42 protein-coding genes, 1 pseudogene and 1 riboswitch are annotated in these 43441 nt (G+C 74.0%); of the genes and pseudogenes, 26 read left to right on the top strand and 17 right to left on the bottom strand.

What is annotated here, in order from left to right:
- A partial coding sequence (locus tag E4P38_RS20930) for an FHA domain-containing protein (protein ID WP_135133919.1) occupies positions 1-1042 on the bottom strand: 1042 nt, incomplete at its 3' end.
- A 151-nt stretch (positions 1043-1193) separates the two neighbouring features.
- On the opposite strand from E4P38_RS20930, the gene E4P38_RS20925 reads away from it, so the two are divergent.
- Together E4P38_RS20925 and E4P38_RS20920 are read left to right on the top strand one after the other, a co-directional pair.
- Complete coding sequence (locus tag E4P38_RS20925) at positions 1194-1487, top strand: WXG100 family type VII secretion target (RefSeq protein WP_135133918.1); 294 nt, start codon at positions 1194-1196, stop codon at positions 1485-1487.
- Between the two features lie 219 nt (positions 1488-1706).
- Positions 1707-2213, top strand: a complete 507-nt coding sequence (locus tag E4P38_RS20920) for a MaoC family dehydratase (protein WP_135133917.1) — start codon at positions 1707-1709, stop codon at positions 2211-2213.
- Positions 2214-2244: 31 nt separating this feature from the next.
- Here the strand turns inward: E4P38_RS20920 and E4P38_RS20915 are convergent, their stop codons facing one another.
- Complete coding sequence (locus E4P38_RS20915; protein ID WP_135133916.1) at positions 2245-2703, bottom strand: NUDIX domain-containing protein; 459 nt, start codon at positions 2701-2703, stop codon at positions 2245-2247.
- Positions 2704-2814: 111 nt separating this feature from the next.
- Between E4P38_RS20915 and E4P38_RS20910 the strand changes: the two genes are divergently transcribed.
- The 5 genes from E4P38_RS20910 to E4P38_RS20895 all read left to right on the top strand — a co-directional run bounded on the left by E4P38_RS20910 (position 2815) and on the right by E4P38_RS20895 (position 6247).
- A complete protein-coding gene (locus E4P38_RS20910) occupies positions 2815-3438 on the top strand; it encodes a DUF6758 family protein (RefSeq protein WP_135133915.1) in 624 nt (207 codons plus the stop codon).
- A gap of 163 nt (positions 3439-3601) precedes the next feature.
- Positions 3602-3760: a hypothetical protein gene (locus tag E4P38_RS23070; RefSeq protein WP_167760653.1), complete on the top strand. Its 159-nt coding sequence runs from the start codon at positions 3602-3604 to the stop codon at positions 3758-3760.
- A gap of 6 nt (positions 3761-3766) precedes the next feature.
- Positions 3767-4417 (top strand): PH domain-containing protein, encoded by a 651-nt coding sequence (locus tag E4P38_RS20905; protein WP_135133914.1) that lies wholly within the window; start codon positions 3767-3769, stop codon positions 4415-4417.
- Between the two features lie 62 nt (positions 4418-4479).
- Entirely contained in the window at positions 4480-5337 is an 858-nt protein-coding gene (locus tag E4P38_RS20900) for a PHP domain-containing protein (protein WP_135133913.1), read from the top strand.
- A 37-nt stretch (positions 5338-5374) separates the two neighbouring features.
- Entirely contained in the window at positions 5375-6247 is an 873-nt protein-coding gene (locus E4P38_RS20895) for a PD-(D/E)XK nuclease family protein (protein WP_245161205.1), read from the top strand.
- 3 nt (positions 6248-6250) lie between these two features.
- Here E4P38_RS20895 and E4P38_RS20890 read toward each other — a convergent pair whose 3' ends face one another.
- The 5 genes from E4P38_RS20890 to E4P38_RS20870 form a co-directional block, all read right to left on the bottom strand.
- Positions 6251-7102: an oxygenase MpaB family protein gene (locus E4P38_RS20890; RefSeq protein WP_135133912.1), complete on the bottom strand. Its 852-nt coding sequence runs from the start codon at positions 7100-7102 to the stop codon at positions 6251-6253.
- Positions 7099-8016 carry an alpha/beta hydrolase gene (locus E4P38_RS20885; RefSeq protein ID WP_135133911.1) on the bottom strand — a complete coding sequence of 306 codons (918 nt, stop codon included), beginning with the start codon at positions 8014-8016 and terminating at the stop codon, positions 7099-7101. The genes E4P38_RS20890 and E4P38_RS20885 overlap by 4 nt, the downstream gene beginning before the upstream one ends.
- 64 nt (positions 8017-8080) lie before the next feature.
- Positions 8081-8395, bottom strand: coding sequence for a multidrug efflux SMR transporter (locus E4P38_RS20880; RefSeq protein ID WP_209309235.1), 315 nt, complete (start codon positions 8393-8395; stop codon positions 8081-8083).
- 11 nt (positions 8396-8406) lie between these two features.
- Positions 8407-8471, bottom strand: a riboswitch (guanidine-III (ykkC-III) riboswitch).
- Positions 8472-8541: 70 nt separating this feature from the next.
- Positions 8542-9654: a PQQ-binding-like beta-propeller repeat protein gene (locus tag E4P38_RS20875; protein ID WP_245161207.1), complete on the bottom strand. Its 1113-nt coding sequence runs from the start codon at positions 9652-9654 to the stop codon at positions 8542-8544.
- A 92-nt stretch (positions 9655-9746) separates the two neighbouring features.
- A complete protein-coding gene (locus tag E4P38_RS20870) occupies positions 9747-11657 on the bottom strand; it encodes a DEAD/DEAH box helicase (RefSeq protein WP_245161204.1) in 1911 nt (636 codons plus the stop codon).
- Between the two features lie 183 nt (positions 11658-11840).
- Here E4P38_RS20870 and E4P38_RS20865 point away from each other — a divergent pair, with 183 nt between their 5' ends.
- Complete coding sequence (locus E4P38_RS20865; protein ID WP_135133908.1) at positions 11841-12497, top strand: ferritin-like fold-containing protein; 657 nt, start codon at positions 11841-11843, stop codon at positions 12495-12497.
- Between the two features lie 126 nt (positions 12498-12623).
- Here the strand turns inward: E4P38_RS20865 and E4P38_RS20860 are convergent, their stop codons facing one another.
- Complete coding sequence (locus E4P38_RS20860) at positions 12624-12860, bottom strand: DUF3107 domain-containing protein (RefSeq protein ID WP_135133907.1); 237 nt, start codon at positions 12858-12860, stop codon at positions 12624-12626.
- A gap of 98 nt (positions 12861-12958) precedes the next feature.
- Positions 12959-13606, bottom strand: coding sequence for a TetR/AcrR family transcriptional regulator (locus E4P38_RS20855; protein ID WP_135133906.1), 648 nt, complete (start codon positions 13604-13606; stop codon positions 12959-12961).
- A gap of 68 nt (positions 13607-13674) precedes the next feature.
- Here E4P38_RS20855 and E4P38_RS20850 point away from each other — a divergent pair, with 68 nt between their 5' ends.
- The 3 genes from E4P38_RS20850 to moeZ all read left to right on the top strand — a co-directional run bounded on the left by E4P38_RS20850 (position 13675) and on the right by moeZ (position 17116).
- On the top strand, positions 13675-14724 hold the full coding sequence (locus E4P38_RS20850) for an alpha/beta hydrolase (RefSeq protein WP_135133905.1): 1050 nt from the start codon (positions 13675-13677) through the stop codon (positions 14722-14724).
- A 43-nt stretch (positions 14725-14767) separates the two neighbouring features.
- Positions 14768-15691 carry a DUF3152 domain-containing protein gene (locus E4P38_RS23945; protein WP_280791101.1) on the top strand — a complete coding sequence of 308 codons (924 nt, stop codon included), beginning with the start codon at positions 14768-14770 and terminating at the stop codon, positions 15689-15691.
- A gap of 264 nt (positions 15692-15955) precedes the next feature.
- Positions 15956-17116, top strand: a complete 1161-nt coding sequence (gene moeZ / locus E4P38_RS20840; RefSeq protein ID WP_135133903.1) for an adenylyltransferase/sulfurtransferase MoeZ — start codon at positions 15956-15958, stop codon at positions 17114-17116.
- A 67-nt stretch (positions 17117-17183) separates the two neighbouring features.
- On the opposite strand, the gene E4P38_RS20835 is transcribed toward moeZ, so the two are convergent.
- Complete coding sequence (locus tag E4P38_RS20835) at positions 17184-18506, bottom strand: low temperature requirement protein A (RefSeq protein ID WP_209309232.1); 1323 nt, start codon at positions 18504-18506, stop codon at positions 17184-17186.
- Positions 18507-18641: 135 nt separating this feature from the next.
- On the opposite strand from E4P38_RS20835, the gene E4P38_RS20830 reads away from it, so the two are divergent.
- The 5 genes from E4P38_RS20830 to E4P38_RS20815 all read left to right on the top strand — a co-directional run bounded on the left by E4P38_RS20830 (position 18642) and on the right by E4P38_RS20815 (position 26444).
- Complete coding sequence (locus tag E4P38_RS20830; protein ID WP_135133902.1) at positions 18642-19226, top strand: TIGR03086 family metal-binding protein; 585 nt, start codon at positions 18642-18644, stop codon at positions 19224-19226.
- Positions 19227-19257: 31 nt separating this feature from the next.
- A complete protein-coding gene (locus E4P38_RS20825) occupies positions 19258-19551 on the top strand; it encodes an MGMT family protein (RefSeq protein ID WP_245161203.1) in 294 nt (97 codons plus the stop codon).
- A gap of 91 nt (positions 19552-19642) precedes the next feature.
- Positions 19643-19813: a hypothetical protein gene (locus tag E4P38_RS23065; protein WP_167760652.1), complete on the top strand. Its 171-nt coding sequence runs from the start codon at positions 19643-19645 to the stop codon at positions 19811-19813.
- A 74-nt stretch (positions 19814-19887) separates the two neighbouring features.
- On the top strand, positions 19888-23088 hold the full coding sequence (locus E4P38_RS20820; RefSeq protein ID WP_135133900.1) for an ATP-dependent DNA helicase: 3201 nt from the start codon (positions 19888-19890) through the stop codon (positions 23086-23088).
- Complete coding sequence (locus E4P38_RS20815; RefSeq protein WP_135133899.1) at positions 23085-26444, top strand: ATP-dependent DNA helicase; 3360 nt, start codon at positions 23085-23087, stop codon at positions 26442-26444. Before E4P38_RS20820 ends, E4P38_RS20815 begins: the two co-directional genes overlap by 4 nt.
- A 57-nt stretch (positions 26445-26501) precedes the next feature.
- Here E4P38_RS20815 and E4P38_RS20810 read toward each other — a convergent pair whose 3' ends face one another.
- A complete protein-coding gene (locus E4P38_RS20810) occupies positions 26502-27353 on the bottom strand; it encodes an alpha/beta hydrolase (RefSeq protein ID WP_135133898.1) in 852 nt (283 codons plus the stop codon).
- Between the two features lie 36 nt (positions 27354-27389).
- Between E4P38_RS20810 and E4P38_RS20805 the strand changes: the two genes are divergently transcribed.
- Together E4P38_RS20805 and E4P38_RS20800 are read left to right on the top strand one after the other, a co-directional pair.
- A complete protein-coding gene (locus tag E4P38_RS20805) occupies positions 27390-28835 on the top strand; it encodes a M20/M25/M40 family metallo-hydrolase (RefSeq protein WP_135133897.1) in 1446 nt (481 codons plus the stop codon).
- 1 nt (position 28836) lies between these two features.
- The gene (locus E4P38_RS20800; RefSeq protein WP_135133896.1) at positions 28837-30438 is read left to right on the top strand and encodes a serine/threonine-protein kinase; all 1602 of its coding nucleotides are present in this window, start codon (positions 28837-28839) and stop codon (positions 30436-30438) included.
- A 2-nt stretch (positions 30439-30440) separates the two neighbouring features.
- On the opposite strand, the gene E4P38_RS20795 is transcribed toward E4P38_RS20800, so the two are convergent.
- Positions 30441-31217: a putative protein N(5)-glutamine methyltransferase gene (locus tag E4P38_RS20795; RefSeq protein WP_135133895.1), complete on the bottom strand. Its 777-nt coding sequence runs from the start codon at positions 31215-31217 to the stop codon at positions 30441-30443.
- A gap of 41 nt (positions 31218-31258) precedes the next feature.
- On the opposite strand from E4P38_RS20795, the gene E4P38_RS20790 reads away from it, so the two are divergent.
- From E4P38_RS20790 to nudC, 4 genes are all read left to right on the top strand, one after another.
- Entirely contained in the window at positions 31259-32137 is an 879-nt protein-coding gene (locus E4P38_RS20790; RefSeq protein WP_135133894.1) for a DUF2510 domain-containing protein, read from the top strand.
- A 331-nt stretch (positions 32138-32468) separates the two neighbouring features.
- Positions 32469-33779: a pitrilysin family protein gene (locus tag E4P38_RS20785; RefSeq protein WP_135133893.1), complete on the top strand. Its 1311-nt coding sequence runs from the start codon at positions 32469-32471 to the stop codon at positions 33777-33779.
- The gene (locus E4P38_RS20780; protein ID WP_135133892.1) at positions 33776-35140 is read left to right on the top strand and encodes a pitrilysin family protein; all 1365 of its coding nucleotides are present in this window, start codon (positions 33776-33778) and stop codon (positions 35138-35140) included. The genes E4P38_RS20785 and E4P38_RS20780 overlap by 4 nt, the downstream gene beginning before the upstream one ends.
- Positions 35137-36114, top strand: a complete 978-nt coding sequence (gene nudC, locus E4P38_RS20775; protein ID WP_135133891.1) for an NAD(+) diphosphatase — start codon at positions 35137-35139, stop codon at positions 36112-36114. The genes E4P38_RS20780 and nudC overlap by 4 nt, the downstream gene beginning before the upstream one ends.
- On the opposite strand, the gene E4P38_RS20770 is transcribed toward nudC, so the two are convergent.
- The 3 genes from E4P38_RS20770 to E4P38_RS20760 all read right to left on the bottom strand — a co-directional run bounded on the left by E4P38_RS20770 (position 36107) and on the right by E4P38_RS20760 (position 37792).
- Positions 36107-36571: a uridine kinase gene (locus tag E4P38_RS20770; RefSeq protein WP_245161202.1), complete on the bottom strand. Its 465-nt coding sequence runs from the start codon at positions 36569-36571 to the stop codon at positions 36107-36109. The genes nudC and E4P38_RS20770 overlap by 8 nt on opposite strands.
- A 182-nt stretch (positions 36572-36753) precedes the next feature.
- Positions 36754-37404, bottom strand: a complete 651-nt coding sequence (locus E4P38_RS20765) for an ANTAR domain-containing protein (RefSeq protein WP_135133889.1) — start codon at positions 37402-37404, stop codon at positions 36754-36756.
- Positions 37405-37525: 121 nt separating this feature from the next.
- Entirely contained in the window at positions 37526-37792 is a 267-nt protein-coding gene (locus E4P38_RS20760; protein ID WP_135133888.1) for a mycoredoxin, read from the bottom strand.
- Positions 37793-37980: 188 nt separating this feature from the next.
- Here E4P38_RS20760 and E4P38_RS20755 point away from each other — a divergent pair, with 188 nt between their 5' ends.
- The 4 genes from E4P38_RS20755 (at position 37981) to E4P38_RS23060 (ending at position 41181) form a co-directional block, all read left to right on the top strand.
- Positions 37981-39999 carry an ATP-dependent DNA helicase UvrD2 gene (locus tag E4P38_RS20755; RefSeq protein ID WP_280791100.1) on the top strand — a complete coding sequence of 673 codons (2019 nt, stop codon included), beginning with the start codon at positions 37981-37983 and terminating at the stop codon, positions 39997-39999.
- Positions 40000-40177: 178 nt separating this feature from the next.
- Positions 40178-40456, top strand: coding sequence for a hypothetical protein (locus E4P38_RS20750; RefSeq protein WP_135133887.1), 279 nt, complete (start codon positions 40178-40180; stop codon positions 40454-40456).
- 141 nt (positions 40457-40597) lie between these two features.
- The gene (locus tag E4P38_RS20745; RefSeq protein WP_167760651.1) at positions 40598-40942 is read left to right on the top strand and encodes a WhiB family transcriptional regulator; all 345 of its coding nucleotides are present in this window, start codon (positions 40598-40600) and stop codon (positions 40940-40942) included.
- A gap of 74 nt (positions 40943-41016) precedes the next feature.
- Positions 41017-41181, top strand: coding sequence for a hypothetical protein (locus E4P38_RS23060; protein WP_167760650.1), 165 nt, complete (start codon positions 41017-41019; stop codon positions 41179-41181).
- Positions 41182-41333: 152 nt separating this feature from the next.
- Here E4P38_RS23060 and E4P38_RS20740 read toward each other — a convergent pair whose 3' ends face one another.
- Positions 41334-42656 carry an AarF/ABC1/UbiB kinase family protein gene (locus E4P38_RS20740; RefSeq protein ID WP_245161201.1) on the bottom strand — a complete coding sequence of 441 codons (1323 nt, stop codon included), beginning with the start codon at positions 42654-42656 and terminating at the stop codon, positions 41334-41336.
- A gap of 148 nt (positions 42657-42804) precedes the next feature.
- Positions 42805-43441: pseudogene (locus tag E4P38_RS20735) on the bottom strand (thiamine biosynthesis protein ThiF); the annotation flags it as partial.

Here is a 43441-nt window from a genome sequence, read left to right as displayed (position 1 = left end):
GGCTCCACAACAGCTGGGTCCGCCGCCGCGCCGCGGCGGCGAGCGCGGCGAGGTCGGGCCGGGCTGTCTCCGTCGCACGGACGTCGGTGGCCACCGCGTCGGCCAGCGCACGCTCCGCGGCCAGCACCTCGACGGCGTGGGTGGCGGCGTCCCGGCGCCCGCTCCGGCGGCCCGAGAAGCGCTCGGAGAGCCAGGTGCCCAGTGCGACGATCGGACTGAGCAGCGCGAAGAACAGGAACGTGGGCGTGTGCAGCAACCACGCCATGAGCACTCCGCCGACCGCCGGAAGCGCCACTGCCACCCAGGCCAGGCGGCGGCGCGGCGGGGCAGCCGGTGGGCGCGGGAACGGGATCTCGATCTCCGGGGCGGGACTGCTCATGCGCGGGGTGGGGCGCAGCCGCATCCGGCCCGCCGGGCCGGGTTCGAGCGCCGCGGCGGCGCCGCCGGGGCCGGTGACGGTCACCGAGCTCGCGCCCAGACGCAGGATCGCTCCGGTGGCCCAGTTCCGCGGCTGCTCGTCGAGTTCGTCGTCGTCGAGGCGGCTGCCGTTGGTGGACCCGAGATCGGCGACGGTGATCGACCCGCCGCCCACCTGGACCACCACGTGTCGCCGGGACACGTCGGGGTCGTCGAGACGCACGTTCACGTCGCTGCCACGGCCCACCACGTGCCGGCCCTGGCCGAGCGGGACGGCCCGCCCCGCGTCCGGACCGCCGACGACGCGCAGCTCCAGAGCGCTCGACCGAGCCCGCCGGTCGGCCCCCGGTACGGGGCCGTCGACTCCGAGGACCACCCCGTGTGCCAGTTGGGGGGCGCTCAGCGGGAGGTCGTCGGGCAGGCGGGTCGACGCGGACCACAGCCCCGCCGGCGGACGCCCGAGCGCTGCCCCGAGCGAGGGCAGGACGTCGCACAGCCGGTCGCGGTCTGCCGCGCTCACCTCGACGTCGACGCTCCGTGCGCCGGTGGACAGCGTCCAGGTCCGCCGGGCGTGCGGCGACGCCGTGTCGGGCGGCGACGCATCGGTCACCTGGGGGTGGGTCACCGGGGCATCGTGGCTGGCGAGGCCGGGGGCCGGAGGGCACGAGCCGCGAACCTGTGGACAACCGGGAGCCTGTGGACAACTCCGGGACGACCCGGGCGGGGCGTCCTAGCGTTCGCCGCGACCGGGAGGGACCCGGATCGGAGGAGGACCCGTGAAGGTCGATATCGCAACCCTGCAGATGATGGCCGGGCAGTGCCGCAGCGAGGCTGCCGACACAGCAGCCCGGCACGCCAGCCTGTCCAGCGGCATCAACACCTCGGTGCTCGACGGCTGGACCGACAGCCAGGCCGCGGTGCAGTTCACCGAGCTCTACGAGCAGTGGCGGCTCTCGGCGCAGGGTGTCAGTGACGCGCTGACCGGCATGGGCACGCTGCTCACGAGCGTGGCGAGCTCGTACCAGCAGCACGAGGCGGACATGGCGGCGCGCATCGGCTCGATGATCTGACCCGGGGAGCCGCCCCGCGGACCGCGGGGCGGCTCGCGGGGAGGGCCGGCGTCGTCGCTCGGACGCCTCGGGAAGCGTCCGCGCGGGCCGTCCGTAAGATCAACGCCCGTCCAGACGGGTCACCGCCGCTTCGTCGTGGGCGGTCGGCCCCGCGGTTGGGGGCGGGCTGCTCAGGTACGTCGGTGAGCCGTCTTCTGCGCCGAGGTCGGGAGCGAGCACATGCAGTTCGGTCGGTACTACGAGGAGTTCGAGGTCGGGGCCGTCTACAAGCACTGGCCCGGCAAGACCGTCACCGAGTACGACGACCACCTGTTCTGCCTGCTCACGATGAACCACCACCCGCTGCACCTGGATGTGAACTACGCAGAGAAGACCACCGACTTCGGCAAGAACGTGGTGGTGGGCAACTACATCTACTCGCTGCTGCTCGGCATGAGCGTCCCCGATGTGTCGGGCAAGGCGATCGCCAACCTCGAGGTCGAGTCGCTGCGGCACGTCGCGCCGACCTTCCACGGCGACACGATCTATGGCGAGACCACCGTCCTCGACAAGACCGAGTCGAAGTCCAAGGACGACCGCGGAGTGGTCTACGTCGAGACCATCGGCTACAACCAGGACGGCACGATCGTCTGCATCTTCCGCCGGAAGGTGATGGTGCCCAAGCGCTCCTACGGCGACGCCCGGGGCGGCGAGCAGCCGGGCCGTCCGGAACCCACGCGTCGCTGAGCCGCGGCCCGGCGGGCATGTCCGGCGACGGTCAGCCGGGAAGGACGCCCCAGCCGCGCAGGGTCTCGACGAGCCCCGGCGTGCAGGGGAGCCCCTGGAGCGTCGCGGCGTCGGCGAACAGGCTGGCGGCGGCGTCGTCACCCGGGACCGGGCTCTGCCCTGCGCCGGTGAGCGTGCAGGCGAAGTCGACGACGTCGAACACGACGCGGTCGCCGGGGATCGTCACGCGTCCGACCGGTCGCCGGGGCACCACCTCCAGGCCGGTCTCCTCGCGCACTTCCCGCACCACGGCCTCCTCCGGCGACTCTCCGGGCTCGATCCGCCCTCCGGGCAGCGACCAGAGGCCCCGGTGCGGGTCGTGGCCCCGCTGGATGAGCAGCAGGCGGCCGGCGGCGTCGTGCACCACCGCTCCGACGCACCGCACGACGACCGGCGGCGCGGTGTCCTCACCGGCGTCCTCAGCACGGTGGTCCGCGCCGGGGGGAGGCATGCGCGACACGCTACGGATCCCACGCCTTCAGCCACGCCGCGCCTCCGAAAAGCACGCGCCCCGGGGCGTCCCGCTTGACGATTTCGTGCGGTCACAGGACGGTGTCACCCGATGAGCGTGTCGCCGGTCTGCCCCCGTTGCGGCGAGCAACTGGTGGTGCGGCCGGGCGCGACGGCGCAGGCGTGGTGCCACCTGCACGGCGCGGTCACGCCGCTGCATCACACGGTCCTGGTCGCCCACGACGCCCTGTCCGCGGTGACCGCGGACGCCCGGGTCCCGGCGTGGGTGCCCGACCCCATGCCGGCCGGCTGGTCGGTGACCGGCCTGGCCTGGGGCGGAGAGCCCGGCGCCCGGGCGATCGTCGTCGACTGCGCCGGCCCCGCGCCGCTGGGCGGCTCGGCGGAACTCGTGCTGGTCGCCGAGGAACCGGGCACGGGCGTGGGCTGCGGGTACGCCGGACTCCCCGGCCTCGACCCCGGCGACGTCATCGACGGCCCGTCCTCGGTCGACGTCAAGGCGGCCGGCCAGCACGCGCCGCTGTGGGCCATCCCGACCTCCGACGACCGGGCGGCGTTCGTCGGCGAGGCCTACGGGGTGTGGCTCTGGCTCGTCATGTGGCCGATGAATGCCGCCTGGCTGCTGGCGGAGCAACTGGAGCTGATCGACCTGCGGGACCGCATCTATCCCGACCTGCCGCTGGGCCCACCCAGCGAGCACCTGCTGCCGGGGTCCTAACCGGAACCCGACGGGCTCTCTCGTGCTCGGCGCGTCGCCGATGAGGCGGCTGGGACCTGTGTTACCCATGGGACGAAGCCGTCCGCCCCACCGGGTGGACCCTGTACTCGCAGGCTCGAATCATCGGAGCCTGCCCCGCTCGAGCGCACCTGTGGAGGTGGCGGTGAACCTCAAGAAGGTCGTCACCTGGTTGGTCGTCGCATTCGTCGTCTTCTACGTCATCCAGGCGCCGGAGCAGTCGGCCCAGATCGTCAAGAACGCCGGCGAGGCCCTCGGAGACGCTGCGTCGTCCCTGGCGAACTTCGTCGGCTCGCTCGTCTGACCCGTCGTGTCGGTCCTCGAGCCGGCCGGGCTGCCCACCCGCGCCCGCAAGGACGTGGAGAAGTACCTGCTCCCGGAGGAGCGGGCCGTCGTCGCCACCCGCCGGCACTGGGCGGTGCTCATCGAGCCGACCCTCAAGTTCCTGCCCGTCTTCCTGATCGGCGGCTGGCTGCTCCTGCTCGACCCCGACAACCGGGTCAGCAGTTCGGCCGGACTGATCGTCCTGGTCGGGGCGCTCGTCTACTACGGGCTGCGGGTGGGCGAGTGGTGGATGCGCCACTTCATCGTCAGCACGCGGCGGGTGCTGCTCACCTCGGGCGTCATCGTCCGGACGGTCACCTTGCTGCCACTGCGCCGGATCACCGACCTCACCTGGAAGGAGACCCTGCTGGGGCAGGTGCTGGGCTACGGCACGTTCCGGTTCGAGTCGGCGGGCCAGCAGCAGGCACTCTCGGAGATCACGTTCCTGCCAGGAGCCGACGACCTCTACCGCCGGGTGAGCGGCCTGCTGTTCAGCACCGACTGGGGCGGGTCCGCCTCGACCGGGGACGACGAGGGCAACCTCGATCCGCCGCCGCCGCGCGCACGCCGCGGCGGACCGGGCGTCGAACGTCGCGACACCGAACCGATCCCCGGGCTGCCGCCCCCACAGGCGTGAGCCCCGCCACCCGCCCGGTCCGGACGGGTGGCGGGACGCCCGGTGGGGCAGTCTGAGCGGTGATGCGGATCGACCTGCACACCCACTCCTCGGTCTCCGACGGCACCGAGAGCCCCGCCGACCTGCTCGCCACCGCGCAGGCCGCGGGTCTGGACGTCGTCGCCCTGACCGACCACGACACGACCGCGGGCTGGTCGATCGCCGAGGCCGTCCGGCCGCGCGGGCTCACGGTCGTGCCGGGGATGGAGATGTCCTGCCGCTGGTACTCCGACAGCGACTATCCGATCAGCGTGCACCTGCTGGCCTACCTCTTCGATCCCACGCATCCGGCGTTCGCCGCCGAGCGGGCCCGGCTGCGCGACGAGCGGCTCGAGCGCGCGGAGCGGATCGTCCTGCGGCTGGAGGCCGAGGGCTATCCCATCCGCTGGGACTCGATCGTCGAGCGCGTGGACGGCGGTGTCGTGGGGCGCCCGCACATCGCGCGGGCCCTGGTCGAGGCCGGGGTGGTCGACTCCGTGGACCATGCGTTCGCCACCCTCCTGCACCCGCGCAGCCCTTACTACGTCACCAAGATCGACACCGACGTCCGCGAGGGCATCGGCCTGGTCCGGGCCGCGGGCGGTGTGCCGGTGTTCGCTCACGGGCTGGCCACCAAGCGCGGGCGCACGGTCGGAGACGACGCGATCGCCGCCATGACCGACGCCGGGCTGCTCGGCCTCGAGGTCGACCACCCGGACCACTCCGCCGAGCAGCGCGAGCACCTGCGCGACCTGGCGGGGAGGCTGGGGTTGATCACCACCGGCTCCAGCGACTACCACGGCACCAACAAGACGACGTCGATCGGCGTCTGCACCACCGACCCGGAGCAGTACGAGGCTCTGCTGTCGGCCGGCACGGGCAGCGTGCCGTTCGGCGACTGACCGAGAACTGTCGGACGTCGTCGTTACGGTGACCGGTATGGACGGCGGGACAGGCACGGCGAGCGCCCAGCTGGAGATGCCGGGCATGCCGCGGCGGCTCTTCTCCGCGACGCCGAGCAAGCTCGCCGCGTTCTCCGACTGCCCGCGGCGCTACCGGTTCGCCTACGTCGACCGGCCGTCCCCGCCCAAGGGGCCGCCATGGGCCCACAACACGGTGGGATCCGCGGTCCACGCCGCCCTGCGCTCCTGGTGGGACCTCCCGGTGGAGCGCCGCACGACCGGCGCCGCCCGTCAGCTGCTCTACGCCGGGTGGTCGCAGAACGGCTTCCGCGACGCCGAGCAGTCCGAACGGTGGCGCGCCCGCGCGGCAGGCTGGCTCACCGACTACGTCGCCACCCTCGACCCCACCGACGAGCCGGTCGGGAACGAGCGGACGGTCGGCGCCACCACCGAGCGGCTGGCCCTGTCGGGCCGGATCGACCGGATCGACCAGCGCGGCGACGAACTGGTGATCGTCGACTACAAGACCGGTCGCGTGCCCTCCACCGACGACGAGGCCCGCGGATCACCGGCGCTCGCGGCGTACGTGCTCGGCGTCCGGCGCACGCTGCGCCGTCCGTGCTCGCGCGTGGAACTGCACCACCTGCCCAGCGGCACCGTCGCCTCCTTCGAGCACACCGACCGGTCGCTGGCCAACCACGTGCGCCGGGCCGAGGACATCGCCACCGACATCACCGCGGCCACCGAGAGGGCGGCCGCGGGCGCAGACCCCGACGACGCCTTCCCGGCGATCCCGGGCAGGCAGTGCGGCTGGTGCGACTTCCGTCCCAGCTGCCCGACCGGCCAGGCCGCCACCCCCGCGCGGGAGACCTGGAGCTTCCTCGCCGAGGACGACGACGCGCGGGGCTGACGTTCAGGCGGCCTGTGTCGGAGCCACGCGCTCGTAGCCGGCCCAGACGATCGGCGAGCGACGCGCGCGCTGGGGAAGCCGCAGCATCGTCTGCCGGAACGCCTTCAGCGCGCCCGTTGCCGCGGTGTCGGTCAGGCCGAGCCCGGGGAGCGAGACCATCCGGCGCGCCCACGGCGGCAGCAGGGCCACCGCCAGCGTCGCGAGCCCGCCCCACGCCGGCTGCGCGGGCGTCAGGTAGCGCACCCAGGTCGGCATCGGCGGCAGCAGGATGAGCCGGTAGGCGTCCCGCGCGGCGGGCGTCACCGCCAGCGCGGGCTGCACCGTCTCGAAGTAGGTCGCGAGCGCGGCGACGGAGTCCGGCACGTCCTCGGCCGCGACCCCGATCAGCGCCGCCGACGACACCTGCTCGGCCACGTACCGATCGGCCTCTTCGTCGGTCAGCGGCAGACCGCCCCGGCGGGCGACCGACAGCAGCGAGTCGACCTCGCAGCAGTGCACCCAGAGCAGCAGGTCGGGATCGTCGACACGGTACGTCCGGCCCGTCGTCTCCTCCTTCGCGCCCAGCCGGCGGTGGATGCCGCGCACCCGGGCCACGGCCTGCGCGGCCTCGGTGCGCGTGCCGAAGGTCAGCGTGTCGACGTAGGTGGCGGTGCGGATCAGCCGTGGCCACGGCTCGTCCCGGAAGCCCCCGGAGAACCGGGCCACGCCGTCCATCGCGACCGGGTGCAGCGCCTGCAGCAGCAGGGCGCGCAGGCCGCCGACGGAGAACGTGGGGTCGGAGTGGATCCGCCAGGTGACGCTGTCCGGGCCGAAGAAGCCGAGCCGGTCTTCCTCGGGCGTCCAGTCCGACGTCATGAGCGGGCCGAGGCGCCGGCCCAGAAGTCGAGCAGCACCTCCAGCGTCCGGGACGGGTTCTCGACGGCGGGGGAGTGGATCGAGTTGTTGATGACCTCGTGCCGGGCCCCGAGCCGCTCCGCCATGTCGGCCTGCACGTGCGGCAGCCAGGCGTCGTCCGCCTCGCCGTGCGCCACCAGCACCGGCACGCCCGTCGCCGCGAGCTCGGCCACCCGGTCCGGCTCGGTCAGCATCGCCTCGGCCATGCCACGCAGCCCCGCCTCGGAGTTGGCCAGGAAGCGGCGGGTGTAGAACTCGCGGGTCGGCGCGGGCACCGCCTGGGCCTTGGGGTCGGTCATCGCCACCTGCTCGAGTGTCTCGTGCACCAGGTGGACGCCACCGGCGTCCAGGAGCGGGCCGAGATGGTCGAGCAGGTCCGCCCGGCGGCCGGTGAGGTGGGCGGGTCCGGAGCCCAGCAGGGTGAACGAGGTGAACCAGCCGGGTTCGGCGAGCACCGACGCACGCGTGACCAGGCCCCCGAAGCTGTGGCCGAGCAGGTGCAGCGGATCGCCGGTCTCCTCGCGCAGCACGCGGGCCACCTCGAGGACGTCGGCCCCGAGCTCGGTGACCGAGTAGGCGGCGGGGTCGTCGGGGCCCGGGGACTCGTACTGCCCGCGCTGGTCGATGGCGACCACCCGGTACCCGGCCTCGGCCAGCGGCGCCAACAGGGGAGCGAAGTCCTCCTTGCTGCCCGTGTACCCGGCCACCATGAGCACCGTGCCGCGGACGGCCTCCCCGCCGGTGTCCAGGCCGATCAGCGGGCCGGCGCGACCGGAAAAGGTGCGGTGCTCGGCGTCGTGGTCGGCGAGCTGCCGCAGGTCGTCGGGCGCGATCGCGAGGGGAACGGTGTAGTCGGGGCCACCGGGCAGGACCATGGGCCCCAGTGAACCTCGCTCCGGCCGGTCGCGCCGTGGCGGGGTGCGGAACCCGGTGCTGGGTCTAGTGCGTGAGCTCGAGCCCGAGGACACAGCCGACGATGCCGGCGAGCAACAGCACCCGCAGGGCCGACACCGGCTCCTGTCCTGCCCACATGGCGTAGCCGGTGGTCAGGACGGCGCCGATGCCCACCCAGACGGCATAGGCCGTGCCGATCGGCAGGCCGAGCATGGCGTAGGCGAGACCGGCCATGCTGGCGGCGAGGCTCACCGCGAAGACGATGGTCGGCGCCACGCGGGTGAAGCCCTCCGAACGGCTCAGGGCAGTCGCCCAGACAGCTTCGAGGACGCCGGAGAGGATGAGGACGAGCCAGTACACGGTGGTCTCCTGGAACGCCGTCTTGTCGCTGTCCGGGTACGGCGCACTCGTCCGCGAGTCCTGTCTCAGACCCATTCCTACGGTCGCACATCCGGTGCCGGCCAGGTGGTGACAACGGCCACCAGCCCTCATGCGCGCGGCCGGGGTCAGCGGTAGCCGAGCACCCGGTCGGGAAGCCGGAGGACGACGACCGGTCCGATCGACGTCGCCACGCCGTCCTCCGGCAGGTCCGCCGCCTCGGAGCGGCCGAGTGCGGCCCCCGTCGTCGGATCGCGCTGCACGAACGCACCGTCCTCCGGCACCAGCAACGCGGCCGGGCCGCGGGTGTCCTTGTCGATGCCCGGGGCAGCGGGCAGGCCGAGCGCGGGGAGGTCCCAGAGCGTTGCGCCGGTGGCATCCAGCCCGAGCAGTCGGCCGTCCACCCGGACGAGCGTGACCGTGCCGGCCGGCCCGACCTGCACGTCGGCTCCCTCGGGCACCGGCAGCCGGGCGAGGACGGTGCCGTCCGCGGGGGTGAGCGCCTGCACCTCGCCGTCCACGAGCAGTGTCGGCAGAGCATCGGCCCCGAGCAGCCGGATCTCGCCGCCCTCGGGCAGCGCGACGTCGCGGCTCCAGTGGGCCTCGCCGCTGAAGCCGTCGAACAGGCGTACCTGCGCCAGCGTGGCTCCGGCGCAGCGCTGCAGGACGGCGATCCCCGCGCTGCCCGCCGCCGTTCCCAGGAAGCGGCACCCGGCCGGCGCGGCGTACCGCCAGCGGATGTTGTCGCCGGTCGGGTCGATCGTGACGATCCCCGTGGGGTTGCTCGCCAGGACGATGCGGTCGGTCGAGGTCAGCGTGGCGTCGTCGGCGAAGCGGACGCTGCGGGTCCAGGCGCGCACACCGGTGCCGGCGTTCAGTGCGACGGCCTCGTCACAGCGGTCGGCGGTGGCGAACACCGCCACGGCGAGGCCGTTGGTGGCGGTCAGTCCGCACAATCGCGCGTTGCTGCGCGTGTAGTGCCACGCCTCCTCGCCGGTGAGCGGGTCGAGGGCGCGGACCCCGTGCGCCGAGCCGACCAGGACCCGGCCGCTCTGGACGACGGTCCCGGTCGGCAGCTCGCCGTCGGCGGACCAGGTCTCGGAGACGGCACCGGCCGGCGTCCCCGAGGGGACGTCGGCCGGTGGTGCGGTCGTGCTCTCCGTCGCCGCCGCGTCCGAGCCCCGCCAGAGCAGGACCGCGACGAGGAGCAGGACGACGGTGGCCGCAGCCCAGACGAGCACCCGCAAGGGTGGGCTGGTGAGGTGATGGAACGGCCCGCCTTCAGGGTCCCGCCCCGAGCGAAGCGAGGGGTGGGGGGAAGGCGGGTCCTTCATCAGGCGGCGGACTCGGAGCCGCCACCGCGGTTGGCGCCCCCGCGACGACGACGGCGGCGCGGCTTGGCAGCCCCACCCTCCGCAGAACCCTCGGACGGCGCGTCGCCGGTGGACGCAGCCGGGGAGGTCTCGCCGTCGGCGGACGGCGTCCCGGTGCCCCGGGTGCGGCGGCGCGGACGGCTCTTGCCGCCGGCCTCGGAGTCGCTGGAGCGCTCGCCGGTCCGGCCGCCGGACGGGCCACGCGAGTCGCCGCGTCCGCCGGAGTCGCGGCCACCGGAGTCGCGGCCACCGGAGTCGCGGCCACCGGAGTCGCGGCCACCGGAGTCGCGGCCGCCGGAGTCGCGGCCGCCGGACTGCGTCGGGCGGTTGCGCTTGCCGGTCTCGCCCAGGTCCTCGAGCGTCTCGGCGTCCAGACCCTCGCGGGTCCGCTGCGAACGCGGCAGGCGGCCGGTGGCCGTCGTCGGCACGTCCAGGTCGGTGTAGACCCACGGCGACGTGGAGTAGGTCTCCGGCGGCTCGGCGAAGTCCAGGTCGAGCGCCTTGTTGATCAGCTGCCACCGGGGGATGTCGTCCCAGTCCACCAGCGTGACGGCGACGCCCTCGCTGCCGGCCCGGCCCGTGCGGCCGATCCGGTGCAGGTAGGTCTTCTCGTCCTCGGGGCACTGGTAGTTCACGACGTGGCTGACGCCGGTGACGTCGATGCCACGGGCGGCGACGTCGGTGGCGACGAGGACGTCGACCTTGCCGCTGCGGAAGGCGCGCAGCGCCTGCTCGCGGGCGCCCTGGCCGAGGTCGCCGTGCACGGCGGCCGCGGCGAACCCGCGGTCGACGAGCTCGTCGGCGACCTTCTGCGCGGTGCGCTTGGTGCGGCAGAAGACCATCACCAGGCCGCGGTCCCGCGACTGCAGCACGCGGGACAGCAGCTCGGGCTTGTCCAGGTTGTGCGCCCGGTAGATGAACTGCGTCGTCTGCGGGACGGTCGAGCCCTCGTCGTTGCCGTGGGCCCGGATGTGCGTCGGCTGGGTCATGAACGACCGCGACAGGGTCACGATCGGGCCGGGCATCGTCGCCGAGAACAGCATGGTCTGACGCTTGTCGGGGACCATCGCGAGGATCCGCTCGATGTCGGGCAGGAAGCCCAGGTCGAGCATCTCGTCGGCCTCGTCGAGGACGAGGACCTTGACCTTGCCCAGGATCAGGTCGCCCCGCTGAGCCAGGTCGAGCAGTCGGCCCGGGGTGCCGACGACGATCTCGACACCGTTCTGCAGCGACTGCACCTGCGGCTCGAAGGCCCGGCCGCCGTAGATGGCCTGCACGCGGATGCCGCGCTTGACGCCGGCGGTCGCGAGGTCGCGGGAGACCTGGACGCACAGCTCACGGGTGGGGACGACGACCAGCGCCTGCGGGACGCCGTCGCCACCCTCCGCCGGGGGCACGACCCGCTGCAGCATCGGGACGCCGAAGCCGAGGGTCTTGCCGGTGCCGGTGCGGGCCTGACCGATGAGGTCGTGGCCGGCGAGGGCGAGCGGGAGCGTGAGCTCCTGGATGGCGAACGTGCGGGTGATCCCGGCGTCGGTCAGTGCCGCGACGATGTCGGGGTGCACGTCGAAGTCGCTGAACAGCGGGCTGTCGGGCGCGACGGGGGCGCCGCCGAGCTCCTCGACCTGCGACTCGAGCTCCTCGGGAGCGGGGGCGCCGGTCTCCGCGTGCTCGAGCGCGACGGCTTCGGTCGCGGGAGCTTCGTCGGTGGACGTGGGGAAGTTCTCGTTGGAGGTCAGTGCTCTCGCCTCTGGTCTGCTGGGGGACCGGGTCCGGCGGCGGGGATCCGCTGCGGCGGACCTGTCCCGGTCGGTTGTCGCGGGATCAGTTCCAGCGCCAACGCAGCCAGCAGAACCGGGCGTCAGGAACATCGGCCCGGGAGACAGCCCCAGCGGGGCGTCGTCCAGCGGTCGTCAGCGCACAGATACACAGCGAGCCTGACGGCTCGCCGATTCCCATCCTAGCGCGGCCACCGGTTAGCCTCTGCGCGCCGCGCTCCCGGGTGACCTACGCCACCCCGTCCACTCGGCGCCCGCCCCACCGATTCCCTGGAGATGCCTGTGCCCCCGGTCGACAGTCCTGCGGTCGTCGACCTGCTGGCGGTGCTGGCGTACGCGGAGCTGACCGCCTTCGACCGGCTCGCCGAGGATGCCCGGCTGGCCCCGACGCTCGGGGGTCGGGCCGCTCTGGCGCGCATGGCGGCCGCGGAGATCACCCACCACGGCCGGCTGACCGACCGGCTGACCGAGCTCGGCGTCGATCCGCAGCAGGCGATGGCCCCGTTCGTCTCCGCCCTCGACTCGTTCCACGAGGGCACCAAGCCGAGCAACTGGCTGGAAGGACTCGTCAAGGCCTACGTCGGTGACGGACTGGCCTCGGACTTCTACCGCGAGATCGCCGGGTTCCTGCCCGAGCCCGACCGCGCGCTGGTCCTCGAGGTGCTCGCCGACACCGGCCACGCGGACTTCGCCGTCCGCGAGGTCCGGGCCGCCATCAAGGCGGACCGCCGGGTGCCGGGACGGCTGTCCCTGTGGGGACGGCGCCTCGTGGGGGAGGCGATGACCCAGTCGCAGGCGGTCATCGCCGAGCACGACGGGCTGGCCGAGCTGATCATCAGCGGCACCGGCGACCTCGGCGGCGTCGCCCGCCTGATCAAGCGGATCACCGACGCGCACACGAAGCGGATGAAGGCGCTCGGGCTGAACCCCTAACATCGTCGGCCTCCAGGCCGACACCGCGGCCAGGTGCCCTCCGCCCTTGCGCCGAGCGTGACAGGGCCCCCCGGCGGGAGGCCTCCGGCCCCCACACCGGAGGGCCCGGTGGAGCTGGTTTCTGTGTCAGGCGCCGGCGATGAAGCCCACGCGGCGCTGGTCGGGCTGCGCGATCTCGACGTAGGCGATCCGGTCGACAGGGACGACGACGCGACGACCCCGCTCGTCGACCAGGGTCAGCAGGCCGTCCTTGGTGCCGCCGGCCATGGCTGCCGACACATCGGCTGCGATCTCTTCAGGGGTCTTGGGACTGTCGATGACCAGCTCCCTGGGGGAGTGCTGAACACCGATCTTGACTTCCACGTAAGCGATGCCTCCTCGGTTCGCGCGACTGACCCCAACGCTAGTCCAGGCCTCGCGGCCGGGACCCGTCGAACGGGTGCGCCGTCAGCGAACGAGGGTCAGTGCGACGTGTGGTCGCCGTCGACGCGGGGGAAGCCGGAGATGCCGCGCCAGGCCAGCGCCGACATCAGGGACACCGCCTCGTCCCGGGACACGGTGCCCTTGCGCGGCAGCCACCACCGGGCGCTGGTCTCGGCCAGCCCGGTCAGCCCGGAGGCGAGCAGCAGCGCCCGCTCGGGGTCGGCCCCGGTGTCGGCGGCGATCACCCCGGCGATCGCCTCGACGCAGACGCGCGTGCCGCGGTCGACGATGGCGCGGACGTCGTCGTCGTTGCGCAGGTCGGACTCGAAGACCAGGCGGAAGGCCTCGCCCTCGGCGTCGATGAAGTCGAAGTAGGCACCGACGGCGCCGTCCACGCGCTCGCGGTTGTCGTCGGTCTTGCCCATGGCCTCGGCGACGCGGGCGGCCAGTTCGGAGACGTGCTCCTCGAGCAGCGCCAGGTACAGCTCCCGCTTGCCCGGGAAATGCTGGTAGAGGACCGGCTTGCTCACCCCGGCGCGGTCGGCGATGTCGTCCATCGCGGCGGCGTGGAAGCCCTGGGCGACGAAGACGTCCTGTGCAGCACGCAGCAGCTGCAGCCGGCGCGCACCCCTCGGCAGGCGGGAGGTGCGCCGGCTGTTCACGGCGGCGGGACGTGGCGGCTGCATGACGGAAGGGATGTTACCGGCGGGTTCCCCAACCGCACGTCGTCCGGTCGGGGATTACCTTCGAATGGATGTCCGAAGTTCTCGCAGCGCAGGCCGCCGCCTCCACCACGCCGTTGCCGCCGCTGAAGTCCGTGCTCCCGCCGTGGCCGGGAGAGCAGATCGCCGTACGCGGCGGTGAGGTGTTCGTCCGCGCGACCCCGTGGACGGGGCAGGTCGACGGCACCGCGGGCCCGCGGGAGCGCGCTCTGTACGTGCACGGACTGGGTGGGGCATCGACGAACTGGACCGACCTCGCCGCGCTGCTGGCCGTTCGGTTCGACGGCTGGGCGGTCGACCTGCCCGGCTTCGGCCGCTCGCAGCCGCCGCCGCGCGGGCGCTACTCGATCCGAGGGCACGTGCACGCCGTCATCGACGTCCTGGAGCACGTCCGGCGGCAGCCGGGGGACGGCGAAGGCCGGCCGGTGCACCTCCTGGGCAACTCCCTCGGCGGGCTGGTGAGCCTGCTGGTGGCGAGCCGCCGTCCGGACCTGGTCGCGTCGTTGACCCTGATCTCGCCGGCCATGCCCGTCTACCGGGTTCCGCCGGCCTTCAACCGGGCGCTGCTGCTGCTCCTGGTTCCGGGAATCCCCTCCCTGGCCGCCCGCCGCATCGGTGCCATCACTCCGGAGCAAAGCGTCCGGGCCATGGTCCGGATGTGCTTCGGCGAGCCGTCCCGGGTCCCGCCGGAGCGACTGGAGCAGGCGGTCCAGGAGATGCGCGAGCGGTCCGAGCAGCCGTGGGCCGACCGCGCGCTCACCCGCAGCATGCGTGGGCTGATCACGTCCTACCTGCGGGTCGGCGCGGCCAACGCCTGGCGGGCGGCGCGAGTGATCAGCCGGCCGACGCTGGTGATCTGGGGCGGCAAGGACCGGCTGGTCGACCCGGCCCTCGCGCCGCGGCTCGCCGATGTCGTCCCGGATTCCCGCCTGCTCGTGCTCGACGGCGTGGGACACGTGGCGATGCTCGAGGCGCCGGAGCCGACCGCCCGGGCGGTGCTGGGCATGGTCGAGGCCATGGACGAGGCAACGTGCCGGGAACCCCAGGCTGCAGTCGACACGCCACGGAGCGTGAGACGCTGACCCGCTGACGCCCGTGCACGAACGAGGACCAGGAGTGCGGCCAGTGGGAGGACGCCCGGCGGATGGTCGCCGTGCAGACCCCAGGCCCGGCAGTCCGCGACCGGCACGCCCCGGTCCGCTCGTCGCCCGCCCCGCGCTCCCGGCGCCCCCGCGCGAGCGCGGGGCGAACCGCAGCCGCCCGGGGCGGGTACGCCGCTTCGTCCTCCGGTACGGCTGGCGCGCATACGCCGTCCCGCTGCTGACGATCGCCACGATCGCCGTCCTCGTGGACCTCGCGCTCAGCTCACCCGGCACCCAGACCGCCGGCGCCGCCGCGCCGACCGCGGCCACCTCCGTACCCGTGCCGACGGTCGAGAGCGTGCCGACCGCCCCGGCCCAGGGCGACGTCGGGCCGAGCCAGGCCCCCCAGGTGGTGGGCGAGGAGACCTACGTCGAGGTCGGGGAGGGCTCACTGTCCGTGGTCGACGGCTCGTCCCAGGTCTACGGCAGTGGCCCGGTGCAGCGCTTCATCGTGGAGGTGGAGGACGGCATCGACGTCGACGGCTCCGCGTTCGCCGCCGCCGTGGAGTCGACCCTCGGAGACCCGCGCTCCTGGGGCAACGAGGGCCGGATGTCCTTCCAGCGGGTCGGGGCCACCGAGGCCGCCGCCGGGCAGTTCGACTTCAAGGTGAGCCTGGTCAGCCCCGGCAACATGGAGACCTACTGCCCGGGCGTCGGCACTGGCGGATACACGTCCTGCCGCTACGGCGACCGCGCCACCATCAACCTCGCCCGCTGGGCCACGGCCGTGCCGGACTACCAGGGCGACATCGCGACCTACCGCCTCTACGTGATCAACCACGAGGTCGGGCACGTGCTCGGCAACGGCCACGAGCCGTGCCCGGGAACCGGGGAGATCGCCCCGGTCATGCAGCAGCAGACCCTCGGCCTCGACGGCTGCGTGAAGAATGCGTGGCCCTATCCTTGAGGTCGCGCTCCGCGCTCCCGATCGCGGCCAGGTGCCGTCCCCACCTGCGCTGAGCCCGTTCTGCGGTTCTCTAGGGAGGCCTTCGGCCTCCGCTCGTGAACCGCACCTCGCAGGGCGGCCCACGTGGCCTCGGCGGGAGGACCCTCCGGGCCCTCACACCTCGGCCACACCGGGTCGAGTCGGGAATCCGTGCGGGTGGGACGCTGTTACTCGCGTGAACGACGGCTCCGCGTGGGCCGTAGTCGGATCCAAGAGGAGCAACCCGTGTCCCTGCCACCCCTGGTGGAGCCCGCCGCCGACCTCTCGATCGAGGAGGTCCGCCGCTACAGCCGCCACCTGATCATCCCCGACGTCGGCATGGACGGGCAGAAGCGGCTCAAGAACGCCAAGGTGCTCGCCGTGGGCGCCGGTGGGCTCGGCTCGCCCGTCCTCATGTACCTCGCCGCGGCCGGCGTCGGCACGCTGGGCATCGTCGAGTTCGACACCGTCGACGAGTCGAACCTGCAGCGCCAGATCATCCACGGGCAGTCCGACGTCGGCCGGTCCAAGGCCGAGAGCGCGCGCGACTCCATCAAGGAGATCAACCCGCTGATCGACGTCCGGCTGCACGAGACGCGGCTCGACAGCGAGAACGTGCTGGAGATCTTCGCCGACTACGACCTGATCGTCGACGGCACCGACAACTTCGCCACGCGCTACCTGGTCAACGACGCGTGCGTGCTGCTGGACAAGCCCTACGTCTGGGGCTCGATCTACCGCTTCGACGGCCAGGTCTCGGTCTTCTGGAACGAGCACGGCCCGAACTACCGCGACCTCTACCCGGTGCCCCCGCCGCCCGGCATGGTCCCGAGCTGCGCCGAGGGCGGCGTGCTCGGCGTCCTCTGCGCGACCATCGGCGCGATCCAGGCCACCGAGGCGGTCAAGCTGATCACCGGCATCGGTGACACGCTGCTCGGTCGGCTCATGGTCTACGACGCCCTCGAGATGACCTTCCGCACGATCAAGGTGCGCAAGGACCCCGAGGGTGAGCCGATCACCGAACTCATCGACTACGACGCCTTCTGCGGCGTCGTGTCGGTCGAGGCCCAGGAGGCCGCCGCGGGCTCGACGATCACCGTCGACGAGCTGAAGGACATGATGGACGCCGGCAAGGACTTCGAGCTGATCGACGTCCGTGAGCCCAACGAGTACGAGATCGTGTCGATCCCCGGCGCCAAGCTCATCCCCAAGGACGAGCTGCTCTCCGGCCGGGCGCTGGCGCAGCTGCCGCAGGACCGTCCGATCGTGCTGCACTGCAAGACCGGCGTCCGCTCGGCCGAGGTGCTGGCCGCGGTCAAGCAGGCCGGCTTCAAGGACGCCGTGCACGTCCAGGGCGGCGTGACGGCGTGGGCCACCCGCATCGACAAGGCGCTCCCGACCTACTGACACGACCGACGGCCAGGTCGCTCCCTCGGGGGCGACCTGGCCGTCGTCGTCAACGGCCGCCGGCGGCTCAGCCCGGTCGGGCTGAGGCCTTGGCCTCGATGACCCGGATCGTGTGGGGGTATCCCACCTTCTCGTGGCCGACCACCTCGACCACGGCCGACAGCATGACGAGCGCGATCACCGCCACCAGGGCGGTGGTGTCCCCCGGCGACCCATGGAAGCCGACGGGGTCGTCGGGACCTGCCGCGAGGCCGACCGCGAGCGCCGCAGCCAAGGGCACCAGCGACAGCAGGAACAGCGGCACGTGCGTCAGGTCGTAGGAGTGCATCAGCACGCTCCACGTCGCGAAGATCGTCACGATGACTGCGCCCACGGGCACGACGAGGGCGAGGGAGACCGTCAGCAGCGACAGGTCCGCCTCCTCCACGGCGGCCGCGGCGACCTCGAGCCCTGCTCCTACCGCGACGATGGCGCCGAAGATCGGCAGGTGGGCATACCGCCAGGCGACGGTGCGACCAGGCCACTCCTCCAGGATCGCTCGCGAGGGGATCAGGAAGTAGGCCCACCACAGCGCCGCGGCGAGCAGAAGCCCGGACGCGGCGATCACCGCGGCCGCGACCGACCAGCCCTGCGCGCCGGTGAGAGTGGCGACCGCTCCCGTCGTCGCAGCGACGACCTCGCCCAGGCAGATGAGGGTGAGCAGGGCGAAGCGCTCTGCGATGTGCCCCGCGTTCCACGGCACCGGCCCGAGTCGCCGCTCCGCCACGACCGGGGCCACCATCTCCGCCAGCGCCAGTGCCACCAGCGCGCCGACGGTGACTCCCACCGGCAGGTGCACCACCGTGGTCAACACCCAACCGACTTGCGCGATCGCGATGATGATCGCGTACGCGACAGCGGTTCGCCGATGAGCCGGGTCCTCCTGCGCAGCGCGGAGCCACAGCCCGATGAGCGGGACCCGCATGATCACGTAGCCGACGACCATCAAGGCATTGTTGGGACTGTGTCCCTCTGCGGCGGCGTCGAAGCTCACTGGCAGCCCCAGCGCCAGGATGACGACGCCGATCATCTGCACGATGGTCGCGATCCGGAACAGGGCGTCGTCGTTGCCATAGGCGGAGGCGAACCAGGTGAAGTTCATCCACGCCCAGCTCACCGCCCAGATCGCGAAGGCAAAGGCGCCGATCGCCGGGCCCACCTCGCCGTCTATGACGTGGTGGGCGAGCTGCGCCGCCGCGGCTCCGAAGGCGACCACGTAGGTCAGGTCGTAGAACAGCTCGAGCGGGGTCGCCGACCGGCCCCGCTCGTCAGGATCCCGCCCCCTCATCGGTCGGAGGCGGTGCCGGAGGTCGTCGCGCAGTTGGGACTTGACTGCGTCGGTGTCCGTCACGGATGCACCTCTCCGGGTCCGGCGGGGCTGCCCCGCTGCTCGACGACCGTCATCTCAGGGCCTGCCGGCGCCGTTCGGCAAGAGGACCGGCGACGAGGGAGGCGGGCCGGGCCCTCGCCCTGTTCACTGACGGGCATGGCCGACTTCTCACCCGTGGAGCTGCTCGAACTCTTCCAGCGGGCCCAGGCGCAGTTCACCGACCGGGTGGACGCCGTGGCTCCGGACCAGTGGGACGACGAGTCGCTCCCCGGCTGGACCGTCGCCGACCTCGTCGCGCACCTGGTGGACGAGGCCCTGTGGGTGCCGCCGCTGCTCGCCGGGGAGCCCTTCGACCTGATCGACGGCCGCTTCCCCGAGGACACCGACGACCTGCTCGGCGACGACCCGTTCACCGGCTGGGAGACCGCCGCCGACGGTGCGCTGTCGGCCTTCGCCGAGGACGACGCACTGATGCGCACCGTGCACCTGGAGCGCGGGCCGACGCCGGCCACCGAGTACATCTTCGAGATGACCGCAGACCTGGTCGTCCACTCCTACGACCTCGCGTCGGCGACCGACGGCGACACCGAGCTGGACGGCGAACTCGTCACCGCGGGTCTCGTCTTCGCCGAACGGCTCCCGGCGGACGGCGTCCCCGGGCTGTTCGACCCGCCGCTGGAGGTCTCCGCCTCGGCCCCGCCCCTGGTGCGGCTGCTGGCGCGCTACGGCCGCCGTCCCTGACCACTCCCGGCACCTGTACGACGATGTGAGCGTGAGCGATCCGGTTCTCGACGTCGACGAGGCGGTGTTCGACGTCGTCGAGCGCATCCCGGCCGGCCGGGTGAGCACGTACGGCGCGATCGGCCGGCTGATCGGCGTCGGGCCCCGCCGGGTGGCGCGGGCGCTGTCCGCCGGGGGCGGGGCAGTGCCCTGGTACCGCGTGGTGCGCGCCGACGGCTCCGCCGCAGAACCGGTGCGCGTGCGGCAGCTCGAGCTGCTGGCCGCCGAGGGCGTGCCGGTGCGCAACGGCCGGGTGGATGTTTCCGCGGTGGGGTGGCCCGACTGAGGCGTGTTGCCGGGGTGTGACCGTCTACCCCGTGCGGACCAGTTCGTCGCATCGCCTTCAGCCGGCCCCGGATTCTGCCGACCACAAGGGCATGAACAGCTTGGCGTGCAGTGCAGTCGCCGAAGCAGGTCTCTGCGCCGCGACGGCGTCGCTCGACGACGAGAGGGCGCAGTCCCTGCTCTTCGTCGCCGGGTGGCTGACGACGGCGGCGGACCTGATGCTTGAGGCCGAGCTGCGGGAGGCCGCGCTCGCCCTCAGCTGACGCCGACCTGAGGCGTGCCTCCCATCTGTCCCAGGCGTCCCGGAACTGTCCCTGGTCCGTGATTCCATCGACAGGTGGCACAGCGGGGGAGTGAGGCCGGGCCGGTCTACCGGCTCGTGCAGTCGGGCTCGGTCGCCGCCTCTCCGCCGCTGCTCGACCCGACCCAGCAGGCCGTCGTCGATCATCCGAGCGGCCCGTTGCTGGTTCTCGCCGGACCGGGCACGGGAAAGACGACGACGATCGTCGAGGCGGTCGCGGCGCGGATCCAGGCCGGCATCGATCCCGAGCAGATCCTCGTCCTGACCTTCAGCCGCAAGGCCGCGGCCGAGCTGCGGGGCCGCATCACCGGTCGCGTGGCGAGGACCATCCGCGAGCCGCTGGCCCGCACGTTCCACTCCTACGCCTACGGCGTCCTCCGCCGGGCTGCGCTGCTGCGCGGTGACGCCCCGCCGCGCCTGCTCACCTCCGCGGAACAGGACGCCGTGGTAGCGGAGCTCCTGCGTGGCGACGCGGAGGAGGAGGGCGCCGTCCGCTGGCCGGCCGGGCTGGCGCCGGCACTCGGGACGGCGGGCTTCCGCACCGAACTGCGCGAGCTGCTCCTGCGGGCGACCGAGCGCGGTGTCGGCTCGGCGCAGCTCGCCGCGTGGGGCCGGGAGTCCGGCCGCGACCACTGGGTGCACGCCGCCGCCTTCCAGGAGCAGTACGAGGCGGTCACGGCCTTCTCCACCGCGGGCCGCGGTGACGCCTCCGGCTACGACCCCGCCGAGCTGGTGCGTCAGGCGATCGCCGAGCTCGACAGCGACCCGGAGCTGCTGCGCCAGGAACGCGAGCGTGCGCGCTGGCTCTTCGTCGACGAGTACCAGGACACCGACCCCGCCCAGGTGGAGCTGCTGGAACTGCTCGCCGGAGGGGGCGGGAACCTGGTCGCCGTGGGCGATCCCGACCAGGCGATCTACGCCTTCCGCGGTGCCGAGCCCCGGGGCATCGTCGAGTTCCCCGAACGCTTCCGGCACACCGACAACCGGCCGGCCCAGCGCGTGTCGTTGGGCGTCTGCCGCCGGTCCGGCGCGGAGCTGCTGCGGATCAGCCGGAAGGTCGCCGAGGGCCTGCCGGGCCCCTGGGAGCACCGCCGCCTGTCCCCGGTCGACGACGCCGATCCGGGCGCCGCCGAGGTGCACGTCTTCGGTTCCGCGGCGGTGGAGGCGGCCTATCTCGCCGACGTCCTCCGCCGGGCGCACCTGCTCGACCGCCTGCCCTGGTCGCAGATGGCCGTCGTCGTCCGCACGGCCGGCGCGCTCGGTCCCCTGCGCCGCGCACTGTCGTCGGCCGGCGTCCCGGTGGCGGTCTCCGCCGACGACCTGCCGCTGGCCGGTCAGCCGGCCGTGGCGCCGCTGCTGAGCGCCCTCACGGCACTGCTGCCGTCGTCCGCCGCCGGCCCCGAGGCCGACGGCGCCGCGGTCGGGCTCGACGAGCCCGCGGCGGAGGCCCTGCTCGCCTCGCCGCTCGGGGGAGCCACCGTCCTCGACCTGCGCCGGCTCCGCCGGGCAGTCCGCGTCTCCTTCGCGACCCGGGGCATCGACCCGGCCGAGCGGGGCGCGCCGCTGGCCGCCGTCCTGACCGACGAGGCGCTCCTGGAGTCCCTGCCCGAGCACGTGTCCCGCCCCGCGCGCCGGGTGGCCGGCGTGCTCGACGCCGGGCGGATGGCGCTGGCGAAAGACGGGACGGCGGAGGACGTGCTGTGGGCCATGTGGCAGCGCAGCGGTCTGGCTCAGCGCTGGGCGCGGGCCAGCGCCGCGGGCGGCCCGTCCGGGGCGGTCGCCGACCGTGACCTGGACGCCGTCGTCTCGCTCTTCGACGCCGCGGCCGGCTTCGTCGACCGGCTGCCGTCCGCCGATGTGCGGGCCTTCGTCGCCCACCTGTCCGCCCAGGAGCTGCCCGGGGACAGCGGTGCGGCCCGGGCGGTCGCGGGGGAGACGGTCCGGCTGCTGACGGCGCACGCGTCGAAGGGCCTGGAGTGGGACCTGGTCTGCGTCGCCGGGGTGCAGGAGGGCGTGTGGCCCGACCTGCGCGAGCGCACCTCTCTGCTCGGCACCGAGGAACTGGTCGAGCGGGTCACCGGTATCGACGGCACGAGCGTCGACCGGCGGACCCTCGCCCTCGCGGAGGAGCGGCGCCTGTTCTACGTCGCCTGCACCCGTGCCCGGCGCCGGCTCGTCGTCACGGCCGTGGAGGGCGCCCTGGACGGCGCCGACGCGGGCGCGACGGCGTCCCGCTTCCTCGACCTCGTGTCCCCGCCGCCGGAGGACGGGCGGCCGCTCACCGAGCTGCCCCGGTCCCTCACGCTCCCGGCCCTCGTGGCCGACCTGCGGCGTGCCCTGACCGACCCGCAGACCCCGCCGGACCGGCGGTCCGCGGCCGCCTCGGTGCTGCGCCGGCTGGCCGACGAGGGGGTCTCCGGGGCGGCGCCGTCCAGCTGGTGGGGCCTGGCCCCCCTCTCCGACGACGCCCCGCTCGTCCCGGAGGAGGACCCGGTACGCGTGCGCCCGTCGGGCATCGAGACGTTCCAGCGCTGCCCGTTGAGGTGGGTGCTGAGCGCCGTCGGGGCCGAGGCGTCGCCGGACACGACGCGCACGGTCGGTACGGCCGTGCACGCCGTCGCCCAGCAGGTCGCCGAGGGACTGCCGCCGGCCGACGCCTCCGCGGTGCTCGCCGCGGAGCTCGACCAGCTCGACCTCGGGCCCGGCTGGTCGGACCAGCGTCAGCGTCAGTCGGCGCAGGACATGCTGGCGCGGTTCCTCGCGTGGCACACCGCTGCCGGCCGGGAACTCGTCGGCGTCGAGATCGAGTTCGACGCGACCGTCGGCCGGGCGCTCATCCGGGGCAAGGTCGACCGGCTGGAGCGCGATGCCGACGGTCGGCTGGTGGTCGTCGACCTCAAGACCGGGAAGACGCCGGCCAGGAACACCGAGGAGCACGGGCAGCTGGCCGCCTACCAGGTGGCCGTGGCCGCGGGCGGGTTCGGGGATCACGGCAGCACCCCGGGCGGCGCGGCGCTTCTCCAGGTCGGCACCGGGGCCAAGGCCAAGGAGCAGCACCAGGAGCCCCTGCCCGCAGACGTCCCGCTCGCGGAGACCTGGGCGGGGGAGCTCCTCGCCGAGGTCGGGGAAGGAATGGGCGCGGCCTCCTTCGAGGTGCGCACCGGCACGCACTGTCAGCGGTGCCCCGCCCGCCGCAGCTGCCCGCTGCAGGAGCCGGGCCGGCAGGTGACCGGATGAGCCGGCGCGATCGGCCCCGTTCCGGGTTCCCTCGCGAGCTTGCGAGCGGAGGGGAGAACGGGGTCCTTCAACAGCTCTCCTTCGACGATCTCTTCGGCGATGCCCCCGCCGAGCCGGTGGTCCCGGTCCGGCTGCTCGACCCCGCCGAGGTGGCCGCCCGGTGCGGGCTGTCCTACGCCCCCTCCCCGGAGCAGGCCCGGGTGGTCTCCGCGCCACCGGACCGGCCGCTCGTGGTCGTCGCCGGCGCCGGCTCGGGCAAGACCGAGACGATGGCCGCGCGGGTGTCCTGGCTCGTGGCCAACCGGCTGGTGGACCCCGAGGCCATCCTCGGCCTCACGTTCACGCGCAAGGCCGCCAGCGAGCTCAACGAGCGCGTGCGGCTGCGCCTGGGTGCGCTCGCCCGTCACCCCGACACCGACGACGACCTCCGCCGCCGGCTCGACATCGCCCAGCCCACGGTCTCGACCTACCACGGGTACGCGGCGGCGCTGGTCGCCGAGCACGGCCTGCGGATCGGCGTCGAGCCCGGCGCCGGGGTGCTCGGCCCGGCGATGTGCTGGGGACAGGCCGCCACGGTCGTGACGTCCTGGACGGGCGACATGAGCGACGTGCCGCTGACCCTGCTCACCACCGTCGAGGACGTGCTGGCGCTGGCCGCCGAGCTCGGCGAGCACGACATCAGTCCGGCCGCTCTGCGCGCCTGGACCGCCCAGCTGGAGGCGCAGATCGCCGGGTATGCGGACGCCCCGAAGAAACGGGGCCCGTATGCGGCCGTCACCGAGATGCTCACCCGCCAGCGGTCCCGGGTGGCGCTGCTGCCGCTGGTCGAGGCCTTCGAGGCGCGCAAGCGGGCCGCCGGGGCGATCGACTACGCCGACCAGGTCGCCTACGCGGCGCGGATCGCGGTCGCCTCCGCCGAGGTCGGCCGCCGCGAGCGGGCTCGGTGGCAGGTCGTCCTGCTGGACGAGTACCAGGACACCAGCGTCGGCCAGCTCCGCATGCTCGAAGCCCTGTTCGGCCGCGACACCGGACACCCGGTGCTCGCCGTCGGCGACCCGCGCCAGTCGATCTACGGATGGCGGGGCGCGTCGGCCGGCACCATCGAGCGGTTCGCCCGCACCTTCCCGGGCCTGCCCGAGCGGCCTGCCCAGCGGCTCACCCTGGCCACCAGCTGGCGCAACGACGACGCCGTCCTGGCCGTCGCCAACGCGGTGTCGGGGATGCTGCCGGCGCCCGACCAGCCGCTGCCCGACCTCGCGCCGGCGCCCACGGCCGCGAAGGGCGCGGTGAGCGTGGGCCTCTACGGCACGGTGGCCGAGGAGACCGAGGCGCTGGCGGATCGCCTCGCGGAGTGCTGGAACCACCGCCCCGACGGCCGCCCGCCGACCGTCGCGGTGCTGGTCCGCGCACGGAAGCAGCTGGCGGGCATCGCCGCGGCGCTCCGCGAGCGCGGCCTGCCGGTGGAGGTCGTGGGGCTCGGCGGCCTGCTCGAGGTGCCCGAGGTCTCCGACGTGGTCGCCACGCTGACCGTGCTCGTCGACCCCACCGCCGGGGACGCGCTCGGTCGGCTGGTCACCGGCGCCCGCTGGCGGATCGGGCCGCGGGACCTCGCGGCCCTGGAGAAGCGCGCCTCGACCCTCGTGCGCACGCGCCGCCCAGCCCGTCCCGACGACTCCGATGGCGCACCGGCGACCGAGCGGCCCAGCGAGCGCGGCAGCATCGTCGAGGCGCTCGACGACCTCGGCGGGCCGGACGCCTACTCGGCCGCGGGCTACCGGCGGCTCCGCCGGCTCGGCGCGGAGCTCGGCCACCTGCGCACCCGCCTGAGCGAGTCGCTGCCCGACCTGGTCGACGAGGTGGCCCGCACCCTGGGCCTGGAGACCGAGCTGGCCAGCGCCCCGGGTGCCAGTCCGGCGGGGGCCCGGGCGCACCTGGATGCGCTGCACGGGGTCGCCGCGGAGTTCACCGAGCTGGCCGAGCTGCCGTCGCTGCCCGCCTTCCTCGGCTATCTGCGCGACGCCGAGGAGCGCGAGCGGGGACTCGAGCCCGGCGAGGTGGCGGTGAACCCGGAGGCGGTGCAGCTGCTGACCGGGCACTCGAGCAAGGGGCTCGAGTGGGACGTCGTCGCCGTCCCGGGGATGACCAAGGACCAGTTCCCGGCCAAGGCCGACACCAGCGACTCGTGGATCAAGGACCCGGGGGCCGTACCCGCCGAGCTGCGGCTGACCGACCGCGAGGAGCTGCCCCGGCTGCACCTGCCGGTGCCCGGCTCCGGTGACCAGGCCGTGGTGAAGCAGGCGCTGGAGGACTACGTCCAGGAGTGGAAGGACTTCGGGTTGGCCGAGGAAATCCGCCTCGGCTACGTCGCCGTCACCCGTGCCCGGCACGTCCTGATCTGCTCGGGCAGCTGGTGGCGGGACGGGAAGACGGTGTGCGGCCCCTCGTCACTGCTGGCCACCGTCCGGGCCGCCTGCGAGGACGGCGCGGGGGAGATCGTGCACTGGGCCGAGGCGCCGGCCGACGACGCGACCAACCCCGCACTGGAGGAGTGGCCGGTCGGGCAGTGGCCCGCCGATCCGCTGACCTCCGGACGGCGCCGCGCGCTGAGCGCCGCCGCCGACCTGGTCACCGCGGCCGCGCCCCACCCGCTCGACCCCTCGCTCGTCCTTGACGGGGGCGATCCGCAGCTCGAGCAGTGGGTGCGGGACACCGACCTGCTGCTGCGGGAGCGGGCCCGGCACGCCAGCCCGACCGTCGACGTCCCGCTGCCCTCGCACCTGTCGGTGTCGGCGCTGGTCACCCTGCGCCGCGACCCGGCCGAGCTGGCCCGGCGGCTGCGGCGGCCGATGCCTGCGGCCCCCGCGCCGCAGGCCCGGCGCGGCACCGCCTTCCACGCCTGGCTGGAGGAGCGGTTCGGAGCGGCGAAGCTGGTCGACCTGGACGAGCTGCCGGGCTCCGGCGACGAGTTCGCCGCACCCGACGGCGCCCTGGCCGACCTGCAGGACGCGTTCCTGGCCAGCGAGTGGGCCGACCGGCAGCCCGCCGAGGTCGAGGTGCCGTTCGAGACCCCGCTCGGCCCGCTGACGCTGCGGGGGCGGATCGACGCCGTCTACGCCGACGGGGACGGCCGCTACGAGGTCATCGACTGGAAGACCGGCCCGCCGCCGTTCGGCGCGGAGCTGGCCGCGGCCGCCGTCCAGTTGGCCGCCTACCGGCTCGGCTGGTCGCGGCTGACCGGCGTCCCGGTGGAGCGGGTCAGCGCGGGCTTCCACCACGTCGCGGCGAAGGAGACCCTGCGCCCGGTCGATCTCATGGACGAGGCCGGCCTGCTGAACCTGGTCACCGGCACCGGATGAGCGGCGAGCGCGACCTGGACCGGCCGGCGGGGCCGGACCCGCGGCGGGCACCGTCCCTCAGGACGACCTGATGCGCTCCAGGATCGCCATCGCCAGCCCGTCGGGGGCCTGCTCGGGGATCCAGTGCGTGATCCCCGACAGTTCCACGAACCGGTAGTCGCCGGTCACGTAGTTGGCGCACGCCTCGGCGGCGGTCCGGCCGATCGCGACGTCGCCGTCGCTCCACACGTACGTCGTCGGCACCGTGACCGGGTCGACCCGCTCGCTGGAGCTCATCGCCCGGTACCAGTTGAGGGCCGCGGTGAGCGCGCCCGGCGCCGACAGCACGGCCACGTACTCCTCGATCGCCTCGGCCGGCACCCCGGAGTGGCCCTCACCCCCGGACAGCATCCGCCGGAGCCGGCGGGCGTCGTCGGCGAGCAGGACCTCCTCCGCCTTGCCCTCCTGCCAGAACAGCCGGATGTAGCCCGACCGCTCCTTCTGCTCCGGGTCCGTCCGGTAGGCGACCGTGTACGCCGCCGGATGCGGCACGGAGACGGCCGTCAGCGTCCGCACGCGGTCGGGGTGCCAGGCCGCCAGCGCCCAGGCCACGTTGGCGCCCCAGTCGTGGCCGACGACGTCGGCCTGCTCCAGGTCCAGCGCCGTCATCAGGTCCGCGGTCACCTGGGTGAGGTTCGGGGTGGAGTAGGCGCCGACCTCCTCCGGCCGGGCGCCGGGGGAGTAGCCGAGCTGGTCCGGGGCGTAGGTGCGCAGCCCGGCCTTCGTGAGCAGGGGCGTGACCGCGGCCCAGCACGCGGACGTCTCGGGGAAGCCGTGCAGCAGCAGCACCGGCCGCCCGTCCTCGGGACCGTCGGCCCGCACATCGAAGGTCAGATCGCCGACGTCGACGTGCAGCAGCTGTCCCGGCATGGGGTGGAACCTAACCCGGCATTACCGTCGGTGCCCGTGAGCAGCAGCCGGCCCAGCGCAGAGCGCGACAGCGCCGAACGGACCTATGTCCTCGCCCACCTCGACGACCTGCACGCCGATCTCGACGCCTGGCTGCGCATCCCGTCGATCTCCGCGGACCCCGCGCACGCCCCCGACGTGGCCGACAGCGCCGCCTGGCTGGCCGAGGCCCTGCGGCGCACCGGCTTCCCGACCGTCGAGATCTGGCCGACCCCTGGCGCACCCGCGGTGTTCGCCGAATGGCCGTCGGCCGACGCGGACGCGCCGGTCGCCCTCGTCTACGGCCACCACGACGTCCAGCCGGTCGACCCCCCGGATCTGTGGGAGCACCCGCCCTTCGAACCGACCGTGGTCGAGGGTCCCGACGGGCCGGAGGTGCACGCCCGGGGCGCCATCGACGACAAGGGCAACGTCGCCTTCCACCTGCTCGGGATGCGGGCCCACCTGGCGGCGACAGGCCGGGACACCCCCGCGGTCACGGTGAAGCTGCTCATCGAGGGCGAGGAGGAGTCGGGGTCCCCGAACTTTCCCGCGCTGCTCCGCGAGCGTGCGGACCGACTGGCCTGCGACGTCGTCGTCGTCAGCGACACCGGCATGGCCGCCCCCGACCTGCCCAGCGCCGTCGTCGCCATGCGCGGCCTCGCCGACGCCGAGATCACCCTGCGCGGACCCGACATCGACCTGCACTCCGGTTCCTTCGGCGGCGGCGTCCCCAACCCCCTGCACGCGATGGCGCAGCTGCTCGCCGGCCTGCACGACGAGCACGGCCGGGTGACCCTGCCCGGGTTCTACGACAAGGTGCGTCCGCTGTCGGACCGGGAGCGCGAGCTGATGGCCCGGGTGCCCTTCGACGAGCAGGAGTGGCTCGACGGTCCGGCCGCGTCCCGGGTGGCGGCCGGCGAGGAGGGCTACAGCACCCTCGAGCGGGTCGGCGCCCGGCCCACGGCCGAGGTCAACGGCATGTGGGGCGGCTACACCGGCCCCGGGCACAAGACGATCATCCCGGCGGAGGCGCACGCCAAGCTCACCTTCCGGCTGGTCTCCGAGCAGGCACCCGAGGACGTCGGTCCGCAGTTGCGGGAGTGGGTGGAGGCGAACGTCCCCGCCGGCATCGAGGCCGACGTGCACACCCCGCCGGGCGGCGTCTCGCCCTGCTCCAGCGATCTCGACTCGCCGGCCATGAGTGCGCTGCTCGCCGCCATCGCGCAGGCCTGGGACAGCGATCCCGGCGAGGTGCTCTACCTGCGCGAGGGCGGCAGCGGGCCGGAGGCCGACCTCGTCGAGGCGCTCGGGGCGCCGCTGCTGTTCCTCGGCGCCGGGTTGCCCACCGACCGCATCCACTCGCCCAACGAGCGGGTCCTGCTGTCGATGCTCCACCGCGGCGCCGAGGCGACCGCCCACCTGTGGCGTGAGCTCGCGGCGGTGCCGGTCGGGAACCGCTGACATGTCCGCGGAGCCCCCGGCGCCCGACCCCGAGCATTTCGGTCCGTACCGGGTCCTGGGGGTGCTCGGCAGTGGCGGGATGGGCCGGGTGCTGCGCGCCCACGACGCCGAGCACGAACGCGAGGTCGCACTCAAGGTCCTGCATCCACAGTGGGCGCAGGACGAGGGCTACCGGGGGAGGTTCCGGCGGGAGGCGCGGATCGTCGCCCGCCTCAACGAGCCGCACGTCATCCCGATCCACCGGTACGGGGAGATCGACGGGCAGCTGTTCCTCGACATGCGGCTGGTCGAGGGGGAGGACCTCGACTCGCTCCTGCGGCGCGGCGGCCCGGTGGACCCGGCGCGGGCCGTCGACCTGATCGGGCAGGTCGCGCACGCCCTGGACGCCGCGCACGCCATGGGCCTGGTCCACCGGGACGTGAAGCCGTCCAACGTGCTGCTGGTCGCCCGGTCCGACGGCGGGGACCTGGTGACGTCGGCGGCCGGTGAGGACTTCGCCTACCTCGCGGACTTCGGCATCGCCCGTGGGGGCGACGAGGGGACCGGCCCAGGGCTGACCGCGACCGGTACGGCGGTCGGCAGCACCGAGTACATGGCACCGGAGAGATTCGGCCCAGGAGCACCGGACGCCCGGTCGGACGTCTACTCGCTCGCGTGCGTCCTCTACGAGGTCCTGACCGGCCGTCGTCCGTTCGCCCCGGGGGACCCGCTGGCGCTGATGTACGCCCACCTGCACGAGGAGCCACCGCCGGCGTCGACGCTGCGGTCCTCCCTGCCCCCCGGCCTGGACGACGTCGTCCGGCGCGGCATGGCCAAGGATCCCGGCCGTCGCTGGCAGACGGCCGGCGAGCTCTCCGCAGCCGCCCGTGCCGCCCTCGCGGCGAGCGGGGTACCCGTACCCCGGCCGGACGCCGCCGCCGCGACCGTCGGGCCGGACGGCGGTGCCGGGGTCCGGACGCCCACCCGGAGGGAACACCTCGGCGATGCTCCGAGTGAGCGGCCTCCGGCCCAAGCACCGGACCGGAAGCCGTGGCTGACGCGGCTCACCTGGGCCGTCGCGGCGATCGCGGTGCTCGCCGTCCTGCTCCTCACCGCCCTCCTGGTGGTGATCGACGGACGGGCCGACGACGCCACGGCGGACGCCTCGGAGGCGGGGGCGCGTCTCGTCGCGCTGTCGCTGCCCGCGGGCGTGGACCCTGCGGGCTGCAACGTCGAGCCCCCGGCCGAGGGGGAGCTGCGCCGGCTGAGCTGTCCCTCCGACTCCCAGCCGGAGGGCGTCCCCACCGGCCGGTACACCGCACTGGGGGGAGCGGGCGCCGCCGAGGAGTTCGCCGCGCACGTCGAGGCGAACGACCTGCGGCAGCTCCAGGAACCCGGCGACTGCGGCAGCAGCGACACCCCACAGGGCTGGGCCGAGGTGACGGACGCCGACGACCGGGTCCTCGGCCGGCTGTCGTGCGCCGTCGACGACGACGGGGACGCCGAGCTGCGGTGGGTCTGGGACGACCTGGGCACCCTCGGCTTCGTCGAGCAGCGCGGCGGCGGCGAGGACGGGCTCTCCTCGCTCCGGTCGTGGTGGTCGAGCGAGGCCGACCGGAGCTGACGTCAGCGTCGCGTGCCGACGACGACGGTGGCGCCCCGCTCGTCGTCGGTGACCACGCGGGCGCGCAGCCCGGCAGCGGCCACCGTCGCGACCGCCGCCGGCACCTGGTCCTCGCTGGTCTCGAAGAGCAGCGATCCGCCCGGGGCCAGCCACTCGGGTGCCGCCGCGATCACGCGTCGGGCGACGTCCAGGCCGTCGGCGCCGCCGTCGAGTGCGACGCGGGCCTCGTGCAGCCGGGCCTCCGGGGGCATCAGCGCGATCGCGTCGGTGGGCACGTACGGCACGTTGGCCAGCAGCAGGTCCACCCGCCCGCGCAGGGCCGGCGGCAGGGCCTCGTAGAGGTCGCCGTCGTAGGCCAGGCCGCCCAGCTCGGCGACGTTGCTCCGCGCGCACGCGACCGCGGTGGGGTCGACGTCGGCCGCGTGGAGTTCCACGCCGTCCACGGCCGTCGCGACGGCGACGCCCAGGGCACCCGAGCCGCAGCAGAGGTCCACGACCACGGCGCCTCGCCGCGCCAGGCCGACCGCCTCCTCGACGAGGAGTTCGGTACGGCGGCGCGGGACGAACACCCCGGGCGCCACGGCGATCCGGAGACCGCCGAACTCCGCCCAGCCGAGGAGGTGTTCGAGCGGCTCGCCGGCCACCCGGCGGTCCACGAGGGCGCCCAGGGCGGCCCCTGTCCCGGCCTCCGCGAGCAGCAGGCGTGCCTCGTCCTCGGCGAACACGCAGCCCGCGGCGCGCAGCCGCCGGACGACGGATTCCTCGCTGATGCCGACCACGAGGCCGGGACGCTACCCGCCCGCCGTCCTAGGCTGGGGCCGTGACCGGACCAGCGCAGCCGGCTCCCGGTTGGTACCCCGACCCGGACGGCGCCCACGGCATGGTGCGGTGGTGGAACGGGATCAGCTGGTCCGATGTCGCCACCCCCGCCGGGCCGGGCGTCGCCGTCCAGTCCTCGCCCGTTCTCGCGCCCCCGGCTCCGCCGTCGGGGCCCGCCGCCTGGCCCGAGCCTCTGCCCCCCGCCGCGGGGAACCGCACGCCGTGGATCGTCGGCATCTCACTGCTGGTGATCTTCGCCGTGGTGGGTGCGGCGCTCTTCGTCGGCCAGGGCAGCGATGAGCCGGCCGTGGAGGACGCGGCGCCGACGGCTCAGGCGCCCCCGGCCGGGCCCACGTTCCCGCCGGGCACGGTGCGGATCATCGACGAGGTCTCCGGCGTCTCCTACCCGTTCCTCGGCGATGGCTGGTACGAGTGGGCGCTCTGGGACCAGGAGGAGACCACCGACACCGCGGGGCAGTACTTCACCACCCAGGAGCTCACCCCCGACGGCAAGACCTTCATCTCGCAGTGTTCGTCGGGGCCGCTGATCGACCGCTTCGGGTACGCCGGCCCGTCGACGCTGCAGACGACGCTGGCGGCGGTCGCCGACAGCGTGCGCCAGAACTACTACCCGCGCCCCAACGAGCGCGAGGTGCTGCGCGACGAGGCCCGCACCGTCGACGGGCACGAGGCCCACCTGTACGAGTTCCAGCTCGCCTGGGACGTGCCCGGCTACAACGCCAGCGGGGAACGAGCGGCGCTGCTGCTGATCGACGTCGGCCGCCCGGCGCCGGCGCTGGTGTACATCTCGATCCCGAACACCCACGCCGAGCTCTACGGCGTCATCGACCGCGTGCTCGAGGCCGTCGAAGTGCTCTGACACTGCGATCCTCCGGATCGCACCGCGGCCAGGAGCCGTCCCCATCTGCGTTGAGCGCGTCCCCGTGTCCCGGTCGGGGACCCTGCGGGCCCCGGCGACCGGTCCACCACCGCGGCCAGGAGCCGTCCCCATCTGCGTTGAGCGCGTCCCCGTGTCCCGGTCGGGGACCCTGCGGGCCCCGGCGACCGGTCCACCACCGCGGCCAGGAGCCGTGCCCCTGCTGGGCTGAGCCGGTTCCCGTGTCCCGGTCGAGGACCCTCCGGGCCCTCGCGACCGATCCACCGGTGGTGCGGTCGGCGCTCGCCGACGATCCGCGGTTACTGTCGCCTCCGTGACAACAGCTGGGGCCGAACTGACCCTGCGGCACCCGGTGGAGCGCTTCACGCTGGACAACGGCTTGCGCGTCGTCCTCGCCCCGGATCGCAGCATGCCCGTCGTGGCGGTGAGCGTCTTCTACGACGTCGGGATGCGCAACGAACCGGAGGGGCGCACCGGGTTCGCCCACCTCTTCGAGCACATGATGTTCCAGGGGTCGGCGAACGTCCCGAAGATGGAGCACGCCCGGCTGGTCCAGGCGGCGGGCGGCACGTTCAACGGCTCTACCCACCAGGACTACACGAACTACTTCGAGGCGCTCCCGGCCGAGGCGCTGGAGCGCGCCCTCTTCCTCGAGGCCGACCGGATGGCCGCCCCGGCGATCACCGAGGAGAACCTCCGCAACCAGATCGACGTGGTGAAGGAGGAGATCCGGGTCAACGTGCTCAACCGGCCCTACGGCGCCTTCCCCTGGCTGCAGCTGCCGCAGATCGCCTTCGAGAGCTTCGCCAACACCCACGACGGCTACGGCTCGTTCGTCGACCTCGAGTCCTCCACCGTGGACGACGCGACCGACTTCTTCTCCCGCTACTACGCCCCGGGCAACGCCGTCCTGTGCATCGGGGGCGATGTCGACGTGGCCGAGACCGAGCGGCTGATCCAGCGCTGGTTCGCACCCGTCGAGGCGCGTCCCGTGCTGCCGATCCCGGCGACCGGTGAGCCGCTGCCGGCGACCGCGCGGACGGCGGTCGTCGAGGACGCCCTGGCCCCGGCGCCCGCCCTCGCGCTCGGCTGGCGCGTGCCCGATCCGATCGGCGACTTCGACGGCTACCTGGGCACCGTCCTGCTGGCCGAGCTGCTCAGCGAGGGCGACGCCTCCCGGCTGGAGCGCCGGCTGGTGCACGACGACCGGATCGCCATCGCCCAGAGCAGCTACGTCGGTCTCTTCGGTGACCCCTTCGACGTGCGTGACGCCACCCTGCTGACGACGCAGGTGCACCACCCCGTGGGCGTGCAGGCCGATCGGGTGCAGGCCGCCGTCAACGAGGAGATCCGGCGGATCGCCGACGACGGCGTGGGTGCTGACGAGCTCGGCCGCGTGCAGGCGCGGACGGAGGCGCAACTGCTGCGGCAGGCCGACTCCGTCCTCGGCCGCACCCTCGGCTTCGCGGCCGCGGAACTCATCCACGGCCGCGCCGAGCTGGCCGGCGAGCTCGCCGCCCGGCTGGCCGCGGTTACGCCCGACCAGGTGCGCGACGCCGCCCGGCGGCTGGATCCCGACACCGCCGCCGTCCTGGAGCTGCGGGCCACGGGGGGACGACGGTGACGGCCACGCTGGACTACTCGCTGATCCCGCCGTTGGGTGAACCTCGGCCCCAGCCGGTACCGGAGGCGCACGAGACCACGCTGCCCAACGGGCTCCGACTGGTGGTCGTGCCCCGCCCCGGCGTCCCGCTGATCGAGCTGCGTCTGCGGGTGCCCTTCGCCGCCCGGACGGCGGTCGCCGCGGGTGAGCACACCGCCCGAGGTGCCGTGCTGTCCGGCGCCGTCCTGCTGGGGACGGGCGCGCACGACCAGACCGGCATCGCCGAGCTGCTGCAGAGCCACGGCGCCGAGCTGTCGGTCTCCACCGACCCCGACCGCCTGCTGTTCGGCACGACCATGCTCCCGGGTGGCCTGGCGCCGGTCCTCGGGCTGCTGGCCGAGCTGCTCACCGACGCCGCCTATCCCGACGACAAGGTCGAGGGGGAGCGCGACCGGGTGGCCGAGCGGATCGCGATCGCCCGCTCGCAGCCGGGCGTGATCGCCCGGACGGCGCTGGCGGCCCGCCGTTTCGGCGACCATCCCTACGCCATCCAGCTCCCCGACGACGAGCTCGTGGCGGCCGTCGACGGCGACGCGCTGCGCACGCTGCACCAGGAGCGCGTGCTGCCCGCCGGCAGCAGCCTGGTCCTCGTCGGCGACCTGGACCCGAAGGGGGCGACCGACGTGGTCGCCGGTGCCCTGGCGGCCTGGGCGGCGACCGGCCACGCCGTCGAGGCCCCGCCGGCGCCGGAGTTGCGGGTGCCGGGAATCGCGCTCGTCGACCGCCCAGGTGCGGTGCAGTCCAACGTCCGGCTCGGCGGTCCCGCTCCCGGCCGCACCGATCCCGCCCTGCCCGCCGTCCGGCTGGCCAACATGATCTTCGGTGGGTACTTCTCCTCGCGGTTGGTAGAGAACATCCGCGAACGGCGTGGCTACACCTACAGCCCGCGCAGCTCGGTGGACCACCAGGCGGCCGGCTCGTCGTTCCTCGTCGAGGCCGACGTCGCCACCGAGGTGACCGGGCCGGCGCTGCTGGAGACCTGGTACGAGCTCGGCCGCATGGCACTGACCGCCGTCACCGACGCCGAGCTCGACGGTGCCCGCCGGTACATCCTCGGCAGCATGGCCCTCTCCACGGCCACGCACGCGGGTCTGGCCAGCACCCTGTCCGCGCTGATCGGAGCCGGCTTGCCGGCGGAGTGGCTCGCCGATCATCAGCGGGCGCTGGGCGCGGTCACCGTCGAGGAGGTCCAGGACGTCTCGCTGCGCTATCTGGCCGCCGAGGCGCTGACGGCGGTCGTCGTCGGTGACTCCGGCCGCGTCTCCGGGCCGCTGCAGGCCCTCGGCCCGGTGAGCGTCACCGGCGACGGTGCCGCCTCATGAGCGTTCCCGCGGGGGGCAGCACCCGGGCGGACAACCCGCCCCCGGCGGAGCGTTCCGCCGCCGAGTCGGCCTGGCCGGAGAAGACCCGTGACTCCGACGGCGGCGTGCCGGTGCTGTCGCGGGTGGCCCACGACCGCGGGCACCTGGCCCGGTCGCTGCCCGACCCGACCGGCGGCCGCTCCGTGCGGGTGCTCACCGTCGACGGCAAGCGGACGGTTCCGGTGGTCGAAGGCCCCGTTGGGCCGGCGTTGGTCTGGGACGAGCAGCCCGAACTACCGCTCGGCGCGATCTACCTCGGGGAGGCCGACGGCGTCCCCTATGCCGCCGTCCGGGGCGAGCGTTCGCTCACCGTCAGCGGGCGGCCGGTCGACACGTGGACCGGGCTGCGCGAGGTGGGCGCCGACCTCGCCGACCTCGACGCGGGCCTGCTCGTCCAGGCCATCGGCATCCTCGAATGGCACGAGCGAAACCGGTTCAGTCCGTCGACCGGGGCCGCCACGACCATCGAGCGTCACGGATGGGTGCAGCGGGACCCCACCACCGGCACCGAGGTCTTCCCCCGCACCGACCCCGCCGTGATCATGCTCGTCCACGACGGCGCCGACCGGGTCGTCCTCGGTCGCCAGGCGGTCTGGCCTCCCGGCCGGTTCTCGATCCTGGCCGGCTTCGTCGAGCCCGGGGAGTCCGCCGAGGCGGCCGTCGCCCGTGAGGTGGCCGAGGAGGTCGGGCTGCAGGTCAGCGACATCCGGTACGTGGCCAGTCAGCCGTGGCCGTTCCCGCAGTCGCTGATGCTCGGCTTCGTGGCCCGGGCCGACGGCGACGAGCCGCTCCGGCTTGACCCCGACGAGATCGAGGAGGCCCGCTGGTTCACCCGTGCGGAGCTGCTCGCGGGGGAGGGGCCGCGTGCCCTCCCGCCCCCGGTGTCGATCGCGCGCAACATCCTCGACCGCTGGCTCGCCGGCGACTTCAGCTGAACCGGCCGGCCAGCACCAGCGCCGGGCGGTCGGGATGGTCGGCCAGGACGACGGCGTCGGCCAGCACCACCGGGTCCACCTCGTCGTCGTAGCGGTCGAAGGCGGGCAGCTCCCAGGCCTGTTCGGGCGCCGTCAGTCGCCGCCGGGCCGCCGGGCCGACCCGCAGGTGGACGACGACGTCGAAAGCCAGACCGACCCCCTGCAGCAGCGCGCCCGGCACCAGCAGGACGCCGTCGGCCGGCATCGGCTGCGGCCGGGCGCGGGCGGCGCGGTCCCGTTCGAGGTCCCACAGCACCGGCAGGTAGGTGGCCGAGCCGCCGGGGCCGACCGGGTTCAGCACCTCGCGGGCCAGCGCGCCGACGTCCAGCCAGTCGGTGTACCGCGCCATCGGATCGGTCCGGCCGTGTTCCAGGCGCAGGGACGCGGGGCGGTAGAAGCCGCTCGCGGGCACCACCACCGCGGGCCTGCCCAGGGCCGGCAGGCGCGCGGCGATGGCGTCTGCGAGCGCGTCGGGTCCGGCGGGCTCCGGACCGTCGACGGCGACGCGCAGCGCCGCGGCACCCGGATCGGGGCGCAGCCCGGCCAGGAGTCCGGCGAGGCGGTCGGCCAGGGCCGACGGGGTGAGCGGTTCGGGACGGGTCAGGACCGGCCGTCCGTCGTGATGACGGACGGCGCCGCCGCGGGCGCGCGGGGGGTCGGGGCCGCGACCGGGGCGACGATGGCGCCGGGCCGGCGCTGGCCGGGCGCAGGCAGCGAACGGGTATCGGCGGAGGGCCCACCGGCGGGCGCCGGGACGTCGGCCTCGGGCGCGGCCTGCGTCTCGCCGCCGAGGCCGTCGAGGACCTCCCGGGCGAGATCGGCAACGGGGCGGCCCTGCGACCGCGCATCACCCCGCAGGGATTCGAAGGCGGCGCGGGCGCTGATCCCGTGTCGCTCGGCCAGCACCCCGATCGCGCGCTCGGTGGAGACGCGGGCGGCCAGGGCGTGCTCGAGCTGGGCGACGGTGCGCTCCAGCGCGGCCACGCGGGCGTCCACCGGGTCGACCGCCTCCTCGGGAGCGCCGGAGGGGCCCCGCGCCGAGCGGCGGGCGGTGCGATCGGGCTCGGCCAGCGCGCCGAGCTCTTCGGCGACCAGGTCGGCCAGCGAGAGGCCCTCGACCAGATCGTCGGCGTCCTCGCTGCCGGCGGGCGAGCGCACCGACCAGCCACGTGACGTGCGGGTGAGCGACACCGGGATGCCCTGGGCGGGAAAGGCGTCCGCGGGTCCGGGGCGCGGTACGTCCGAGGTCACGGCGGCGACCTCCGGTGGCAGAGCCGGCCGCAGGGGCCGGACGGTCTCATGGCCGCGGTCGCGGCCCGCTGAGGGGCGATCATGCCCCTTCGAGGGCCGGGGACCGGGGATCACGTGATTCTCACGCCTCCGAGAGTTGACCGAGCTGGGACTTCACCTGGTCGATGCTCGGATTGGTGAGGGCGGTGCCGTCGGTGAACAGCAGCGTGGGGACCGTGCGGTTGCCGCCGTTGGCCTGCATGACCAGCTCGGCAGCTGCGGGATCGTTCTCGATGTCGACCTCGGCGAACTCGATCCCCTCACGCTGCATGAGCTTCTTCAGGCGCACGCAATAGCCGCACCACTGGGTGGTGAACATGGTCACGGGGGCGCCGGGAGTCGCAGTCATCGGTTGAGATCCTCCATGGTCGTGCCGGGACGGTCCACCCCCGGGAGGGTGGAACCGCGGTCTACAGGGGAACGCGGGCATCCTGGGGATGCTTCCCCGGATCGTCCGTAACTGCTGAGAGGATGGGGCGACGGGCACGCCGCGGACGCAGCGCCGGCCCCCGCGCGGACCAAGGGAGGGAGCCGGCGATGTCGTTGATCGGTGCGCAGACCGGAACCATGTCCCGTGCGGAGACCGTGCTCGCCGCCCTCGACGAGGAACAGCGGACCGCGGCGCAGGCCGTGTCCGGCCCCGTCTGCATCCTCGCCGGCGCCGGGACGGGCAAGACCCGCACGATCACCCACCGCATCGCCTACGGCGTGCACACCGGCGTCTACGTGCCGGAGCAGGTGCTGGCGGTGACGTTCACCGCCCGCGCAGCGGGGGAGCTGCGTGGCCGGTTGGCCGCCCTCGACGTCGGCGGGGTGCAGGCGCGCACCTTCCACGCGGCGGCGATGCGCCAGCTGCGCTACTTCGCCCCCCGCGTGCTCGGTGGTCCGATGCCGTCGCTCGTCGAGAACAAGCTGCGGCTGGTGGCGACGGCGGCCTCGCGCTCCCGCCTGTCCACCGACCGGGCAAGCCTGCGTGACCTGGCGAGCGAGATCGAATGGGCGAAGACGACGCTGGCCACTCCGGAGGACTACCCGGCCCGCGCGAAGGCCGCGGGCCGGGAGCCGCCGTTCGAGGCGGCCGCGGTCGCCGCCGTGTACGCCAGCTACGAGTCCGCGAAGCAGCGGGACGGCGCACTCGACTTCGAGGACCTGCTGCTGGTCACCGCCTACGCGCTGGAGGAGCACCCCGCCGTCGCACGCGAGGTGCGTGGCCAGTACCGGCACTTCGTCGTCGACGAGTACCAGGACGTCAACCCGCTCCAGCAGCGGTTGCTCGACGCCTGGCTCGGGGGGCGGGCCGAGATCTGCGTCGTCGGCGACCCCAACCAGACGATCTACTCCTTCACCGGGGCCGATCCCGACTACCTGCTCGGCTTCGCCGACCGCTATGCCGACGCCGCAGTGGTCAAGCTGGAGCGCGACTACCGGTCGACGCCGCAGGTCGTCGCGCTGGCGAACCGGTTGATCGGCCAGGCGACCCGGCGCAAGGGCCTGCCCGGGCTGCGCCTGCTCGGCCAGCGTCCCGACGGGCCGGAGCCGACCTTCGCGGAGTACCCGGACGAGCCCACCGAGGCGGCGGCCGTCGCGGCCCGGTGCAAGTCGCTGATCGACTCCGGCACCCCGGCGGCGGAGATCGCGGTGCTGTTCCGCATCAACGCCCAGTCCGAGGTCTACGAGGCGGCCCTGACCGACGTCGGCGTGCCGTACGTGCTCAAGGGCGGCGAGCGGTTCTTCGAGCGGCCCGAGGTCCGTGAAGCAGTGCTGCTGCTGCGCGGTGCGGCGGCGGGGGGCAGCGACCCCGGAGCCCTTGTGCCGACGGTCCGCGACGTCCTGGCCTCGACCGGCTGGGCGGAGCACCGTCCGCCGGCCGGCGGGGCGGCGCGCGACCGGTGGCAGTCCCTGTCCGCCCTCGTGGACCTGGCTGTCGACCTGGTCGCCGAGACCCCGACGCTCGACCTCGCGGGCTTCGTCGGACATCTGGCCGAGCGCGCGAACGCCCAGCACGCACCGACCGTGCAGGGCGTCACCCTCGCGTCCATGCATGCCGCCAAGGGCCTGGAATGGGACGCCGTCTTCGTGGTGGGCCTGGTCGACGGCGTCGTCCCGATCGCCCAGTCGCTGGCACGGCCGGAGGCGGTCGAGGAGGAGCGGCGGCTGCTCTACGTCGCCGTGACCCGCGCGCGCGAGGTGCTGACGCTGTCGTGGTCGCTGGCGCGCAACCCGGGGGCCAAGAGGGCCCGGCCGCGGAGCCGGTTCCTGACCGGCATCGCCCCGGAGTCGTCGCCGAACGCGCCGGGCCCCCGCCGTCCGGGGAAGAAGCAGAAGGTCGTCCTCGAAGGCGCCGCCGGCGAGCTCTTCGAGCGGCTGCGGGCGTGGCGCAGTCAGGCGGCGCAGTCGGCGTCCGTCCCCGCGTACGTGGTGTTCACCGACGCCACCCTGCAGGCGATCGCGGAGACCCGACCGGCGAACCTGATGGAGCTGTCGTCCCTGCCGGGGATCGGGGCGCGCAAGCTCGATCTCTACGGCGAGGACGTGCTCGCGACCGTCAGCGGCTGACTCCCGAACGGCACGGCGGGCGGGTTCCGGCACCGATCAGGACACGTCCGGAGGATGTTCTCGTTAATTCGATTGACCCCGCAACGGCTGCGGTCTTAATGTCCCTGCACACACGAACTGCACCCCGCGATCCCGGCCGCCCTGGCCGGGAACGAGTCCGGAGAGGAGGGGGCACCTGATGATCACCACGACGTGGACGAAGGCCCCCGCCGATCTCTTCGGCCCGGGCAGCTCCGACGTGCGCCGCTGCATGGGCTACGACGCCCGCACCGGCATCGCCGTCAGCCCTGCGCCGCGTGTCGCTCCGGTCCTGGGGACCGGTGTGCCCGCAGGCGGCGCCGCTGTCCGGCTGCGCCCCGCCTTCCAGGCGACCGGCCCGATCCAGACGCAGACCGTCGCTCACAACTCCATCGGCACCACCCTCGGGATCTGTTCCTCGAGGAGACCGACGAGCTAACGCTCGACCGGTCCTCCACGAGGCCGCGGAACCCGAACCCCGGGATCCGCGGCCTTTCTCTTTGTCCGCGACACCCGGCACCGACCACCGGTCGGCGGGACTCCGCCGGCCGTCGCAGACGAGGAACAAGGAGGAGCGGCAGTGCAGCAGACGATCGATCGACCGTCGTCCCACCGCCGACCCGGGCTCCCCTGGACCGGGGGATTCCCACCGAGGCGACCCCACACCCCGGCGGCCCCGGCCCCGGTACGGCGCCCACTGCCGTGCCGGGTCGAGGACCCGGACCTGTGGTTCGCCGAGACGCCGGCACAGCTCGAGCTCGCCAAGAGCTTCTGCGCCGACTGCCCGGTCCGGGACGCCTGCCTCGCGGGCGCCCTCGACAGGGCAGAGCCCTGGGGTGTCTGGGGCGGCGAGATCTTCGAGCGCGGCTCGGTGATCGCCCGCAAGCGGCCGCGGGGACGTCCCCGCAAGGTGGCCGCCGCGTGAGCCCCGACCGCAACACCATCGCCATGCCCCCGCTCAGCAGCGGGGGATCGAGTACTCATCCAGAAGGAACCGCCATGTACCTGATCGAACACGATCTGGCCCAGAGCCGGATGCACGAGGACCAGGCTCACGCCGAGGCTGCCTCGCGCGCCCGCCGGCTCTACGTGGCCCGCCGTGCGGCCCGGCGCGCCGAGCGCGCCGTCCGCCGTGCGGCGCGCGCCAGCGCCGCCGTCTATTAGAACTGCGGTCCTCCGGACCGCACTGCCTGCGAGGCCGGTTCCGACGCTCACCGGGAGCGTTCGGAACCGGCCTCGTGACTGGTGGGGGGTGTCGCCCTGAGTGGGGACGGCTCCTGGCCGCGGTGCGGTCCGGAGGACCGCAATGTCATCGCTCACTCCACGAAGCCGGGGAGCCATTCCTCGAGGACGCTGCGGAAGTTGCCGGCCGCGCCGAGCTGGCAGAGGACCCCGATCGAGCCGATCGTCACCCGGTGGATCAGCAGGTAGGCCGGCGGGAGGTTCAGTTGGCGGCCGAGCTTGCTGATCTCGGTCCGCGGGTCGGCGATCCGTGCCGCCTGCTCCTGCATCCACGCGCGGGTGAAGTGGAAGTGGTCTCCCTCGAGCGGCTCCAGCAGCGGCCGCAGGTAGTCGAGCACGCCCTGCGCGTCGACCTCCATGTTCGGCCGCACGAACCCCTCGGTGCGCAGGTCGGTGAGCACCTCGTCGGCCTTCCCGGCCAGCGCCCAGCGCAACAGCCGGCCGATCGGCTCGGGATGCCCGTCGGGCAGCCGCGCGGTCGCCCCGAAGTCGATGACGCCGAGCCGGCCGTCGTCCAGCAGGCGGAAGTTGCCCGGGTGCGGGTCGGCGTGCAGCAGGCCGGCACGCTGCGGGCCGGAGAAGTGCAGCACCGCCAGCAGGTGCCCGGCGTGGTCCCGCTGCTCCTGGGTGCCGTCGGCGATGATCCGCGACAGGGGGGTGCCCTCGAGCCACTCGGAGACGATCACCTTGGGCGCGCTGGCGACCACCCTCGGGACGATGATCTGCTCGTCCCCGGCGTAGGCGGCGGCGAACGCCCGCTGCGCGTCGGCCTCCAGCCCGTAGTCCAGCTCCTCGACCACCCGGGCCTTGAGCTCGGCGATCAGCGGCTTGACGTCCATGCCGGGGAAGAGGGCGGAGAAGAGTCGCGCGAACCGGGCGAGCTGGTTGAGATCGGCCATCAGTGCCGTCCCGGCGCCCGGGTACTGGATCTTGACGGCGACGTCGCGGCCGTCCCGCCACGTGGCGCGGTGGACCTGACCGATGCTCGCCGCAGCCGCCGGTGCGTCGTCGAAGTCGGCGAACCGCTGCCGCCAGGTGCCACCGAGCTGCTGGGCGAGCACCGCGTGCACGGTGCGCACCGGCATCGGCGGCGCCTCCTCCTGGAGCTTCACCAGGGCCTCGCGGTAGGGGGCGGCGACCTCGTCGGGCACCGCGGCCTCGAAGACCGACAGTGTCTGGCCGAGCTTCATCGCTCCGCCCTTGAGCTGCCCGAGGACAGCGAACAGCTGCTCCGCCGTCCGCTGCTGGAGCTCGGCGGTGACGGCGTCCGCGTCCCGGCCGGAGAGCCGCTTGCCCAGCCCGAGCGTGGCACGGCCGGCCGCCCCCAGGGGGAGCGATGCCAGGCGTGCGGTCCGGGAGACCGAGCCTCGCGGCATCGCCGGTCCGTCGTCACTCACGCGTCCTCCTCGCCGGCCCCCGCGCCCGGAAGGGCGTTGCCGTGTCGTCTCGGGTGAGCTGGTGAGCTCGGTCAGCCGCCCATTGTTCCCTGTCGGGAGGCGGTTGCGCCCGGAGACGGTGCTCCGGGCCCGGCGCGACGGGCTGATTTCATCCAGCGGAGTGTTCCTCGCACCCTGCACCACAGCCGCAGGCGGGGTGCGGCGGCCACCTCCGGAGCCGCGGTCGCAGGTCCGGTGGCCGAAGTTCCACGGTCGCGTCCAGCACGGCCGGGGCCGCGGCGCCGTCCAGGTAGGCCAGCACCTCGAGGGCCGCCGTGGCGGCGGTGAGCAGGCAGGTGACGGTGGCGCCGCTGGGCGGCGGTTCGGTGGCCGTGAGCTGCGCGGCGAGGCGGGGCCAGCGCGGGTCGGCGTCGCGCCGGTGCAGATCGGCGCACCGCAGGCAGCTGGTCACACCGGGCACGACCAGCGGCCCGACGATGCCGACCTCGCCGCGGACGGTCGCCACCAGGTGCGGCACGTGCACGCGGTGGGCGGCGGCGGCCAGCGGGTCCGAGGCGGCCCACGGGCGGGCCAGGACGACGAGATCGGCGGTCTCCTCCGACTGCGGGCGCAGATCGGTCAGCGGGCTGACCCGCCGGATCGCATCGGCCGCCGCCAGCGCGCGCGGCCGGCCCTCGTCGGTGGCGTTCAGCCCGCCGACGATGGCGTCCCCGGCGGTGGTGACGCCGGGGTCGCGCACGCTGACCGTATCGACGCGGCGACCGTGCTCGACTGGCTGCGCGACC

The sequence above is a fragment of the Blastococcus sp. CT_GayMR16 genome, from assembly GCF_004570875.1.
Classification (GTDB): domain Bacteria; phylum Actinomycetota; class Actinomycetes; order Mycobacteriales; family Geodermatophilaceae; genus Blastococcus_B.
This window is presented reverse-complemented; position numbering and strand designations above follow the sequence as displayed.

Excerpts from the sequence above, each read along its gene's own strand:
- E4P38_RS20815 (WP_135133899.1), top strand. The coding sequence starts at position 23,085 with ATGAGCCGGCGCGATCGGCCCCGTTCCGGGTTCCCTCGCGAGCTTGCG.
- E4P38_RS20920 (WP_135133917.1), top strand. The coding sequence starts at position 1,707 with ATGCAGTTCGGTCGGTACTACGAGGAGTTCGAGGTCGGGGCCGTCTAC.
- E4P38_RS20810 (WP_135133898.1), bottom strand. The coding sequence starts at position 27,353 with ATGCCGGGACAGCTGCTGCACGTCGACGTCGGCGATCTGACCTTCGAT.
- E4P38_RS20900 (WP_135133913.1), top strand. The coding sequence starts at position 4,480 with ATGCGGATCGACCTGCACACCCACTCCTCGGTCTCCGACGGCACCGAG.
- E4P38_RS20750 (WP_135133887.1), top strand. The coding sequence starts at position 40,178 with ATGATCACCACGACGTGGACGAAGGCCCCCGCCGATCTCTTCGGCCCG.
- E4P38_RS20885 (WP_135133911.1), bottom strand. The coding sequence starts at position 8,016 with ATGGTCCTGCCCGGTGGCCCCGACTACACCGTTCCCCTCGCGATCGCG.
- E4P38_RS20910 (WP_135133915.1), top strand. The coding sequence starts at position 2,815 with ATGAGCGTGTCGCCGGTCTGCCCCCGTTGCGGCGAGCAACTGGTGGTG.
- E4P38_RS20800 (WP_135133896.1), top strand. The coding sequence starts at position 28,837 with ATGTCCGCGGAGCCCCCGGCGCCCGACCCCGAGCATTTCGGTCCGTAC.
- E4P38_RS20895 (WP_245161205.1), top strand. The coding sequence starts at position 5,375 with ATGGACGGCGGGACAGGCACGGCGAGCGCCCAGCTGGAGATGCCGGGC.
- E4P38_RS20855 (WP_135133906.1), bottom strand. The coding sequence starts at position 13,606 with ATGCAGCCGCCACGTCCCGCCGCCGTGAACAGCCGGCGCACCTCCCGC.
- E4P38_RS20850 (WP_135133905.1), top strand. The coding sequence starts at position 13,675 with ATGTCCGAAGTTCTCGCAGCGCAGGCCGCCGCCTCCACCACGCCGTTG.
- E4P38_RS20830 (WP_135133902.1), top strand. The coding sequence starts at position 18,642 with ATGGCCGACTTCTCACCCGTGGAGCTGCTCGAACTCTTCCAGCGGGCC.
- E4P38_RS20865 (WP_135133908.1), top strand. The coding sequence starts at position 11,841 with ATGCCTGTGCCCCCGGTCGACAGTCCTGCGGTCGTCGACCTGCTGGCG.
- E4P38_RS20755 (WP_280791100.1), top strand. The coding sequence starts at position 37,981 with ATGTCGTTGATCGGTGCGCAGACCGGAACCATGTCCCGTGCGGAGACC.
- E4P38_RS23060 (WP_167760650.1), top strand. The coding sequence starts at position 41,017 with ATGTACCTGATCGAACACGATCTGGCCCAGAGCCGGATGCACGAGGAC.
- E4P38_RS20890 (WP_135133912.1), bottom strand. The coding sequence starts at position 7,102 with ATGACGTCGGACTGGACGCCCGAGGAAGACCGGCTCGGCTTCTTCGGC.
- E4P38_RS20915 (WP_135133916.1), bottom strand. The coding sequence starts at position 2,703 with ATGCCTCCCCCCGGCGCGGACCACCGTGCTGAGGACGCCGGTGAGGAC.
- nudC (WP_135133891.1), top strand. The coding sequence starts at position 35,137 with ATGAGCGTTCCCGCGGGGGGCAGCACCCGGGCGGACAACCCGCCCCCG.
- E4P38_RS23065 (WP_167760652.1), top strand. The coding sequence starts at position 19,643 with ATGAACAGCTTGGCGTGCAGTGCAGTCGCCGAAGCAGGTCTCTGCGCC.
- E4P38_RS20760 (WP_135133888.1), bottom strand. The coding sequence starts at position 37,792 with ATGACTGCGACTCCCGGCGCCCCCGTGACCATGTTCACCACCCAGTGG.
- E4P38_RS20870 (WP_245161204.1), bottom strand. The coding sequence starts at position 11,657 with ATGTTCCTGACGCCCGGTTCTGCTGGCTGCGTTGGCGCTGGAACTGAT.